Annotated in this window: 44 protein-coding genes and 2 pseudogenes (1 of these 46 running past the window's edge); 35 read left to right on the top strand and 11 right to left on the bottom strand. The window is 73.2% G+C overall.

Features of this window, described 5'->3' with window-relative positions:
• Nucleotides 1–494: the beginning of a TAXI family TRAP transporter solute-binding subunit gene (locus AB0K17_RS23310; protein ID WP_365984115.1), read on the bottom strand. It extends 514 nt beyond the left edge of the window; 494 of the gene's 1,008 nt are visible here — the first part of the coding sequence; it begins with the start codon at nucleotides 492–494; its stop codon lies beyond the left edge, outside the window.
• Nucleotides 495–645: 151 nt separating this feature from the next.
• Here AB0K17_RS23310 and miaB point away from each other — a divergent pair, with 151 nt between their 5' ends.
• Together miaB and AB0K17_RS23300 are read left to right on the top strand one after the other, a co-directional pair.
• Nucleotides 646–2,169: a tRNA (N6-isopentenyl adenosine(37)-C2)-methylthiotransferase MiaB gene (gene miaB / locus AB0K17_RS23305; protein WP_365966909.1), complete on the top strand. Its 1,524-nt coding sequence runs from the start codon at nucleotides 646–648 to the stop codon at nucleotides 2,167–2,169.
• An 84-nt stretch (nucleotides 2,170–2,253) separates the two neighbouring features.
• Complete coding sequence (locus AB0K17_RS23300; RefSeq protein WP_365984114.1) at nucleotides 2,254–2,964, top strand: class III extradiol dioxygenase subunit B-like domain-containing protein; 711 nt, start codon at nucleotides 2,254–2,256, stop codon at nucleotides 2,962–2,964.
• Between the two features lie 145 nt (nucleotides 2,965–3,109).
• On the opposite strand, the gene AB0K17_RS23295 is transcribed toward AB0K17_RS23300, so the two are convergent.
• The gene (locus tag AB0K17_RS23295; RefSeq protein ID WP_365966911.1) at nucleotides 3,110–3,352 is read right to left on the bottom strand and encodes a hypothetical protein; all 243 of its coding nucleotides are present in this window, start codon (nucleotides 3,350–3,352) and stop codon (nucleotides 3,110–3,112) included.
• A 183-nt stretch (nucleotides 3,353–3,535) separates the two neighbouring features.
• On the opposite strand from AB0K17_RS23295, the gene miaA reads away from it, so the two are divergent.
• The 6 genes from miaA (at nucleotide 3,536) to hflX (ending at nucleotide 11,567) form a co-directional block, all read left to right on the top strand.
• Nucleotides 3,536–4,474 carry a tRNA (adenosine(37)-N6)-dimethylallyltransferase MiaA gene (miaA, locus tag AB0K17_RS23290; RefSeq protein WP_365984113.1) on the top strand — a complete coding sequence of 313 codons (939 nt, stop codon included), beginning with the start codon at nucleotides 3,536–3,538 and terminating at the stop codon, nucleotides 4,472–4,474.
• 107 nt (nucleotides 4,475–4,581) lie between these two features.
• Entirely contained in the window at nucleotides 4,582–5,031 is a 450-nt protein-coding gene (locus tag AB0K17_RS23285; protein WP_365966959.1) for a hypothetical protein, read from the top strand.
• Nucleotides 5,032–5,101: 70 nt separating this feature from the next.
• Nucleotides 5,102–5,992 (top strand): diaminopimelate epimerase, encoded by an 891-nt coding sequence (dapF, locus tag AB0K17_RS23280; protein ID WP_365984112.1) that lies wholly within the window; start codon nucleotides 5,102–5,104, stop codon nucleotides 5,990–5,992.
• A 161-nt stretch (nucleotides 5,993–6,153) separates the two neighbouring features.
• On the top strand, nucleotides 6,154–8,280 hold the full coding sequence (locus AB0K17_RS23275; protein ID WP_365984111.1) for an HD domain-containing protein: 2,127 nt from the start codon (nucleotides 6,154–6,156) through the stop codon (nucleotides 8,278–8,280).
• A 132-nt stretch (nucleotides 8,281–8,412) separates the two neighbouring features.
• Complete coding sequence (locus AB0K17_RS23270; protein WP_365984109.1) at nucleotides 8,413–9,918, top strand: M1 family metallopeptidase; 1,506 nt, start codon at nucleotides 8,413–8,415, stop codon at nucleotides 9,916–9,918.
• A gap of 146 nt (nucleotides 9,919–10,064) precedes the next feature.
• A complete protein-coding gene (gene hflX, locus AB0K17_RS23265; RefSeq protein WP_365966916.1) occupies nucleotides 10,065–11,567 on the top strand; it encodes a GTPase HflX in 1,503 nt (500 codons plus the stop codon).
• Between the two features lie 61 nt (nucleotides 11,568–11,628).
• Here hflX and AB0K17_RS23260 read toward each other — a convergent pair whose 3' ends face one another.
• Nucleotides 11,629–12,831 (bottom strand): hypothetical protein, encoded by a 1,203-nt coding sequence (locus AB0K17_RS23260; protein WP_365966917.1) that lies wholly within the window; start codon nucleotides 12,829–12,831, stop codon nucleotides 11,629–11,631.
• 281 nt (nucleotides 12,832–13,112) lie between these two features.
• Between AB0K17_RS23260 and AB0K17_RS23255 the strand changes: the two genes are divergently transcribed.
• The 4 genes from AB0K17_RS23255 (at nucleotide 13,113) to AB0K17_RS23240 (ending at nucleotide 19,263) form a co-directional block, all read left to right on the top strand.
• Nucleotides 13,113–14,375 carry an aminotransferase class III-fold pyridoxal phosphate-dependent enzyme gene (locus AB0K17_RS23255; protein WP_365984108.1) on the top strand — a complete coding sequence of 421 codons (1,263 nt, stop codon included), beginning with the start codon at nucleotides 13,113–13,115 and terminating at the stop codon, nucleotides 14,373–14,375.
• A gap of 19 nt (nucleotides 14,376–14,394) precedes the next feature.
• Nucleotides 14,395–16,314 (top strand): IucA/IucC family protein, encoded by a 1,920-nt coding sequence (locus AB0K17_RS23250; RefSeq protein WP_365984107.1) that lies wholly within the window; start codon nucleotides 14,395–14,397, stop codon nucleotides 16,312–16,314.
• Nucleotides 16,315–16,399: 85 nt separating this feature from the next.
• Nucleotides 16,400–17,191 (top strand): GNAT family N-acetyltransferase, encoded by a 792-nt coding sequence (locus AB0K17_RS23245; protein ID WP_365984130.1) that lies wholly within the window; start codon nucleotides 16,400–16,402, stop codon nucleotides 17,189–17,191.
• Between the two features lie 68 nt (nucleotides 17,192–17,259).
• Nucleotides 17,260–19,263 carry an ATP-dependent DNA helicase gene (locus tag AB0K17_RS23240; RefSeq protein ID WP_365984106.1) on the top strand — a complete coding sequence of 668 codons (2,004 nt, stop codon included), beginning with the start codon at nucleotides 17,260–17,262 and terminating at the stop codon, nucleotides 19,261–19,263.
• A gap of 130 nt (nucleotides 19,264–19,393) precedes the next feature.
• Here AB0K17_RS23240 and lexA read toward each other — a convergent pair whose 3' ends face one another.
• Nucleotides 19,394–20,191 carry a transcriptional repressor LexA gene (gene lexA, locus AB0K17_RS23235; protein ID WP_365966922.1) on the bottom strand — a complete coding sequence of 266 codons (798 nt, stop codon included), beginning with the start codon at nucleotides 20,189–20,191 and terminating at the stop codon, nucleotides 19,394–19,396.
• A 604-nt stretch (nucleotides 20,192–20,795) separates the two neighbouring features.
• Here lexA and nrdR point away from each other — a divergent pair.
• The 3 genes and pseudogenes from nrdR to AB0K17_RS23220 form a co-directional block, all read left to right on the top strand.
• Nucleotides 20,796–21,230, top strand: a pseudogene (gene nrdR / locus AB0K17_RS23230) (transcriptional regulator NrdR); the annotation flags it as partial.
• A 222-nt stretch (nucleotides 21,231–21,452) separates the two neighbouring features.
• The gene (locus AB0K17_RS23225; RefSeq protein ID WP_365984105.1) at nucleotides 21,453–24,323 is read left to right on the top strand and encodes a vitamin B12-dependent ribonucleotide reductase; all 2,871 of its coding nucleotides are present in this window, start codon (nucleotides 21,453–21,455) and stop codon (nucleotides 24,321–24,323) included.
• A 129-nt stretch (nucleotides 24,324–24,452) separates the two neighbouring features.
• Nucleotides 24,453–25,058, top strand: coding sequence for a YdbC family protein (locus tag AB0K17_RS23220; protein ID WP_365966924.1), 606 nt, complete (start codon nucleotides 24,453–24,455; stop codon nucleotides 25,056–25,058).
• A gap of 9 nt (nucleotides 25,059–25,067) precedes the next feature.
• Here the strand turns inward: AB0K17_RS23220 and AB0K17_RS23215 are convergent, their stop codons facing one another.
• Entirely contained in the window at nucleotides 25,068–25,706 is a 639-nt protein-coding gene (locus AB0K17_RS23215; RefSeq protein ID WP_365984104.1) for a TetR/AcrR family transcriptional regulator C-terminal ligand-binding domain-containing protein, read from the bottom strand.
• An 84-nt stretch (nucleotides 25,707–25,790) separates the two neighbouring features.
• Here AB0K17_RS23215 and AB0K17_RS23210 point away from each other — a divergent pair, with 84 nt between their 5' ends.
• The 5 genes from AB0K17_RS23210 to AB0K17_RS23190 are packed head-to-tail and all read left to right on the top strand — an operon-like array spanning nucleotide 25,791 to nucleotide 30,445.
• A complete protein-coding gene (locus tag AB0K17_RS23210) occupies nucleotides 25,791–27,452 on the top strand; it encodes an ABC-F family ATP-binding cassette domain-containing protein (protein ID WP_365984103.1) in 1,662 nt (553 codons plus the stop codon).
• Nucleotides 27,453–27,461: 9 nt separating this feature from the next.
• Nucleotides 27,462–28,121, top strand: a complete 660-nt coding sequence (locus AB0K17_RS23205) for a histidine phosphatase family protein (protein ID WP_365966928.1) — start codon at nucleotides 27,462–27,464, stop codon at nucleotides 28,119–28,121.
• A gap of 11 nt (nucleotides 28,122–28,132) precedes the next feature.
• Nucleotides 28,133–29,080 (top strand): ADP-ribosylglycohydrolase family protein, encoded by a 948-nt coding sequence (locus tag AB0K17_RS23200; protein ID WP_365966929.1) that lies wholly within the window; start codon nucleotides 28,133–28,135, stop codon nucleotides 29,078–29,080.
• Between the two features lie 13 nt (nucleotides 29,081–29,093).
• Nucleotides 29,094–29,795 (top strand): ribonuclease HII, encoded by a 702-nt coding sequence (locus AB0K17_RS23195; protein ID WP_365966930.1) that lies wholly within the window; start codon nucleotides 29,094–29,096, stop codon nucleotides 29,793–29,795.
• Nucleotides 29,796–29,854: 59 nt separating this feature from the next.
• On the top strand, nucleotides 29,855–30,445 hold the full coding sequence (locus AB0K17_RS23190; RefSeq protein WP_365966931.1) for a hypothetical protein: 591 nt from the start codon (nucleotides 29,855–29,857) through the stop codon (nucleotides 30,443–30,445).
• Between the two features lie 61 nt (nucleotides 30,446–30,506).
• On the opposite strand, the gene AB0K17_RS23185 is transcribed toward AB0K17_RS23190, so the two are convergent.
• Nucleotides 30,507–31,094 (bottom strand): hypothetical protein, encoded by a 588-nt coding sequence (locus tag AB0K17_RS23185; protein WP_365966932.1) that lies wholly within the window; start codon nucleotides 31,092–31,094, stop codon nucleotides 30,507–30,509.
• Between the two features lie 224 nt (nucleotides 31,095–31,318).
• Nucleotides 31,319–33,481 (bottom strand): RecQ family ATP-dependent DNA helicase, encoded by a 2,163-nt coding sequence (locus tag AB0K17_RS23180; RefSeq protein WP_365966933.1) that lies wholly within the window; start codon nucleotides 33,479–33,481, stop codon nucleotides 31,319–31,321.
• Between the two features lie 159 nt (nucleotides 33,482–33,640).
• Between AB0K17_RS23180 and AB0K17_RS23175 the strand changes: the two genes are divergently transcribed.
• The 7 genes and pseudogenes from AB0K17_RS23175 to AB0K17_RS23145 all read left to right on the top strand — a co-directional run.
• Nucleotides 33,641–35,140 (top strand): DUF4192 domain-containing protein, encoded by a 1,500-nt coding sequence (locus AB0K17_RS23175; RefSeq protein WP_365984102.1) that lies wholly within the window; start codon nucleotides 33,641–33,643, stop codon nucleotides 35,138–35,140.
• Nucleotides 35,141–35,365: 225 nt separating this feature from the next.
• Nucleotides 35,366–37,327: a glycogen debranching N-terminal domain-containing protein gene (locus AB0K17_RS23170; protein ID WP_365984129.1), complete on the top strand. Its 1,962-nt coding sequence runs from the start codon at nucleotides 35,366–35,368 to the stop codon at nucleotides 37,325–37,327.
• A gap of 90 nt (nucleotides 37,328–37,417) precedes the next feature.
• Nucleotides 37,418–38,176 carry an NUDIX hydrolase gene (locus AB0K17_RS23165; RefSeq protein ID WP_365966935.1) on the top strand — a complete coding sequence of 253 codons (759 nt, stop codon included), beginning with the start codon at nucleotides 37,418–37,420 and terminating at the stop codon, nucleotides 38,174–38,176.
• Between the two features lie 149 nt (nucleotides 38,177–38,325).
• Nucleotides 38,326–40,146: an ATP-binding cassette domain-containing protein gene (locus tag AB0K17_RS23160; protein ID WP_365984101.1), complete on the top strand. Its 1,821-nt coding sequence runs from the start codon at nucleotides 38,326–38,328 to the stop codon at nucleotides 40,144–40,146.
• Nucleotides 40,147–40,321: 175 nt separating this feature from the next.
• Nucleotides 40,322–41,260 carry an FCD domain-containing protein gene (locus AB0K17_RS23155; protein ID WP_365966938.1) on the top strand — a complete coding sequence of 313 codons (939 nt, stop codon included), beginning with the start codon at nucleotides 40,322–40,324 and terminating at the stop codon, nucleotides 41,258–41,260.
• 372 nt (nucleotides 41,261–41,632) lie between these two features.
• Complete coding sequence (locus AB0K17_RS23150) at nucleotides 41,633–43,198, top strand: RNA polymerase sigma factor (RefSeq protein WP_365966939.1); 1,566 nt, start codon at nucleotides 41,633–41,635, stop codon at nucleotides 43,196–43,198.
• Between the two features lie 140 nt (nucleotides 43,199–43,338).
• A pseudogene (locus AB0K17_RS23145) lies at nucleotides 43,339–44,151 on the top strand (serine protease); the annotation flags it as partial.
• 453 nt (nucleotides 44,152–44,604) lie between these two features.
• On the opposite strand, the gene AB0K17_RS23140 reads toward AB0K17_RS23145, so the two are convergent.
• Nucleotides 44,605–44,835: a hypothetical protein gene (locus tag AB0K17_RS23140; protein ID WP_365966940.1), complete on the bottom strand. Its 231-nt coding sequence runs from the start codon at nucleotides 44,833–44,835 to the stop codon at nucleotides 44,605–44,607.
• A 432-nt stretch (nucleotides 44,836–45,267) separates the two neighbouring features.
• Here AB0K17_RS23140 and AB0K17_RS23135 point away from each other — a divergent pair, with 432 nt between their 5' ends.
• The 4 genes from AB0K17_RS23135 to AB0K17_RS23120 all read left to right on the top strand — a co-directional run bounded on the left by AB0K17_RS23135 (nucleotide 45,268) and on the right by AB0K17_RS23120 (nucleotide 49,865).
• Entirely contained in the window at nucleotides 45,268–47,388 is a 2,121-nt protein-coding gene (locus tag AB0K17_RS23135; RefSeq protein WP_365966941.1) for a DNA topoisomerase IV subunit B, read from the top strand.
• Nucleotides 47,389–47,493: 105 nt separating this feature from the next.
• Nucleotides 47,494–48,672, top strand: a complete 1,179-nt coding sequence (locus AB0K17_RS23130; protein WP_365984100.1) for a histidine kinase — start codon at nucleotides 47,494–47,496, stop codon at nucleotides 48,670–48,672.
• A gap of 77 nt (nucleotides 48,673–48,749) precedes the next feature.
• Complete coding sequence (locus AB0K17_RS23125; protein ID WP_365984128.1) at nucleotides 48,750–49,493, top strand: response regulator transcription factor; 744 nt, start codon at nucleotides 48,750–48,752, stop codon at nucleotides 49,491–49,493.
• A 99-nt stretch (nucleotides 49,494–49,592) separates the two neighbouring features.
• The gene (locus AB0K17_RS23120; protein ID WP_365984099.1) at nucleotides 49,593–49,865 is read left to right on the top strand and encodes a hypothetical protein; all 273 of its coding nucleotides are present in this window, start codon (nucleotides 49,593–49,595) and stop codon (nucleotides 49,863–49,865) included.
• Nucleotides 49,866–49,883: 18 nt separating this feature from the next.
• On the opposite strand, the gene AB0K17_RS23115 is transcribed toward AB0K17_RS23120, so the two are convergent.
• On the bottom strand, nucleotides 49,884–50,561 hold the full coding sequence (locus AB0K17_RS23115; protein WP_365984098.1) for a response regulator: 678 nt from the start codon (nucleotides 50,559–50,561) through the stop codon (nucleotides 49,884–49,886).
• Complete coding sequence (locus AB0K17_RS23110; protein ID WP_365984097.1) at nucleotides 50,558–52,210, bottom strand: sensor histidine kinase; 1,653 nt, start codon at nucleotides 52,208–52,210, stop codon at nucleotides 50,558–50,560. The genes AB0K17_RS23115 and AB0K17_RS23110 overlap by 4 nt, the downstream gene beginning before the upstream one ends.
• Before the next feature lie 249 nt (nucleotides 52,211–52,459).
• Between AB0K17_RS23110 and AB0K17_RS23105 the strand changes: the two genes are divergently transcribed.
• From AB0K17_RS23105 to AB0K17_RS23095, 3 genes are read left to right on the top strand one after another with little or no spacing between them, the layout of a single operon-like run.
• Nucleotides 52,460–53,311 (top strand): ABC transporter ATP-binding protein, encoded by an 852-nt coding sequence (locus tag AB0K17_RS23105; RefSeq protein ID WP_365984096.1) that lies wholly within the window; start codon nucleotides 52,460–52,462, stop codon nucleotides 53,309–53,311.
• On the top strand, nucleotides 53,301–54,173 hold the full coding sequence (locus AB0K17_RS23100) for an ABC transporter permease (protein WP_365984095.1): 873 nt from the start codon (nucleotides 53,301–53,303) through the stop codon (nucleotides 54,171–54,173). Before AB0K17_RS23105 ends, AB0K17_RS23100 begins: the two co-directional genes overlap by 11 nt.
• Before the next feature lie 51 nt (nucleotides 54,174–54,224).
• Nucleotides 54,225–55,298, top strand: a complete 1,074-nt coding sequence (locus tag AB0K17_RS23095; protein ID WP_365984094.1) for an ABC transporter substrate-binding protein — start codon at nucleotides 54,225–54,227, stop codon at nucleotides 55,296–55,298.
• Nucleotides 55,299–55,308: 10 nt separating this feature from the next.
• On the opposite strand, the gene AB0K17_RS23090 is transcribed toward AB0K17_RS23095, so the two are convergent.
• A complete protein-coding gene (locus AB0K17_RS23090; protein WP_365984093.1) occupies nucleotides 55,309–56,220 on the bottom strand; it encodes a sucrase ferredoxin in 912 nt (303 codons plus the stop codon).
• 124 nt (nucleotides 56,221–56,344) lie between these two features.
• On the opposite strand from AB0K17_RS23090, the gene AB0K17_RS23085 reads away from it, so the two are divergent.
• Entirely contained in the window at nucleotides 56,345–57,379 is a 1,035-nt protein-coding gene (locus AB0K17_RS23085) for a GTP-binding protein (protein WP_365984092.1), read from the top strand.
• Nucleotides 57,380–57,671: the final 292 nt, after the last annotated feature.

Here is a 57,671-nt window from a genome sequence, read left to right as displayed (position 1 = left end):
AGCTGCACGCCCGAGCCGTCCGCGCCGACCGCCACGCGCAGGCCCTTGAGGTCGCGCGTGGTGCGCACCGGGGAGTTCCGCGGCACGATGAGCTGCACGTAGTCGTCGTACAGCCGTGCGCACGCCCGCAGATGCTCCGCCCCCGGCTCGCCCCGGTAGCCGTAGGTCGCGGCGGCGTCCGCGGTGGCCAGGGCGAAGTCGGCGCGGCCGGTGCTGAGCTGCTGCAGGTTGTCCATGGAGCCCTCGCTGCGCAGCAGGCGCACCTCCAGGGCGGGCAGGTCCGCCGCCAGGTCGCGCTTGAGCAGTTTGCCGTACTGCGCGTACACGCCCGTGGGCATGCCGGTGGCGACGGCGATCCTGCCGTGCGGTGTCGGGCCCGGGCTCTGCGGCAGCAGCCACCACACGAGCAGCCCCAGCACCACGGCGGCGACGGCCCCCGCCCGCAGCAGGCGGCGCCCGCGCGGCCGGTGGTCCTGCGGTATTCCGGCAAGCACAGGCGGATCCTGCCAGCCGTCACCGCGCTCGGCCAGGTTCCGTGCACGGGCCAATCGGTCCGTGCACGGGGGTCCGTCGGTGCTGCCGGGGCTGCAGGAGGCTGCGGCGCTCGGTGAGGGATATGTCCGCGAGCCCCTTTACCCTTGTGGCATGACCAGCAGCGACCGGAGCCCCGACGTGCGTTCTACCAGCACCTACATGATCCGCACCTACGGATGCCAGATGAACGTCCACGACTCGGAGCGGCTGTCCGGCCTGCTGGAGGACGCGGGCTACGTCCGCGCGCCCGAGGGGGCCACCGAGGGCGAGGCCGACGTCATCGTCTTCAACACCTGCGCGGTGCGTGAGAACGCCGACAACAAGCTCTACGGCAACCTCGGCCGCCTCGCCCCGGTCAAGGCGCAGCGTCCCGGCATGCAGATCGCCGTGGGCGGCTGCCTGGCGCAGAAGGACCGCGACACCATCGTGAAGAAGGCGCCGTGGGTCGACGTCGTCTTCGGCACGCACAACATCGGCAAGCTGCCCGTGCTGCTGGAGCGCGCCCGCATCCAGGAGGAGGCGCAGGTCGAGATCGCCGAGTCGCTGGAGGCCTTCCCCTCCACGCTGCCCACGCGGCGCGAGAGCGCGTACGCGGCCTGGGTGTCGATCTCCGTCGGCTGCAACAACACCTGCACCTTCTGCATCGTCCCGGCACTGCGCGGCAAGGAGAAGGACCGCCGTCCCGGCGACATCCTCGCCGAGGTCGAGGCGCTGGTCGCCGAGGGCGTCAGCGAGATCACCCTGCTCGGCCAGAACGTCAACGCCTACGGCTCCGACATCGGCGACCGCGAGGCGTTCTCCAAGCTGCTGCGCGCCTGCGGGAGGATCGAGGGCCTGGAGCGCGTCCGCTTCACCTCCCCGCACCCGCGCGACTTCACCGACGACGTGATCGCCGCCATGGCCGAGACGCCGAACGTGATGCCGCAGCTGCACATGCCGCTGCAGTCCGGCTCGGACACGGTGCTCAAGGCCATGCGCCGCTCGTACCGCCAGGAGCGCTTCCTCGGCATCATCGAGAAGGTGCGCGCCGCCATGCCCGACGCGGCCATCTCCACCGACATCATCGTGGGCTTCCCCGGCGAGACCGAGGAGGACTTCGAGCAGACCCTGCACGTCGTGCGCGAGGCGCGCTTCGCGCAGGCCTTCACCTTCCAGTACTCCAAGCGCCCGGGCACCCCGGCCGCCGAGATGGACGGCCAGATCCCCAAGGAGGTCGTGCAGGAGCGCTACGAGCGGCTCGTCGCCCTGCAGGAGCAGATCTCCTGGGAGGAGAACAAGAAGCAGGTCGGCCGCACCCTGGAGGTCATGGTCGCCGAGGGCGAGGGCCGCAAGGACGACGCCACCCGGCGCCTGTCCGGCCGCGCCCCCGACAACCGCCTGGTGCACTTCACCAAGCCCGCCGAGCCCGTGCGCCCCGGCGACGTGGTGACCGTCGAGATCACCTACGCCGCCCCGCACCACCTGCTCGCCGAGGGGCCCACCCAGGCTGTGCGCCGTACGCGGGCGGGCGACGCCTGGGAGAAGCGCAACGCCGCCGAGGCAGCCAAGCCCCAGGGCGTGATGCTGGGCATCCCGACCATCGGCGCCCCGGCCCCGAGCCCCGCCCCGGCGTCCGCGGGCTGCGGCTGCGACTGAGCCGCCGGCCCACGGCCCGTTCTTTTCCGCCCCGCCCCGGGCCCGCTCACGCAGCGGGAACGGGGCGGGGCGTATCGTTCCCGCATGCTCGTCGCCGCTGCCGTGTGCCCCAGTCCGCCCCTGCTGGTTCCCGAGGTGGCCCAGGGAGCCGCACCCGAACTCGACGCCCTGCGGGCCGCCTGCCTCGACGCCGTGGCCGTGCTGGCGGCCGCCCGCCCCGAGCGGCTGGTCGTCGTCGGCCCGACCGGCCCCGACGCCGCCGGGACGTACGCGCAGGGCGCTTCCGGCTCCTTCCGCGGGCTGGGCGTCGACCTCGACGTACGGCTCGGTGACGGCGACCCGGCGCAGGAGCGGCCACTGCCGCAGTCCCTGACGGTGGCCGCCTGGCTGCTCACGCGCACGGCCTGGTCGGCCGCGCCGGTGACCGGCCTGGGCGTCGTGCAGTCGCTGGGAACGGACGAGTGCCTGGCCGCCGGCCGCGCGCTGGTGGGGGCGGGCGAACGCGTTGCCCTGCTGGTCATGGGGGACGGCAGTGCGTGCCGCACCGTGAAGGCGCCGGGCTACCTCGACGAGCGGGCCGAACCCTTCGACAAGCTGGCCGCACGGGCGCTGGGCGCCGCCGACACGGCGGCGCTGGCCGGGCTGGACGCGGAGCTCGCCGGTGAGCTGCGGGCGGCCGGCCGGGCGCCGTGGCAGGTGCTGGCGGGCGCGGCCGGTGAGGCCGCGCTGAGGGGCGCGCTGCTGTACGAGGACGCGCCCTACGGGGTGGGCTACTTCGTGGCCGCCTGGTCCTAGGGGGCCCGGTACGGCGACGGCCGTGGAGCTTCCTCCACGGCCGGTCGCGGACGAGGGAGGCAGCCGCCGGTCAGGTCGGGGAGCCCCGGTGCCCGGCGGGCCGGTCGGTGACCGCCCCTCGTCCTCGCCGCACCCGCGTGCGGCCTTACTTGCGGGCGCCCTCACCGGCCTCGCTGTCGGCCGCCTTCGCCGCGGACTGCTGCTTGGGGATGTCGACTCCCTCGCCGGCCTCGTCCGTGGTCTCCTCGGCCTTGGCCTCGGCGGCCTCCTCCGGCTTCGCCTCGGCCGTCTCCGCGGCGTCGGTGGATTCCGCCGTCTGGGTGGCAGCCGCGGCCTCTTCCGTTGACGTCGACGACGACCGACGGAGAATCCTTGAAAAAACGCCCATATCTACTCCATTACCTTACTGATGTGAGCGAAATCCCGCGTCGTCCGGGGCGCCCAGCGGGGCCGCTCACGGACACCGGTCCGTGAACCGGCTCTCGGAACCTCGCAACAGGCAACGACGCCGGGTGCGTCGCGTCACGTCGCTCGTTCGTGGGGCGCTGCCGAGGTTTGGGAGACTGGAGCGGTGAGAAACGCAGCTCCCGCACCCCGGGTCATCGCCGTCGTCGGTCCCACGGCGGCAGGCAAGTCCGATCTCGGCGTCGCCCTCGCCCAGCACCTGGGCGGCGAAGTGATCAACGCCGACTCCATGCAGCTCTACCGCGGCATGGACATCGGCACCGCCAAGCTGACCATGGCGGAGCGGCAGGGCGTGCCGCACCACCTGCTCGACATCTGGGACGTCAAGGAGACCGCGAGCGTCGCCGAGTACCAGAGGCTGGCCCGGGCCGAGATCGACCGCCTGCTGGCCGCCGGCCGCACCCCCGTCCTGGTGGGCGGCTCCGGGCTCTACATCAAGGGCACCGTCGACGCCATGGACTTCCCCGGCACCGACCCGGCCGTCCGGGCGCGGCTGGAGGACGAGCTCGCCGAGGCCGGCCCCGGCGCCCTGCACGCCCGGCTGGCCGCGGCCGACCCGGCCGCCGCGCGGGCCATCCTGCCGGGCAACGGCCGGCGCATCGTGCGCGCCCTGGAGGTCATCGAGCTCACCGGCAAGCCCTTCACCGCCAACCTGCCCGGCGAGGAGCCGGTGTACGACGCGCTGCAGATCGGCGTCGACGTCGAGCGCCCGGAGCTGGACGAACGGATCGCCCTGCGGGTGGACCGCATGTGGGAGGCGGGGCTCGTGGACGAGGTGCGCGCTCTGGAGCGCGAGGGTCTGCGCGAGGGGCGCACGGCCTCCCGTGCGCTCGGGTACCAGCAGGTGCTCACCTTCCTCGCGGGGGAGTGCAGCGAGGACGAGGCGCGCACCGAGACCGTACGCGCCACCAAGCGCTTCGCGCGCCGTCAGGATTCGTGGTTCCGCCGGGATTCGCGGGTGAACTGGCTGAGCGGCGCCGCCGGCCGGCAGGCGGAACTCACCCAGGAGGCGCTGGCGTTGGTCGAACGGGCTATTACAGCCTGATCACGTGATGGCATCGGGACGCTCCGCACGCGGCTCCGGCCCCCCGCGACGTGCCATCATCAAACTTCGATCGAGCCGTGAAGTCCGAGTTGGGAGGGCGCGTGGCGATGGAGGCCGGCCCTCGCGACACAAGGCAGCAGCAGCCGTCCGGTGAGTCCGGCGCGCTGACCCCGGACGGCCCGGACACCGCCGAGGACGGCGAGTCCGGGGCGGCGGAGCCCGCCGCCTTCCGGGAGCTGCGTCCGCAGCGCAGGCTGCGGGCCTGGCAGCTTGCGCCCATCGTCGTGCTCGCCGCCCTCGGCTCGCTGATGTTCGCCTTCCCGCTCGCCTTCGAGTTCGGCGACGGCGGCCCCGTCGTCGCCATGCTCGGCCTGCTGCTGAGCTGCTGCGCCGCCGGCTGGGGCGTCATGGCGGCCCGCCGCGTCGGCTACACCTGGCCCGGCCTGCCGCCGCGCGGCTCCGGGCGCCGCCCCGACTGGCGGTACGTCGCCTCGTACACCGCCGTCGTGACGCTGGTGGCCGTGCTGGCCGTCTGGCGCGTCGCCCGCCTGCGCTGAGCCGGCCCCCGGGCCCGGGCCGGGCAGGCCCGTGACCGGGCCTGTCACAGGTCACCCGTACCATCGAAGGGTGAGCACCGCGCAGATCGCCTTCCTCAAGGGTCACGGCACCGAGAACGACTTCGTGATCGTCCCCGACCACGACGGCCGCCTGGAGCTGTCCGCGGCCGCCGTCGCCCGCCTGTGCGATCGCCGGGCCGGCATCGGCGCCGACGGCGTGCTGCGCGTGGTGCGCTGCGCCGCCCACCCCGAGGCGCGGGAGATGGCCGGCGAGGCCGAGTGGTTCATGGACTACCGCAACAGCGACGGCAGCATCGCCGAGATGTGCGGCAACGGCGTCCGCGTCTTCGCCCGCTACCTGCAGCAGGCCGGCCTGGCCGGCGAGGGCGACCTGCCGATCGCCACGCGTGCCGGCATCCGGCGGGCCCACATCGCCAAGGCCGGCCCCGGCGGCGAGCCCGGCGACGTCACCGTCGCCATGGGCCGCGCCCGGCTGCCCGAGGGCGAGGTCACCGTCACGGTCGGCGGGCGCAGCTGGCCCGCGCGCAACGTCAACATGGGCAACCCGCACGCCGTCGCCTTCGTCGGCGACCTCGCCGACGCCGGCAATCTGTACGAGGCGCCCGGCGTCAGCCCGGCCGCGGCCTACCCCGACGGCACCAACGTCGAGTTCGTCGTCGACCGCGGGCCCGGCCACGTGGCCCTGCGCGTCCACGAGCGCGGCTCCGGCGAGACCCGCTCCTGCGGCACCGGCGCCTGCGCCGTCATGGTCGCCGCGGCCCGCCGCGACGGCGCGGACCCGGCCGTGCTGGGCCACCCCGTCACGTACACCGTGGACCTCCCCGGCGGCCGCCTGGTGATCAGCGAGATGCCGGACGGCACCGTGGAGATGACCGGCCCCGCCGTCATCGTCGCCGAGGGCACCGTCGACGCCTCCTTCCTGGCCGACGCCGCCGTCTGACCGGGCCGCCGGGGCGTCACCCGGCGCGCCACACTCCCTCGAATGGGTGATCCGGTTCACTCTGGGCGAGAGGGGGTGAGCGGTGCGTGATGGGGTCGGTAGCATCAAGCACCGGCCTTGAGGCGCGAGCCGACCGCCGGTCGACGCTGCCGGAGGTGCCCATGAGCGCAGAGGCCACGAACACCGGTGCCCCGGGCCGCTGGCGCGGCCGCCGCATCGACCTCAGACGGCTCGGTCGCGCCGCGCTCGCCGGCTCCGGCGCCCGCGGCCGGCTCCCCGATGCCATCGACCACGTCGCCAAGGTCCACCGCGCCCACCACCCCGGCGCCGACCTGGACATCCTGCGCCGGGCCTATGTGCTGGCCGAGTCCTCCCACCGCGGCCAGATGCGCAAGAGCGGCGAGCCGTACATCACCCACCCGCTCGCCGTCACGCTGATCCTGGCCGAACTGGGCGCCGAGACCACCACGTTGACCGCCTCCCTGCTCCACGACACCGTCGAGGACACCGAGGTGACGCTCGATCAGGTCGGGGAGCAGTTCGGCGCCGAGGTGCGCTTCCTCGTCGACGGCGTCACCAAGCTGGAGAAGGTCGACTACGGCGCGGCAGCCGAGCCGGAGACCTTCCGCAAGATGTTGGTGGCCACCGGCAACGACGTCCGGGTGATGTCCATCAAGCTCGCCGACCGCCTGCACAACATGCGCACCCTCGGTGTCATGCGTCCCGAGAAACAGGCCCGCATCGCCAAGGTCACCCGTGATGTGCTGATCCCGCTCGCCGAACGCCTCGGCGTCCAGGCGCTCAAGGCCGAGCTCGAGGACCTGGTCTTCGCCGTCCTGCACCCCGAGGAGTACGCCCGCACCCGCGAGCTCGTCCTCGCCCACGCCGGCCGCCCCGACCCGCTGCAGGCGACCGCCGGACGGGTGCGCGCCGTCCTGCGGGAGGCCGGCATCGCCGCCGAAGTCGTCGTCCGGCGGCGCCATTTCGTCTCCGTCCACCGGGTGCGCCTCAAGCGCCGCGAGATCACCGGCTCCGACCTGGGCCGGCTGCTGGTGCTGGTCGGCGAGGACGCCGACTGCTACGCGGTGCTCGGCGAGCTGCACACCTGCTTCACGCCCTACATCTCGGAGTTCAAGGACTTCATCGCCGTCCCCAAGTTCAACCTCTACCAGTCGCTGCACACCGCCGTCGCCGGCGAGGACGGCCAGGTCGCCGAGGTCCTCATCCGCACCCACCGCATGCACCGCGTCGCCGAGGCCGGCGTCATCGCCCTCGGCAACCCCTACGCCGCCCCCGAGGCCGGGGAGAGCGCCGACGGCGAGCGCGCCGACCCCACGCGGCCGGGCTGGCTCAGCCGGCTGCTGGAGTGGCAGCGGGCCACCCCCGACCCCGACACCTTCTGGACGTCGCTGCGCGACGAGCTCGCCCAGGACCGCGAGGTGACCGTCTTCCGCGCCGACGGCGGCACGATCGGTCTGCCGGCCGGCTCCAGCTGTGTGGACGCCGCGTACGCGCAGTACGGCGACGGCGCCCACCACTGCTTCGGTGCGCGCGTCAACGGCCGCCTGGCGACGCTCGGCACGGTCCTGCACGACGGCGACACCGTTCAGCTGCTGATGTCGCCGGACGCCGACGTCGCCGTCTCCGGTCCCTCGCCCGAGTGGCGCGAACACGCCCGTACGCCTGCCGCCCGCATCGCCATCGACCGCTGGCTGGCCGCCCACCCCGCCGTCCCCGACCCGCCCGTCGATCCCGCCGCCTGCGCCCGGCCGCCCGTGCCTGCCGGCCCGCCCCGCGACGCGGAGCGCCCGCGCGGGCCCGTGGCCGTGGTGGCCGACCGGGCCGCCGCCAGCGTGCGGCTGGCGGGCTGCTGCACACCCGTACCGCCGGACGAGGTGACCGGCTTCCCCGTGCGCGGCGGTGCGGTGACCGTGCACCGCACGCCCTGTCCCGCCGTGCACCGCATGATCACCTCGGGGCGGCAGCCCGTGGAGGTGCGCTGGCACACCGCCGACGGCGCCGGCTGCGGCGACTACCGCGTCACCTTGCGCGCGGAGGCCTTCAGCAGGCCGCGGCTGCTCGCCGACCTCACCGAGGTCATCGCGGCCACCGGCGCGGCCGTCGTCTCCGCCGCGGTCGAGCCGCCGTACGAGCAGCGGGTGCGGCACACCTACACCCTGCAGCTGGCCGATGCGGCCCAGCTGCCGGAGCTCATGCGGGCCATGCGCCGCGTGCCGGGTGTCTACGACGTCGAGCGGGCGGGCCGCTCGGTGGCGGCGCCGCTGTGACCCGATAGCACGCGACGGCCCACCGGACAACCTGCTGATACGACATCCGTACCAGCAGGCGAGACGCTCATACGAGTGGGCCGGCGTCGTGCCGCCACCAGTGGCGCGCCGGGCGCTGATAGCGGTGGACGCATGTCGCACTCACCCGCCCCGGAAGAGCGCCGCTCCGAGCGCCGCCTTGCGCGCCGCCTTGAGCGTCGTCGCCCGCGCCACCGCGCCGCCCTGCTGGCGGCCGCGGCCGCCCTGGTGCTGGGGGCCGCCGCCCCGCCGGCGCCCGTCGCCCAGGGGATCGGCGACCGGATCTTCCCCGAGCTGGGCAACCCCGGCTACGACGTGGCCGCCTACGACATCGCGTTCACCTACCGCGCGAACGACCAGCCGCTGAACGCCGTCACCCGAATCCTCGCCCGGGCCACCGACCGCCTGGAGCGCTTCAACCTGGACTTCACCCACGGCACGATCTCCTCGATCGAGGTCGACGGGGCACCCGCGCAGTTCACCCCCACGGGGGAGGACGTGGTCGTCACACCGGCCCGCGCGGTGACGGCGGGCGCCGCGTTCGGCGTGACGGTGCACCACACCAGCGACCCGCGCGGCGGCGAGGGCAACGGCGGCTGGGTGCCCACCACCGACGGCCTGGTCATGGCCAACCAGGCGGACGCCGCGCACCGCGTCTTCCCCGGCAACGACCACCCCTCCGACAAGGCGCTGTTCACCTTCCGCGTCACCGCGCCCAAGGAGCTCACCGTGGTCGCCAACGGGCTGCCCGCCGGGCGCAGCACCGAGGGCGCGAACACCACCTGGACGTACCGCACCCTGCACCCCATGGCCACCGAGCTGGCGCAGGTCGCCATCGGCCGCTCCGCCGTGCCGGAGCGCGTGGGCCCGCACGGGCTGAAGCTGCGCGACGTGGTGCCCGGCGCGGACCAGAAGGCGCTGGAGACGTGGACGGCGAAGACGCCGGAGCAGGTCGCCTGGATGGAGAGGAAGGTGGGGTACTTCCCCTTCGAGGCCTACGGCGTACTGATCGCCGACGCCTCCACGGGCTTCGAGCTGGAGACGCAGACGCTCTCCCTCTTCGAGCGCGACCTGTTCACCAAGGGCGGCTTCCCGCAGTGGTACCTGGAGTCGGTCATGGTCCACGAGCTGGCCCACCAGTGGTTCGGCGACAGCGTCAGCCCCCGCTACTGGTCCGACCTGTGGCTCAACGAGGGGCACGCCACCTGGTACGAGTCGCTGTACGCCGAGGAGCGCGGCGGCCGGAAGCTGGAGGACCGCATGCGGGTGGCCTACCAGCTCTCCGACCAGATGCGCGCCGACGGCGGCCCGCCCGCCGCGATCAAGGCGCCGGCCCCGGGCCGCAAGACCGGGATCTTCCGGCCGGTGGTCTACGACGGGGGAGCGCTCGTGCTGTACGCGCTGCGGCAGCGGATCGGCGCCACCGCCTTCGACCGCCTGGAGCGCACGTGGGTCCAGCGCCACCACGACGGGGTCGCCACCACCGCCGACTTCGTCGCCCTGGCCACGGAGGTCTCCGGCCAGGACCAGTCGGCCTTCCTGCAGCCCTGGCTGTACGGGCAGACCACCCCGCCCATGCCCGGCCACCCGGACTGGAAGGCGGCCCCGAAACCCGCGTGACGCCCGGGCGGGGGCATGGGACCATCGACGGGCCGGCACGGTGGCGGCCCCGGGAATCCCCGGGCGGCGCGAAACGTTGTCGGCACTGTGGGAGCCCCGGTGGGGGCGACCGCCCGACAGCACTTCCCAACGACGTAAAGGATCAAATGACCTCCTCTTCTTCCCTTCCCCAGGACCGGCAGGACCGGCAGTCCCTCCCGGAGAGCCTTCGGGCCGACGCCCTGATGGAAGAGGACGTTGCCTGGAGCTACGAGATCGACGGGGAGCGCGACGGCGATCAGTACGACCGCTCCGAGCGCGCGGCCCTGCGCCGGGTGGCCGGGCTCTCCACCGAGCTGGAGGACGTCACCGAGGTCGAGTACCGCCAGCTGCGCCTGGAGCGCGTGGTACTCGTCGGCGTGTGGACCTCCGGCACCGTCCAGGACGCGGAGAACTCGCTCGCCGAGCTCGCCGCGCTGGCCGAGACGGCCGGTGCGATGGTGCTCGATGGCGTCGTCCAGCGCCGCGACAAGCCGGACCCGGCGACGTACATCGGCTCCGGCAAGGCCCAGGAGCTGCGGGACATCGTTCTGGAGAGCGGCGCCGACACCGTGGTGTGCGACGGCGAGCTCAGCCCCGGCCAGCTCATCCACCTGGAGGACGTCGTCAAGGTCAAGGTGGTCGACCGCACCGCCCTGATCCTCGACATCTTCGCCCAGCACGCCAAGTCGCGCGAGGGCAAGGCCCAGGTCTCCCTGGCCCAGATGCAGTACATGCTGCCCCGGCTGCGCGGTTGGGGTCAGTCGCTGTCGCGGCAGATGGGTGGTGGTGGCTCCGGCTCGGCCGGCGGCGGCATGGCCACCCGTGGCCCCGGTGAGACCAAGATCGAGACGGACCGGCGGCGGATCCGCGAGAAGATGGCGAAGATGCGCCGGGAGATCGCGGAGATGAAGACCGGCCGCGACATCAAGCGCCAGGAGCGCCGGCGCAACAAGGTGCCGTCGGTGGCTATCGCCGGCTACACCAACGCCGGCAAGTCCTCGCTGCTCAACCGCCTCACCGGGGCGGGTGTGCTGGTGGAGAACGCCCTGTTCGCCACCCTGGACCCGACCGTGCGCCGGGCCGAGACGCCCAGCGGGCGGCTCTACACCCTGGCGGACACCGTCGGCTTCGTCCGGCATCTGCCGCACCACCTCGTCGAGGCCTTCCGCTCCACGATGGAGGAGGTCGGCGACGCCGATCTGATCCTGCACGTGGTGGACGGCTCGCACCCGGCGCCGGAGGAGCAGCTGGCGGCGGTCCGCGAGGTGATCCGTGACGTCGGCGCGGTCGACGTGCCCGAGATCGTGGTGATCAACAAGGCGGACGCGGCCGATCCGCTGGTCCTGCAGCGGCTGCTGCGCATCGAGAAGCGCTCGATCGCCGTCTCCGCGCGCACGGGCCAGGGCATGGACGAGCTGCTGGCGCGGATCGACGCCGAGCTGCCGCGGCCCGCGATCGAGGTCGAGGCTCTCGTGCCGTACACGCGCGGCTCCCTGGTCGCCCGGGTGCACGCCGACGGCGAGGTGCTCTCCGAGCAGCACACGCCCGAGGGCACCCTGCTTCGGGCCCGGGTCCACGAGGAGCTCGCCGCCGAACTCCAGCGGTACGTGCCCGCCTCGCACTCGTAACGCACGCACGAAGGCCCGCCCCCGGTGAGGGGGCGGGCCTTCGTGCGTCATGCCGAGCGAGCTACCGCTTGCCCGCGAACTTCTGGCTGAGCGCGTCGTAGACGCCCTTGGCCTCCGGGCCCAGGCGCGGGCCGGCCAGCCAGGTGCTGTTGGACGGGCCGATCGAGGTGTTGGAGATCAGCACCGGCTTGCCGTCCGGGCCGGGGGCGAACCAGCCGCCGCCGGAGGAGCCGCCGGTCATCGTGCAGCCGATGCGGTACATCGTCGGCTGCGCGGGGTCGATCGTCAGCCGCCCGGGCCGGTCCACGCAGTCGTACATCTTCTGGCCGTCGAACGGCGGCGCGGCCGGGTAGCCCCAGGCGCCCATGCTGCGGATGGACTTCACCTGCGGGGTGGTGAAGTCGACGGTCAGGGCGTTGCCCACCGTCTCCTCCAGCGACTTGCCGGTGCCCGACTCGGACTTCACGTGCAGCACGGCGAAGTCGTACGGAGCGCCCGCGCCGCCGGTCTCGGCCCCCTGGCTGATCCACTGGGCGGAGGTCTGCGCCCAGTCCGCCCACCACACGCCGTACGGGGCGACGTCCTGCACGGGCGCGGTGTTGATCTGCGTGGTGGGCACGCCCTTGTCGTTGTAGGACGGCACGAAGGCGATGTTGCGGTACCAGCCGCCCTTCTGGCCGGCGTGCACGCAGTGGCCCGCGGTCCACACCATGTTGGACTTGCCGGGGTGTGCCGGGTCCTTGACGACCGTCGCCGAGCACACCATGTGGCCCTCGGGGCTGTCGAAGAAGACCTTGCCCACCGGGGCGGCGTTGTTGTGGTAGGGCAGGGCGACGGCCTTGGCGTTCACCGGACGCGGCTCGGGGTCGGTGACGCCCTGGTCGGCGCTCCCGCCGCCCGGCACGGTGCCCGGTGCGGCCTGGGTGGCCAGGGTCTTGTCGCTGGAGTGCGCGTCCTTCATCGTGTCGGGCTTCCAGTGGCCCTCGATGATGGGGTTGATGAAGTCGCGGGCCTCACGCATCCACTGGTCCTTGTCCCAGTTCTTCCAGGCCCCCTCCTTCCACTTCTTCTTCCACTTCTCCAGTTCCTGGGAGGAGATCCCCTTGGGCAGGCTGGGGAAGTCGTCGCCCTTCTGGCCGGCGGACGCGCTCGGCTTCGTGTCGCCGGCGGCGCTGTCGTCGCTGGGACCGCACGCGGTCGCGGTCAGCGCCAGCACGGCGGTCAGCGCGGCCGCGGCGAGGACCGGACGCCTGGTGGATGGCATGGAGTGGGCTCCCCCTGTGATTCTTCGGCTGTGTCGGGCACCGGTGCCCGCTGCGTCGGCGCGGTGGATTTTGTCATGCACCGATCCGGCGAGGGCCGGGTCGCCCCCACTATGCCGGTGCCAGCGGAGACGGACGCGTGCGGGTCCTCGGTTCCGGAACGAAGGATCTTGCAACCGGGCCGTGATCCGAAGCCCCTTGCGTCGTTGGTACGTACGGGGGAAGCCCGGCCATCGTTCACGGGGCCGGTCGTCGTTCCACGGCAGGAGGAGGAAAGCGCGCCATGCTCCCGACCCGACCACCGTCGCCGACCCGTCCGAGGACGTCCCGGACGGGCCACGAGGGCGTCCTGGGCCGGCTGCGGCGCAAGTCGGCCCGTGAGGCCGCCGCCCGCACGTACGCCCGGTCGCTGCCCGTCGTGCCGGTGCGCGCCCGGGGTCTGACCATCGAGGGCGCCGACGGCCGCCGCTACCTCGACTGCCTTTCCGGCGCCGGCACCCTCGCCCTCGGCCACAACCACCCGGTCGTGCTGGAGGCCATCCGCTCCGTCCTCGACTCCGGCGCACCGCTGGACGTCCCCGGCCTGGCCACCCCCGTCACCGACGCGTTCGCCGGAGAGCTGCTGCGCACGCTGTCGCCCGCCCTCGCCGCCCACGCCCGGATCCGCTTCTGCGCGCCCGGCGGCACGGACGCGATGGACACCGCACTGCGCCTGGTGCGCACCGCCACCGGCCGCGAGCCGGTCACCGTCCTCGCCCCCGGTGGTGCGGAGTGCGCAGGGGAGCCCGCGACCGCCGGGATCGTCGTCGAGCCCGTGCAGTGCGACGGCGTCCGCGCGTTCGACGACGAGCAGCTGCGCCGCCTGCGCCAGGACACCGCGGCCCGCGGCGTCCTGCTCGTCGCCGACGAGGCCCGCACCGGCCTCGGCCGCACCGGGGCCTTCTGGGGCATCGGGCACTCCGGCGTCGTCCCCGACGTCATGGTCCTCTCCGGCGCCATCGGCGGCAGCCTCCCGCTGTCCGTCGTCGTCCACCACGACGGCCTGGACACCGGCGCACCGGACGGCGACGCACCCGACGCCTTCCGCGGCAACCAGCTCGCCATGGCGGCCGGCACCGCCACCCTGCGCCACGTCCGGGAGAACGACCTGGCCCGGCGGGCCGCCGAGCTCGGCGCCCGGCTGCTCGGGCGCCTGCGCGAGCTCGCCCGCGCGTACCCCTGTCTGACCGACGTGCGCGGGCGAGGGCTGATGATCGGCCTGGAGTTCACCGCACCCGGCGAGGCACCGGCGGACGCGTCCCTCGCAGCCGGCGCCACCGCCACCGCCGTACGGCAGGAGTGCCTGCGGCGCGGCCTCATCGTCGGACCGGGCGGTCCCGACTCCGCGGTGCTGCGCCTGCTGCCACCGCTGACGCTCACCGACGGCCAGGCGGAGGCCGTCCTCGACCGGCTCGCCGACGCCGTCGCCGCCGTCTGCCGCCCCGGCCACCGGTTCCCCGCCCCGCGCACACCGAAGGAGGCAGGCGCCCCGGCCCCGACTCCGTGAGCCGCGCGCCGTACCCCGCATGAACGCGTCCCTCCCCCTCGGTGCGTCCCCCGCCGGCCAGGACGTCACCTCCGCACTGCAGCCCCGGCGCGGCGGCGCGCTCCCCGAGCCCCGGCTCGCCGGCGTCCTCGGCCCCGCCGAGCCGCTGGACCACCCCGACCCGCACACCGCCGCCGACACCGCCGCCGCGGAGAACCTCCTGCGCTGCTGGGTGCGCGAGCACGGCATCGAACGGCCCGACGGCGACGTCCTCTACCTGCCCCTCAACGCCAGCGGCATCCCCTTGAGCGTGCCCGTGCGCTACTGGTCGCCCACCGGACACCACCGCTTCGGCCCCGCCACCCTCACCGGAGGGCCCGACGACGCCCCGCCCTTCGACGCCGTCACCCTCGCCGCCCTCCTCGGCCGCGAGGCCGCGCACCGTGCCCCGGCCTGCCACCGACCGGCCTGCGACGGCACCGACCTCGCCGCTCGCGTCGCCGACTCCGTGCGGCGCACCACCGCCTTCCTCACCGACCGGCGCGCCCGGCCCGCCGACCCCGACGCGGGCGAGCTCTTCCTCTACGGCGAGCAGTCCCTCCTCTTCGGCCACCCCTTCCACCCCGCGCCCAAGAGCCGCGAGGGCCTGTCCGACGCCCAGGCCCCCGGCTGCTCGCCCGAACTGCGCGGGCGCCTGCAGCTGCACTGGCTGGCCGTCGACCGCTCCGTCGTGGCCTGCGACTCCGCCTGGACCGAGCGCGGCCGCCCCGTCGACGCCGCCGCCCTCGCCGCCCGACTGGCCGGCGCCGACCTCGAGCGCGCCCTGCCCCCGGGCACCGTCGCCCTGCCGATGCACCCCTGGCAGGCCCACGACCTCGCCCACCGCGCCGAGGCGGCCCCCCTCTTCGAGGCCGGCCTGCTGCGCGACCTCGGCGCCCACGGCGCCCTGTGGTACCCCACGTCCTCCGTGCGCACCCTCCACCGGCCCGGCGCCCCCGCCATGCTCAAGCTCTCCCTCGGCCTGCGCATCACCAACTCCCGCCGCGAGAACCTCCGCAAGGAACTGCACCGCGGCGTCGAGATGCACCGCCTGCTGCGCGGCGGCCTGGCCGAGCGCTGGCGCGCCGCCTGCCCCGGAGGGCTCGGCTTCGACATCGTCCGCGACCCCGCCTGGATCGCCGTGGACACCCCCGACGGCCCCCCGCTCACCGGCGCCGACGTCGTCATCCGGCACAACCCCTTCGGCCCCGGCGACGACGCCGTCTGCCTCGCCGGCCTCACCTCGCCGCGCCCCTGGCCGGGCCGGCCGGGGCAGGCCGGGGTGCCGGCGACGTCCTCCAGACTCGCCGAGACCGTCGCCCGCCTCGCGTACCGCACCGGCCGGCCCGCCGGCGCGGTCGCCGCGGAGTGGCTGCTGCGCTACCTGGAATCCGTCGTGCGGCCCGTCCTGTGGCTCGACGGCGAGGCGGGCATCGCCCTGGAGGCCCACCAGCAGAACACCCTCGTGCTGCTGGACGCCGACGGCTGGCCGGTCGGCGGCCGCTACCGCGACAACCAGGGCTACTACTACCGCGAGTCCCACCGCGCCGCGCTCGAGCAACGCCTGCCCGGCATCGGCAAGGAGAGCGACACCTTCGTCCCCGACGAGGTCGCCGACCAGCGCTTCGCCTACTACCTCGGCATCAACAACGTCCTCGGGCTGATCGGCGCCTTCGGCTCCCAACGCCTCGCGGACGAACAGGTCCTGATCGCCGCCCTGCGCCGCTTCCTCAAGGACGCCGCCACCGCACCCGCCACCCGCCGCTCCGCCCTGCCGCGGCACCTGCTGGAGTCCCCGACCCTGCACTGCAAGGCGAACATGCTCACCCGGCTGCGGGGCATGGACGAGCTCGTGGGCCCCGTCGCCACCCAGTCCGTGTACGTCACGATCGCCAACCCGCTGGCAGTGGGGGGAGGTTGAGCCAGGTTTGGACGCGGAAGGGTACGACGGCACGACGGCACCCGACGGCGGGCAGGACGGCGGACGGTTCCCCGACGGGTGGACGGTGCCCGGAGGCGGCACGGACTGCGTGGACACCGTCGAACTGCGGCTGCCCGACGACCTGGAGGCGGCCCTGACCGCCGGATACCCGGCGATCGCCGCAGGGTTTCCGCAGGACGGCGGGTTTCCCCAGGGCGCAGGGTTTCCGCCGGATGCAGGCTTTGCTCAAGACGCAGGCTTTACTCAAGACGGAGGGTTCCCTCAGGACGCAGGGTTTCCTCCGGACGACCTGCTGGACGGCGTCCCCGGCTGGGGTCCCGTGCCCACCCCGGCCGGCACCTTCCAGCTCCTACCCGTACGGATGCCCCGCGACCTGCCGCTGATCACCTGTTGGATGAACGACCCGGCCGTCGCCGCGTTCTGGGAGCTCGACGGCCCGGACACCGTCACCGCCGCACACCTGCGCCCCCAGCTCGACGGCGACGGCCGGAGCATCCCCTGCCTGGGGACGCTCGGCGGCGTGCCCATGAGCTACTGGGAGATCTACCGCGCCGACCTGGACGCCCTCGCCCGCTCCTACCCGGCCCGGCCGCACGACACCGGCCTCCACTTCCTCATCGGCCGCGTCGCCGACCGCGGCCGCGGCCTGGGCACACTGCTCCTGCGCACCGTCGCCGACCTCGTCCTGGACCGCCGGCCGCTGTGCGGCCGCGTCGTCGGGGAGCCGGACCTGCGCAACACCCCCTCCACGGCGGCCTTCCTCGGCGCCGGCTTCCGGCTGACGGCCGAGGTCGAGCTGCCCGGAAAACGGGCCGCGCTGATGATCCGCGACCGTGCGCTGCGGACGGTCCTGTGACGAGGAGCCAGGCTTCGTACGGGATCATGGCCCGCGATGTCAGTGCCGCCCCGTAGGCTGGCCACGCTATGACTGCCACCGCGCCTTCCTCATCAAGCACCCTGACCGACCTGCTGCACGCGGCCGTCTCCGCCGTCGGCGGCACCGAGCGGCCCGGCCAGGTCGCCATGGCCGAAGCCGTCGCCGAGGCCATCGACGGCAACTCCCACCTGCTCGTCCAGGCCGGCACCGGCACCGGTAAGTCGCTCGGCTACCTCGTGCCCGCCCTCGCGCACGGCGAGCGCGTCGTCGTCGCGACGGCGACGCTGGCGCTGCAGCGCCAGCTGGTCGAGCGGGACCTGCCGCGCACGGTCGACGCGCTGCACCCGCAGCTGCGTCGCCGCCCGCAGTTCGCGATGCTCAAGGGGCGCTCCAACTACCTGTGCCTGCACCGGCTCCACGAGGGCGTGCCGCAGGAAGAGGAGGACGGGCTCTTCGACCCGTTCGAGGCGGCGGCACCCACCAGCAAGCTCGGCAAGGACCTGCTGAGGCTGCGCGACTGGGCCGACGAGACCGAGACCGGCGACCGCGACGACCTGACCCCGGGCGTCTCCGACCGGGCCTGGTCGCAGGTCTCCGTCACCTCCCGCGAGTGCCTGGGCGCCTCGAAGTGCGCGTACGGCGCCGAGTGCTTCGCCGAGGCGGCCCGGGAGCGGGCCAAGCTCGCCGACGTCGTCGTCACCAACCACGCGCTGCTGGCCATCGACGCGATCGAGGGCGCCCCGGTGCTGCCCGAGCACGAGGTGCTGATCGTCGACGAGGCGCACGAGCTGGTCTCCCGCGTCACCGGCGTCGCCACCGGCGAGCTCACCCCGGGCCAGGTCAACCGCGCGGTGCGCCGGGCGGCCAAGCTCGTCGACGAGAAGGCCGCGGACGCCCTGCAGACGGCGTCCGAGAGCTTCGAGCGACTGATGGAGCTGGCCCTGCCCGGCCGGCTGGAGGAGCTCCCGGAGGATCTCGCCCACTGCCTGGCAGCCCTGCGGGACGCCTCCCGCACGGTCGTCGTCGCGCTGGGCAACACCCGCGACAAGTCCGTGCAGTCCGCCCAGGACGGCGAGGCAGACGCGGTGCGCAAGCAGGCCCTGGCCGCCGTGGAGAACGTCCACACGGTCGCCGAGCGCATCCTGCAGGGCTCGGAGTACGACGTCGTCTGGTACGAGCGGCACGACCGCTACGGTGCGTCGCTGCGCGTGGCGCCCCTGTCGGTGTCCGGGCTGCTGCGGGAGAAGCTCTTCACCGAGCGCTCGGTGGTGCTCACCTCGGCGACGCTCAAGCTCGGCGGCGACTTCAACGGGGTGGGGGCCTCGCTGGGGCTGGCCCCGGAGGGCGTCGAGGGGGAGGACTGCCCCGAGTGGAAGGGCGTCGACGTCGGCTCCCCGTTCGACTACCGCAAGCAGGGCATCCTCTACGTCGCCCGCCACCTGTCCCAGCCGGGGCGGGAGGGCAACCGCACGGACATGCTGGACGAGCTGGCCGAGCTGGTGGAGGCGGCCGGCGGCCGGACACTGGGCCTGTTCTCCTCCATGCGGGCGGCGCAGGCCGCCGCGGAGGCGCTGCGCGGCCGGCTGGAGACGCCGATCCTGCTGCAGGGCGAGGACACGCTCGGCGAGCTGATCAAGAACTTCGCGGCCGACCCCCGGACCTGTCTGTTCGGCACGCTCTCGCTGTGGCAGGGCGTCGACGTGCCCGGGGCGAGCTGCCAGCTGGTCGTCATGGACCGGGTGCCCTTCCCGCGCCCGGACGACCCGCTGATGAGCGCCCGGCAGCGGGCCGTGGAGGACGCCGGAGGCAACGGCTTCATGGCCGTGGCCGCCACGCACGCGGCCCTGCTCATGGCCCAGGGCGCGGGGCGCCTGGTACGGGCCTCCGGGGACCGGGGCGTGGTGGCGGTGCTCGACCCGCGGTTGGCGACGGCTCGCTACGGGTCGTTCCTGCGGTCGTCCATGCCGGACTTCTGGTACACCACCGACCGCAACCAGGTGCGTCGCTCGCTGGCGGCCATCGACGCCGCTGCCACGGCGGAGGGCCGCTGACGCCGGCAGCGGCACAGTCGGCGCGTGCATCCGCGTCGTACACAACGTCGTACACAACGGAGACGGGCCCCGGAACCACCGCAGTGGTTCCGGGGCCCGTCACGAGCCGGGGTGGGGTCCCACCCGGGTGTCACACCCTCCGCAGCACGGCCACGACCTTGCCCAGGATGGTGGCCTCGTCGCCGGGGATCGGCTGGTAGGCGGAGTTGTGCGGGATCAGCCACACGTGGCCGTCCTCCCGCTTGAAGCGCTTGACGGTCGCCTCGCCGTCGAGCATGGCGGCGACGATGTCGCCGTTCTCCGCGACGGGCTGGCGGCGCACCGTCACCCAGTCGCCGTCGCAGATGGCCGCCTCGATCATGGAGTCGCCGACGACCTTGAGGACGAAGAGCTCACCGTCGCCGACGAGCTGGCGGGGGAGGGGGAAGACGTCCTCGACGGACTCCTCGGCCAGGATCGGGCCACCGGCGGCGATCCGGCCGACGAGGGGCACGTAGGAGGCCGCGGGCTTGCCGGTGGTGTCGGTGGGCTGGGTGCTGGGCTGATCGGAGCCGCGGACCTCATAGGCGCGGGGCCGGTGCGGGTCCCGCCGGAGGAAGCCCTTGCGTTCGAGGGCCATCAGCTGGTGGGCGACGGAGGACGTGCTAGACAGCCCCACCGCCTGGCCGATCTCGCGCATGGATGGTGGGTAGCCGCGGCGCTGGACGGAGTCCCTGATGACCTCGATCACGCGCCGCTGCCGGTCGGTGAGCCCCGAGCTGTCCGCCCGGATGCCGGGGGGCCGTCCGGGGAGGGAGCGGGCGGGCTTCTGCCCCTCCGCGTTCATGGTTGCGTCGCTCATGGGGTGTGCCTGCGGGTGTGCCTGGTCGATTCGGGTCTGGGAGCGGTCCTGGGCGGTGATGGTGGCGCTGTCTGCGGTGGTGGTCACGTCGGCCCCTCTCTGATGTTCTCCCTAGCTGGACAACGGTAGTTGCTTTCGAAAGGTTGCGCCAAACACACGTTCGAGTGAAATATCGGGGTTCGGCTGACTTGATCAAGGGTGAGGGTGTACGGACGGAGATCAATTCGCCCCATTGCGGTACTCTTCGTGCGTCCCGCTCCGAGTGGACCGCCGGGCCGGACGGCCCTTCGGCGCGACCGGACTCGGGCCCCGCACGGCGCTTCGCGCCGCCCTCGCGGGAGCCCGTACGGCGACCGCCGGGGCGCTCGCCGTCGTGGTGCCAGTGTGTCATCCGCGGGCTCCCGGACGTGCCGCGGGGCGTTCCGCGCAGGGGCGTGTCCCGCTCCGGCGGCGCGACACGCGCTGTGCCTCCTTGACCGCTCGACACCAGATCTAGTGGTTTGATGTCGGCAGCTACCCACAAGTTGTGGTCGACGCCCGACCCGGTCACTCCGGGGAGGAAGTCATCGCCTATGCTGGTGGCTGCTCGGCGAGGGCCCCTTCCAGGGCCTGCCGGAGCCGATGTCGCGCACGCTTTTTCCGGGCGCGGCCGTTGTGAGGGTTTCCCGAGGGTGAAGGAAGGTGGAGAGCCATGCACTGCCCCTTCTGCAGGCACCCCGACAGCCGGGTCGTCGACAGCCGGACCACCGACGACGGCTGTTCGATCCGCAGACGCCGCCAGTGCCCCGACTGCTCCCGCCGGTTCACGACCGTGGAGACGGCGTCACTCATGGTGATCAAGCGGAGTGGGGTCACCGAGCCGTTCAGCCGCAACAAGGTCATCTCGGGCGTGCGCAAGGCGTGCCAGGGGCGCCCGGTCACCGAGGACGCCCTCGCCCAGCTCGGCCAGCGGGTGGAGGAGGCGGTGCGCGCCACCGGCAGCGCGGAGCTTTCCACGCACGACGTCGGCCTGGCCATACTCGGCCCCCTCAAGGACCTCGACCTGGTGGCGTACCTGAGGTTCGCCTCCGTCTACCAGGCGTTCGACTCGCTCGAGGACTTCGAGGCCGCCGTCGCGGAACTGCGCGCAGGCCTGCGCCGCGCCGAGGCCGAGGGCGCGGCCGCCGTGGACCCGGCCGGAAGCGCCGGGGAGGGTGCCGCCGTGCCGGCGCCCACTGCTGCCGTCGACTGAGCCGGCGGCGACGACCAGACCTGCTCGGCGCGCGTTGCGCGACCGGGTGAACAGACACACTTCGCGTCCGGAAGAAATGGGCGCATGAGGGCGTTTTGCCCGTAACAGGGAGGCGGCATGACCGAGACGACGAGCGGCTCCGCGCGAGGTTCCCGCTCCAAGGGGAACAAGGGTGCCAAGGGGCTGCGCATCGAGCGCATCCACACGACCCCCGGTGTACACCCGTACGACGAGGTGGTCTGGGAGCGTCGTGACGTCGTCATGACCAACTGGCGCGACGGCTCGATCAACTTCGAGCAGCGCGGCGTCGAGTTCCCCGACTTCTGGTCGGTGAACGCGGTCAACATCGTCACCAGCAAGTACTTCCGTGGCGCCGTCGGCTCCCCCGAGCGCGAGTCCAGCCTCCGCCAGCTGATCGACCGCGTCGTCAAGACGTACCGCAAGGCCGGTGAGGAGCACGGCTACTTCGCCTCCCCGGCGGATGCGGAGATCTTCGAGCACGAGCTGACGTACGCCCTGCTGCACCAGGTCTTCAGCTTCAACTCCCCGGTCTGGTTCAACGTCGGCACCAAGCAGCCGCAGCAGGTCTCCGCCTGCTTCATCCTCTCCGTCGACGACTCCATGGAGTCGATCCTCGACTGGTACAAGGAAGAGGGGATGATCTTCAAGGGCGGCTCCGGCGCCGGCCTGAACCTCTCCCGCATCCGCTCCTCCAAGGAGCTGCTGTCCTCCGGCGGCAACGCCTCCGGCCCGGTCTCCTTCATGCGCGGCGCCGACGCCTCCGCCGGCACGATCAAGTCCGGCGGCGCCACCCGCCGTGCCGCCAAGATGGTCGTGCTCGACGTCGACCACCCGGACGTCGAGGCCTTCATCGACACCAAGGTGAAGGAGGAGGAGAAGATCCGCGCCCTGCGGGATGCGGGCTTCGACATGGACCTGGGCGGTGACGACATCACCTCCGTCCAGTACCAGAACGCCAACAACTCCGTCCGCGTCAACGACGAGTTCATGAAGGCCGTCGAGACCGGCTCGAAGTTCGGCCTGCGCGCCCGCCTGACGGGCGAGGTCATCGAGGAGATCGACGCCAGGGCGCTCTTCCGCAAGATGGCCGAGGCCGCCTGGCAGTGCGCCGACCCGGGCATCCAGTACGACGACACGATCAACCGCTGGCACACCTCGCCGGAGTCGGGCCGGATCACCGCGTCCAACCCCTGCAGCGAGTACATGCACCTGGACAACTCCTCGTGCAACCTCGCCTCGCTGAACCTGATGAAGTTCCTGCGCGACGACGACCAGGGCAACCAGTCGTTCGACGCCGAGCGCTTCGCCAAGGTCGTCGAGCTCGTCATCACGGCGATGGACATCTCCATCTGCTTCGCCGACTTCCCGACCGAGAAGATCGGCGAGACCACCCGCGCCTTCCGCCAGCTGGGCATCGGCTACGCCAACCTCGGCGCCCTGCTGATGGCCACCGGCCACGCCTACGACAGCGACGGCGGCCGTGCCCTCGCCGGTGCGATCACCTCGCTGATGACCGGTACGTCCTACCGCCGCTCCGCCGAGCTGGCCGCCGTCGTCGGCCCCTACGACGGCTACGCCCGCAACGCCGACGCCCACAAGCGCGTCATGAAGCAGCACGCCGACGCCAACGCCGCCGCCCGGCGCATGGACGACCTGGACACCCCGGTGTGGGCCGCGGCCACCGAGGCCTGGCAGGACGTCCTGCGCCTCGGCGAGAAGGACGGTTTCCGCAACGCCCAGGCCTCCGTGCTGGCTCCCACCGGCACCATCGGCCTGATGATGGACTGCGACACCACGGGCGTCGAGCCGGACCTGGCCCTGGTCAAGTTCAAGAAGCTCGTCGGCGGCGGCTCCATGCAGATCGTGAACAACACGGTCCCCAAGGCGCTCAAGCGGCTCGGCTACCAGGCCGAGCAGGTCGAGGCGATCGTCGCCCACATCGCCGAGCACGGCAACGTGATCGACGCCCCGGGCCTCAAGCGCGAGCACTACGAGGTCTTCGACTGCGCCATGGGCGAGCGCGCGATCTCCGCCATGGGTCACGTGCGCATGATGGCCGCCGCGCAGCCGTTCCTCTCCGGCGCCATCTCCAAGACCGTGAACCTGCCGGAGTCGGCCACGGTCGAGGAGGTCGAGGAGGTCTACTTCGAGGGTTGGAAGACGGGTCTGAAGGCCCTCGCGATCTACCGCGACAACTGCAAGGTGGGCCAGCCGCTCTCCGCGAAGAAGAAGGAGGAGGCCAAGGCCCCGACGGCCGCCCCCGCCGCCGCGGAGAAGGTCGTCGAGTACCGCCCGGTCCGCAAGCGCCTGCCCAAGGGCCGCCCGGGGATCACCACCTCCTTCACGGTGGGCGGTGCCGAGGGCTACATGACCGCCAACTCCTACCCGGACGACGGTCTGGGCGAGGTCTTCCTGAAGATGTCCAAGCAGGGCTCGACCCTCGCGGGCATGATGGACGCCTTCTCGATCGCCGTCTCCGTCGGCCTGCAGTACGGCGTCCCGCTGGAGACCTACGTCTCGAAGTTCACCAACATGCGCTTCGAGCCGGCCGGCATGACGGACGACCCGGACGTGCGGATGGCGCAGTCGATCGTCGACTACATCTTCCGCCGCCTCGCGCTGGACTTCCTGCCCTTCGAGACCCGCTCGGCACTCGGCATCCACTCCGCCGAGGAACGCCAGCGCCACCTGGAGACCGGCTCCTACGAGCCGATCGACGAGGAGGTCGACGTCGAGGGACTGGCCCAGTCCGCCCCGCGCCACGTCGAGCCCGCCAAGCCCGAGCTCCCGGCCCAGCCGGTCGCGGCCCCGGCGCCCAAGCAGGCGCACAACTCCACCGAACTGGCGGAGATGCGCCTCGGCCTGAACGCGGACGCCCCGCTGTGCTTCTCGTGCGGCACCAAGATGCGTCGCGCGGGCAGCTGCTACCTGTGCGAGGGCTGTGGCTCGACCAGCGGTTGCAGCTGAGCACCGCGCATAGCTGAGTGAAGGATGGGGAGCCGGCCGCTGCCGGCTCCCCATCGGCGTACCCGCCCCCTCCGAGTGGACTGCCGGCGTACGTGACCCACGCCACTGGCGGGGCCGTAGGATGGGTCGGTGCTGGTCAAGTGGATTCGCTGCACGGTGGTCGACCGACGGGGTTTCGAGCGGGGGCAGCGGAAGTGGGCGGGGCTGCTCGGTGAGCCGGGTTTCCGGGGGCAGGGCGGCGGGTGGAGCCGGGCGCGCCCCGGTGTCGTCCACCTCTTCGCCTTCTGGGAGAGCCGGGCGTTCTACGACTCCTTCATGGCGCGCTCCCACGACCGGCTCGCCGCGTCCCAGGCCGGCACGTACAAGGACATTCAGGTACGGCTGTTCGAGCACCGCTTCGACGTGAAGGTCGGATTCCGGCCGCAGTTCACCGATGCCGACGTGGTGCGCTTCGCGCACTGCCGGGTGCACGAGGAGCGGGTCGAGCACTTCGTGCTCATGCAGGAAAAGGTGTGGAACCCGGCGATGGCCGGCTCGCCCGGCATGCTGCGCGGCGTCTTCGGCGAGGCGCCCGGCCCGGAGTTCCTGGTGCTGTCGATGTGGAACTCCGAGGCCGAGCACGGCAAGTACCGCCAGGACCGGGTCGAGCGGCTCGGATTGCGGGCGCAGACCGAGGCCGACGTCGCCGCGATCACCGGCGACGTCGTGCAGATGGAACAGGCCTGGACGGTCTGACGCGCGGCCTCAGGCGGGCTGCGGGCCCGCGGTGGCGTACACGCCCGCCCGTACGGCGGCGAGCGCGGCGTCGGCCGCCTGGTCGGCGGCAGCGGCGTCGACCGGCTCCCGGGTGACGAACAACCGGAAGTACAACGGCGCGGAGACGGCCCGTGCGACGGCCGCGGCGTCCGTGCCGGCGGGGGCCTCGCCCCGCTCGGTGGCACGGGCGATCAGCGCCCCGCAGCGTGCGAAGCGCTCGGTGTAGAAGCCGCGCAGCGCGTCCGCCGCCCGCTCGGACTGGAAGGCTGCCGCGATGAACGCGGTCGGCGCGGCGGCCGCCGCCGGATCCGCGAACGCGTCGACGACCTCCCGGGCCAGGGCGCGCAGATCGCCTTGCAGGGAGCCGGTGTCGGGCGGTGTCCAGGAGTCCTCGCCCGCCAGGTCCAGGGCGTCCGCGACGAGCCCTTCGACGCCGCCCCACCGCCGGTAGAGCGTCGTCTTGTGCACGCCGGAGCGTTCGGCGACGTACTCCACGGTCAGTCCCGGGTAGCCGTGTTCGACGAGCCCCGTCAGGACCGCGTCGCGGACGGCGGCCCGGGTGCGTGCGGTACGCCCGCCGGGACGCCGGGTGCCGGGGGTGGGAGGCGGGGACGGCTGCGAAGACAATTGCAACTCCGGTTGCATTAGATGGCCGAGGTCTGTCATGCTGAGCGTAACGCAACTCGCGTTGCATTTGCCCTGGAGGTTCGCATGCCCGGCCAGCTCTCCCTGCACGACGTGTCGCTCTCCCGCGGTGACCGTCTCCTCCTCGACGGCGTCTGCCTTTCGGTGCGGCCGGGTGAAAGGATCGGCATCGTCGGCGAGAACGGAGCCGGCAAGTCCACCTTGCTCGCGGTCCTGGCCGGGATCGAGCGCCCCGCCGCCGGCACCGTCGTGGCCCACGCCGACGGCGGCATCGGGTACCTCGCCCAGAACCCCGGGCCGCCGCCCGGCGGCACCACCGTCGCCCACGCCGTCGACGCCGCCCTCGCCGACGTGCGGGCCATGGAACGGCGGCTGCGCGCACTCGAGGAGGACCTCGGCACCGCCGGCCCCGAAACCCTCACCGAGTACGGCGACCTGCTCACCGCCTTCGAGGCCCGCGGCGGCTACGACGCCGACGCCCGAGTCGACAAGGCCCTGCACGCCCTGGGCCTCGGGCACATCGGACGGGACCGTGCCTGGGAGAGCCTCTCCGGCGGCGAGCGGGCCCGGCTCGGCCTGGCTTGCCTGATCGCCGCCGCACCCGAGGTCATGCTCCTGGACGAGCCCACCAACCACCTCGACGGCCCCGCCCTCGACTGGCTCGAGGAGACGCTGCGGGCCCACACCGGCACCGTCGTGGCCGTCTCCCACGACCGTGTCTTCCTCGAACGCGTCGCCACCGCCGTCGTCGAGGTGGACGCCGACCGCCACACGCTGGCCCGCTACGGCAACGGCTATGCCGGCTACGTCGAGGAGCGCGCCGCTGTCCGCCGGCGGAGGCAGGAGGCGTACGCCCAGTGGTGCGCGCAGACGGCCGCCCTGGAGGAGGCCGTCGGGACGACGGCCCGGGCCGTCGCCGTCGGGCGGCCCATGAAGGACGGCAACAAGATGGCCTACGACCGCGCCGGCGGGCGCGTCCAGGCATCCGTCGCCGGCCGGGTCCGCAACGCCCGGGAGCGGCTGCGCAGGCTCCAGGAGGACCCGGTGCCGTGCCCGTCCGACCCCCTGCGCTTCACCGCCCGCCCCGGGAACGGCACCACCGGCGGCGCTCTCGTCACCTTCGACGGCGTCCGCGTCGCAGACCGCCTGGCCGTCGACGCCCTGCAGGTCACGGCGGGGGAGCGGCTGCTGGTCCACGGCCGCAACGGCGCGGGCAAATCGACCCTGCTGCGGCTCATGGCCGGCCTCACCCGGCCGGACACCGGCACCGTCACCAGGCGGGGCAGCACCGGCTACCTGCCCCAGGACGTCGCCGTCCGGCAGCCCGCCGAGCGCCTGCTGGACGCCTTCCGCCGCGACCTGCCCGGCAGCGACGAGGACCAGCGCGCCCTGCTGCTCTCCTACGGCCTCTTCCGCGAGCGCGACCTGCACGTCCCCGTCGGTGCCCTCTCCGCGGGCCAGCTGCGCCGGCTCGCCCTCTCCCGCCTCCTCGCCCGGCCCGCCGACCTGCTGCTGCTCGACGAGCCCGCCAACCACCTCGCACTCGGCCTCGTGGAGGAGCTGGAGGAGGCCCTGGAGCAGTGGCCCGGAGCCGTGGTCGTCGTCTCCCACGACCGCGCACTGCGACGGCGCTTCACCGGGCGCGCCGTGGAGATACGCGACGGCCGGTCGGTGGTCGGGAGCAGCGCTCGCGAGACCGGTGAGGCACGCGCCCTGCAGCCGATCTAGGGTGGCGGCATGGCACGGCCCCGGCGCATCGTCCTCCTCCGGCACGGCGAGTCGGAGGGCAACGTCGACGACTCCGTCTACGAACGCGAGCCCGACCACGCCCTGAGCCTGACGGCCCGCGGTCGTGGGCAGGCCGAGGAGGCGGGGGAGCGGCTGCGGGAGCTCTTCGGCGACGAGCGCGTCTCCGTCTACGTCTCGCCCTACCGCCGCGCCCACGAGACCCTGCACGCCCTGCGGCTCGACCCGACCCGCATACGGGTGCGCGAGGAGCCCCGGCTGCGCGAGCAGGACTGGGGGAACTGGCAGGACCGCGACGACGTGCGCCGCCAGAAGGCCCGCCGGGACGCCTACGGCCACTTCTTCTACCGCTTCGCCCAGGGCGAGTCCGGTGCCGACGTCTACGACCGGGTGGGGGCCTTCCTGGAGAGTCTGTGGCGCAGCTTCGAGGACCCCGACCATCCGCCCAACGTCCTGCTCGTCACGCACGGGCTGACCATGCGGCTGTTCTGCATGCGATGGCTGCACTGGACCGTCTCGGAGTTCGAGTGCCTGTCCAACCCGGGCAACGGGGAGTCCCGGATGCTCGTGCTGGGGGCCGACGGCCGCTACCACCTCGACCGGCCGTTCGAGCGCTGGTGTACACCCGAGTCGTACGGCTTCACCGGTTAGAGTTCGCAGCGATGACAGCTGACCGATTCCACCGTGCCCTGGCGAGCCTGCGGGGGCTGGCCGTGGGTGACGCCCTCGGCTCCCAGTTCTTCGTCCCCGCCAACTATCCCCACCTCCAGCGCCGCGAGCTGCCCCCCGCGCCCTGGCAGTGGACGGACGACACCGAGATGGCCTGCTCGGTGGTGGCCGTCCTGGCCGCGCACGGCCGCATCGACCAGGACGCCCTGGCCCGCTCGCTCGCCGAGCGCCACGACTTCGATCGCGGCTACGGCCCGGCGATCAACCGCATGCTGCGCCTGATCAGGGAGGGCGGCGACTGGCGCGAACTGGCCGCCGCCCAGTTCAAGGGGCAGGGCTCCTGGGGCAACGGGGCCGCCACGCGCATCGCCCCGCTGGGCGCCTGGTACGCCCACGACCCGGAGCAGGCCACCCACCAGGCCGAGATCTCCGCCTACACCACTCACCAGCACCGCGAGGCGGTGATGGGCGCCATGGCCGTCGCCGCCGCGGCGGCCATCGCCGGATCGCCCGCAGGGGGCGTCACCCCCGAGTCCCTGCTGGACGGCGTGATCGCGCTGGTGCCGCGCAGTGCCGTCCAGGCCGGTCTGCGCCGTGCCCGCGACATGCTCGACTACGCGGACGTCACCACCGTCGCCGCCGTCCTGGGCTGCGGCCGGCGCACCAGCGCGCACGACACCGTGCCGTTCGCCCTGTGGGCCGCGGCCCGCCATCTCGACTCCTTCGAGGAGGCGTTCTGGACCACCGCGCGGGCCGGCGGGGACGTGGACACCACTTCCGCGATAGCCGCGGGCGTGGTCGCCGCAGCGGAACGAGGCGCTCCGCCGGCGGCCTGGCTGGAGTCCGCCGAAGCCCTTCCCCACTGGCTCCCGGCCACCACGCCCGGGAGCGGAGCGGACGGAGCGGGGGCGGGGCGGGACAGCCGGGCCGAAGGGGCGTAATCTTACTGGCGCCATGCCCTACCAACCGCCTACCCACAGCGTCGAGCGCTCCCTGCGGGCGACGACCGGAGCAAAGATCGTCGCCGGTGTGGACGAGGTCGGCCGGGGAGCCTGGGCCGGTCCCGTCACCGTGTGCGCTGCCGTCACCGGACTGCGTCGCCCGCCCGTGGGACTCACCGACTCCAAGCTCCTCACCCTCAAGCGGCGCACCGAGCTCGCCGAGGAGCTGGAGAGCTGGGTGACCGCCTACGCCCTCGGCCACTCCTCCCCGCAGGAGATCGACGAGATGGGCATGACGGCGGCCCTGCGGCTGGCCGCGACCCGGGCCCTGGAGGGGCTGCCGGTGCGGCCGGACGCGGTGATCCTCGACGGCAAGCACGACTACCTCGGCGAGCCCTGGCGGGTCCGTACGGTCATCAAGGGCGACCAGTCGTGCGTCGCCGTCTCGGCGGCGTCGGTGATCGCCAAGGTGCGGCGCGATGCGCTGATGGCCGAACTCGGCGCCGTCCACGGCGACTTCGCCTTCGGCGACAACGCCGGCTACCCGTCGCCGGTCCACCGGGCCGCGCTGCAGGAGCTGGGCCCCACGCCGCACCACAGGCTGTCCTGGGCCTACCTGGACGCGCTGCCCAAGTGGCAGCATCTGAAGCGTCCCCGCATCAGCCCCGAGGACATGGCTCTGGAGGCCGGTGGCCAGCTCGGCTTCGACTTCTGAACGACCCACACCACCACCCGCCGACGCGACTCGCACCGGCGTTTGATAAACATCGACTTATGCCTCTCATCCCCGAGGAGCCTCAGATTCACGAGAGTGTCCCGGGTCCCCGCGCAGTGCCGGCCGCCGGCCGCACCGCGCCGACCCCTCGTCCCGTACCCGGTCCCCGCCCGGCGCCCGTGCGCCCCGGCACCCCCAGCCCGCCCCGCGGCTCGGTCCCGCCCCAGCGCACCGCGCGCGGAGCGGCGGCGGACGCCCCGGCCGCGCCGCAGATCCAGCTGATCCCCGCGGCCGCCGACGGTGCCCTGGACGCCGCCGACGAAGCCGTCGACCTGCTGCTCGACAGCGGCCGCGCGCCCGGCGACGTCCTCGTCCTGACCACGGGTGACCCGCACCCCTGGGCCGCGCACGAGCTGTCCTTCGGCGAAGCGTCCTACTGGGCGCAGCAGGACGCCGGCGACGACGTCTTCTACGCCGCCGCGGACTCCTCCCGCGCCAAGGGTCGGCCCGTGGTCGTCGTCGCCGTCAACGGCGGCTCCGACGCCACCGTCACCGCGGCGCTGCCGGCCGCCATGACGCGGGCCGGTGCGCTGCTGGTGGTCTGCGGCGACCCGCAACGTGTCAACGCCCTGGTGTCGAGCACTTCCTGACGTGTGATCACGGTGGTCGGCCCCTTCGCCGAAGGGGCCTCCCGGCCGCCGTGCCGCCCCGTCAGCGGGCGGCCGTACGGCGGTGCGCCTCCGGTGCCCCGCCGCCGGAGCCGAACCACTCCGCACGGCAGGGCGCCGCGCGGGGCCGGCGCCCGCCGCGGCCCTCGCCGACGACGTGCCAGCCGGCCGGGGTGAGGACGATGTACGCCCCGCACCGCAGCCCGTGCAGGATGCAGGCGTCGCGCAGCGCCCACATCCACGCCCCGTCCTGCGGGGTCCAACGGGTGCCGCCCTCCCGGCAGTAGAGCAGTACCGCCGTCCGGACGGGGGCGCGTCTGCGCAGGTCGTGCGGGATCACCCGGCGCAGCACCGACAGCAGCTCGTTGCGCAGCTCCCAGCCGTCCACGAGCCCGGCCCTGCCCGGGCGCCCGCTGAAGGAGGCGCTCGCCGCGAGCCGTTCGTCGGGGTGGAAGACCGCGATGACGGCGGTGGAGGGCGTCGGCAGATGGCGGGCGTGCAGATCCTCGACGACACCGCGGGGACCGCGCAGGGCGGGGACGCCGCAGGCGGTCCACTCCGCGGGTTCGAGCAGTCTGCCCAGATGCGAAGCGGAGCCGGCGGATGCCTGGGGAGCCAAGCCGAAGGCCATGATTCTCCCTTCGTCTGCCCACCCGGGCCCCCGGGCGGGAGGCCTGGCATGGCGCACCGCGCGCCACGGCGCAGCAGGGCCGTGGACGCACGGGAGCGGAAACCGGTGCCCCAATTCTCGCGGTCCACCGCCCGTGCAGCAACGATCAATTGAGGCCACTGACCGGCATCCGCGGCTCCGCGGTGATGCGGGGCACCGCGGTTGTGCCACGGTTGCGCCCCTTCTCACCCCTGCACGGCGAGCACCAGGGGGAACACCTCCGTGGCGCCGGCCCGGCGCAGCATCCGCGCGGCGACGGCCAGCGTCCAGCCGGTGTCCGTCATGTCGTCGACCAGCAGGACCGGCCCGGGGCGCGCGGCGAGCTCCTGCGCGAGTGAGGCCGGTACGGTCAGGGCGCCGTCCAGCGCCTTGAGCCGCTGGGCGCTGTTGCTGCGGGGCGCCCGCATCCCGGCCTCCTCGTCGCGATACGCGAGGCTGCCCAGGAGCGGCATCCGGCCGATGGCCGCGATGCGCTCGCCGAGCGAGCGGACGAGCAGCGGGCGGGTCCGCGAAGCGATGGTCACCACGCCCACGGGACGCTGCGGGGCGTCCGACGCGCCGGACGCCCAACCGCCCGCCCCTCGCGCCCAGTCGGCCAGCACGGTGACCACCGCGTCCGTCACATCGTCCGGAACGGCGGCGTCCGGAGCCTGCGGCGCGAGCAGGGGACGCAGCCGGTTGCCCCAGCCGATGTCGGAGAGCCGCCCGACGGCCCGTCCCACGGCGGCCTGCTCACCCTGCGGGATGCGGCCCTTGAGGTCCACCCCGACCGCCGGCATGCCCGTGGGCCACATCCGGCGGGGCTCCACCTCCACCCCGGGCCGGCCCAGCTCGCCGCGGGCGGTGTCCAGGGCCCCGTCCGAGACGCCGGCGGTGTGGCGGGGACCCGCGCAGTTGTCGCAGCGCCCGCAGGGCGCGGCCTGCTCGTCGTCCAGCTGGCGGCGCAGGAACTCCATCCGGCACTGCGTGGTCGACGCGTACTCGCGCATGGCCTGCTGCTCGGCCTCGCGCTGTCGCGCCACCCAGGCGTAGCGCTCGGCGTCGTACGTCCACGGCTCGCCGGTGGCCGTCCAGCCGCCGCGCACCCGGCGCACGGCACCGTCCACGTCGAGGACCTTGAGCATGGTCTCCAGCCGCGAGCGCCGCAGGTCGACCAGGGGCTCCAGGGCGGGCAGCGACAGCGGGCGGTCGGAGGCGGCCAGCACGTCCAGCGTCCGGCGCACCTGCTCCTCGGAGGGGAAGGCCAGCGAGGCGAAGTACTTCCAGATCGCCTCGTCCTCGCGCCCCGGCAGCAGCAGCACCTCGGCGTGCTCGACGCCACGCCCCGCACGGCCGACCTGCTGGTAGTAGGCGATGGGGGAGGAGGGCGAGCCGAGGTGGACGACGAAGCCGAGGTCGGGCTTGTCGAAGCCCATGCCCAGCGCCGAGGTGGCCACCAGGGCCTTGACACGGTTGGCGATCAGGTCGTCCTCGGCCTGCTGCCGGTCGGCGTTCTCGGTCTTGCCGGTGTAGGAGGCGACGGTGTGCCCGCAGCGGCGCAGGTAGGCGGCGACCTCCTCGGCGGCGGCCACGGTGAGGGTGTAGATGATCCCCGAGCCCGGCAGGTCGCCGAGGTGGTCGGCGAGCCAGGCCAGCCGGTGGGCCGCGTCGGGCAGGGTGAGGACACCCAGGCTCAGGCTCTCCCGGTCCAGGGGCCCGCGCAGCACCAGGGCCTCGCCGCCCTCACCCGTGCCGAGCTGCTCGGCGACGTCGGCGGTGACGCGGGCGTTGGCGGTGGCGGTCGTGGCGAGCACGGGCACGCCGGGCGGCAGGTCGGCCAGCATGGTGCGCAGCCGGCGGTAGTCCGGGCGGAAGTCGTGCCCCCAGTCCGAGATGCAGTGCGCCTCGTCGACCACCAGCAGCCCGGTCGCGGCGGCGAGCTTGGGCAGCACCTGGTCGCGGAAGTCGGGATTGTTGAGGCGTTCGGGCGAGACGAGGAGCACGTCCACCTTCCCGTGCGCGACCTCCTCCTGCACGGTCTCCCACTCCTCGGTGTTCGAGGAATTGATCGTGCGCGCGTGGATGCCCGCCCGCGCGGCCGCCTCCACCTGGTTGCGCATCAGCGCCAGCAGCGGAGAGATGATCACCGTCGGGCCGCTGCCGCGCTCGCGCAGCAGCGCGGTGGCCACGAAGTACACGGCCGACTTGCCCCAGCCCGTGCGCTGCACCACCAGCGCACGGCGGCGGTCGGCGACGAGGGCCTCGATGGCGCGCCACTGGTCCTCGCGCAGCCGCGCGGTGCCCGTGGTGTCGCCGACGAGACGGGCGAGGACGGTGTCCGCCGAGACGCGGAGGGCTTCGTTGGTCATGCCCCCATGCAACACGAGGGGACCGACAATGCGCGAACCCGGCCGCGGCGCCTGTGGAAAACGAGGGTGAGGCCCTGATCCACAGGGGTAGTACGACAATATCCCGGAGTTATCCACAGGCCTGGCGGGCCTCGGTGGCGCCGCGGGAGTCTCGGGGCCATGAGCCACCACAACGAACCGGCCCGCCCGTCCACCCCCGCCACCACCGCGTCGCGCGACGCCTCGCAGACCCAGGTCACCCTGCGCAGCCCGGGTGAACTCGCCGACGCCCTGCCCTACTTGCTCGGCTTCCACCCGACCGACAGCATCGTCCTGCTCGCCCTGCACGGAGAGCGCGGCCGCTTCGGCGGCCGCCTCCGGCTCGGCATTCCGCAGGACCCGGCCGAGTGGGAAGGCGTCAGCGAACAGCTCGCGGAGACGCTCATCGACGGCTGCGAGCGCCGGGGCAACCGGCCCGACGGCATCGTCCTCTTCCTCTGCCAGGACCCCACCGGGGGCGACGGCGGTCGAAGCGTCATGGAGCGCCTGCGCCCCCTCGCCCAGAGCCTGCGGCTGGCCTGCGGGGAGCTGGACGTGCCCGTGTACGAGGCGCTGTGCGTCTCCGACGGGAGGTACTGGTCCTACTGCTGCCCCGACGAGCGCTGCTGCCCGGTCGAGGGCACCGTCCTCGGCCCGCCCGGCACCTCGGTGATGGCCGCTGCCGCCGCCTATGCCGGCATCCAGGTCCGCGGCACCCTGCGCGAGATGGAGGCCCGCTACGCCCCCCTCGACGGCGAACGGGCCATGGAGCAGGAGACGGCTCTCGACACCGCCGCCGCGGACCTCGTCCCGCGCCTGCTGAGCGGCACCCCCGGTCGGATCGTGCGCGAGGAGACGCTCGACCTGCTGCGCCTGCTGATCGGGCGGTTCCACGACACCCCGCCCCCGCCGGTGCGGGCAGAGGCCGATGCCATGGACGACGCCCTGCTGGACGCCGACGAGGCCGCGGCCGTCGTCCTCGGCCTGCAGGACCGCACCACCCGCGACCACGCCGCCGAATGGATGGAGGGACCCCAGGCCCCGGCCGTGCTGCGCGTCTGGCGCGCCCTCGCCCGCCGCTGCGTGCCGCCGTACACCGAGCACGCGGCCGCGCCCCTGGCCCTGGCGGGCTGGGTCGCCTGGTCGAGCGGCGACCACCCCGAGGCGCGCGTCGCGCTGACCAGGGCCTTGAGCGCCGACCCGGATTATCTCTTCGCCCAGCTCCTGCACCGGGCCTGCAACGACGGCCTGGACCCGGAGCTGCTGCGCCGCTGCCTGCGCCGCGAACGTGCCGACCGCGCCCTGCAGGCCGCCGTCCACGCCGAGGCGGAGCGCGCCGCGGCGGCGGACGCCGCCGCCTCGACCGCCGCCCCGGCCGTCACCGCCACCGTCACCGTGGAGGAGGCGATGACCGGGAAGACAGAAGCCGGGCTGACGGAAGCCGGGGTGACGGAAGCCGGGGTGACGGAAGCCGGGGTGACGGAGGAGAGGGACCCGAGGGCGGAGGGCGCGGGCCCGGGGGAGACCGCGGGACGGTCGGGGCGGGGCGGCCGTGGCAGGCCGGCGGGGCCCAAGGCGCCCGCGGGAAGGGCACGTACGCGCCGCCGCGGCGGACACAAGGGCGTCCGGGGGCGGCAGTGACCCAGGCCACTTCACTCTCCCGTGACCTCGCCGGGGCCGGTGCCGTTCACCTGAGTGGCCCGCAATCGTCGTCGGCCGGCCACGACCGGGACGTCCCCAGGGAGCGCAGAGACAGTGCAAGGCATCGCCCCCCACGGTCCTTCGACCCGCCGCCCGCCGGAACAGGTGCGTCGACCGCCCGAGCAGCGCCGCACCGGTGGCTCCCGGCCCCCGGCGCCGCATTCGGTGCACGAGGCGCTGATCTGCGTCGCGCTGCCCGCGCTCGCGATCTCGGCGCGGCACGGCCAGCTCACCAGTCAGGGGCTCGAAGGCTTCTACCGGTCGGGTCGCCGGTTGCTGGCGACGTGCCGGCTGCGGGTCGACGGAGTCGATCCCGTGCCCGTCCAGGGGCGGATGCTCGGCGCCGACCGGGCCCGGTTCGTCGGCACCGTGCGCACCCCGGCGGAGACCGGACCGGACCCGGACGTCACCGTCGAGCGGCTGCGGGACGCCGAGGGCAAGGAGCGCATCGTGCTGCGCAGCGCGGCGTCCCGTGAGCTGGGGCTGACGGTCGAGGTGGCGCTCGGCACCGACCTCGCCGGCCTGGGCGCCGTCGCTGCCGGCCGGTCAGGGCCCGAGCTCCCGGCCGCAGTGCACGCCTCCGGGCTGCGCTGGGCGGCACCCGGCGCCAACGCGGTGGTCACCGCGGATCCGCCGCCGGACGACGTCCTGGCCTCCGCGGGCCTGCTCTGCTGGGAGATACGGCTGCCTCCCGGCGGCACGCGCGGCATCGAGCTCACGATCAGGGCCGAGCAGCCCGGCGGCAACGGCGGCAGCCGGGCGGCCGAGCCCGTCGCCCCGAGCCGTGGCGGGGCGGCTCCACCCTGGGGGGAGGCCGCGGCCGAGGGTGACGACCCGCGGGCCGGGGCTCTGCTCGCCGCCGCCCTCGACGACCTGCGGGCCCTGCTCGTGCGCGACCCGGAGCACCCCTCGGACGTGCACCTGGCCGCCGGCGTTCCCTGGCGCTGTGATCGGACGGCTCCCGCCGAGGCACTGTGGGCGGCCCGCATGGCGCTGCCGCTGGGCGTCCGGCTCGCCGGCGGGACGCTGCGCACGCTGGCCCGTGCCCAGCTGACGAGCCCCGGCCCGGGCGCCGGCCGGTTGCCCGGTGCCCTGCGGCACTCCGGGGCGCACCTGCCGCCGGGGTGCACGGGGGCGGAGGCGACGCTGCTGTTCCCGGCGGTGCTGGCCGAGGCATGGCGGTGGGGGCTGCCCGCGCCGGAGGTCGCCGGGCTGCTGCCGGTCGCCGAGCGGTGCCTGCAGTGGCTCATGGCGGCCACGAAGGACACCGGCTACCTCCCGGACCCCGCGCCGGGAGGTCCGTACCGCTGCGAGGTCCAGGCCCATGCGCACCGGGCGGCCGTGCTCGGCGCCGGGCTGCTGCGGGCCCACGGCCGGCCCGGGGCCGACGCTCTCCTCGCGTGGGCGTCCGGGCTGCGACGGCGCTTCCGGGAGGAGTTCTGGGCGGAGGACCTCGGCGGCGGCCGGCCCGTCGCGGCGCGCTGGCCCGACGGTCGCCGGGTCGTGCACCTGGGCTCGGCCGCGGCGCACCTGCTGGACACCGGACTGCAGGGAGAGGGGGAGTACGCCCCGGGGCTGCTGGACAAGGTGCAGACCGAGCAGCTCGCCCGGCTGCTGGGCGGCCCGGCCCTCGATTGCGGCTGGGGCCTGCGCAGCCTCGGCGCCAAGGAAGCGGGGCACAACCCGTTCGGCCACCGCAACGGGGCCGTCCGCGTCCACGAGACGGCGGTGGCCGTCACCGGTCTGATGGCGGCGGGCTACGAGCGGGAGGCCGCCGGGCTGCTCAAGGGCGTACTGGACGCCGCGCAGACCTTCGACCACCGGCTCCCGGAGATGTACGCGGGGGAGCAGCGCACCACCGGTAGTGCACCGCTGCCGCACCCGGCGGCCTGCCGGCCCGCGGCCGTCGCGGCGGCCGGCGCCGTCCAGCTGCTGACCGCGCTCGCCGGGGTGCGCCCGGACGTGCCCGCGGGCGCCGTGACGGTCCGTCCGCCGCGGTCCGCCCCCCTGGGCGAGCTGAGGTTCACCGGGCTGCGCGTGGCGGAGCAGCCGTTCGCCGTGCGCGTCAGCAGGCTCGGCCTCGGCATGGTCGAGGAGGCCGCCGCCGGACTGCAGCTGGGAGTGTGAGCGCAGGTGCGCGCCGCACCTGCGGACCGGATGGCGGCCGGGAGCGCCGAAGAGCCTGATTATCGTCAGGCAGACGACTATGATCACGACATGCCCTACGACCCGTCGGCCTTCCCGCCCTTCGCAGTCACCGTCGACCTGGTCGTGCTCACCGTGCGGCGGCATGCGCTGTGCGCGCTGGCCGTCCGCCGCGGCGAGCCTCCGTTCCAGGGCCGGTGGGCGCTGCCGGGCGGGTTCGTCCGCGGCGACGAGGACCTGTCCACCGCGGCCGCGCGCGAGCTGGCCGAGGAGACCGGCCTGCAGGCGGCCGACGCCGCCGGGCCCGGCGGGCCCAACGCGGCCCACCTGGAGCAGCTGGCCACCTACGGCGACCCCAAGCGCGACCCCCGCATGCGCGTGGTCAGCGTGGCCCACCTCGCGCTCGCCCCGGACCTGCCGGCGCCCCGGCCCGGTGGCGACGCCCGCAGCGTGCGCTGGGCACCCGTCGACGAGCTGCTCGACCAGGACGGCTACGGCCGCGACGACGAGCAGGCCGCCCCGCTCGCCTTCGACCATGCCCGCATCCTCGCGGACGGCGTCGAGCGCGCCCGCTCCAAGATCGAGTACTCCTCCCTGGCCACCGCCTTCTGCCCGCCGGAGTTCACCGTCGGCGAGCTGCGCCGGGTCTACGAGGCGGTGTGGGGCGTGGCGCTGGACCCGCGCAACTTCCACCGCAAGGTGACCGGCACGCCCGGCTTCCTGGTGCCCACCGGCGGGACGACGACGCGCCAGGGCGGCCGGCCCGCCCAGCTGTTCCGGGCCGGCGGGGCCACCCTGCTCAACCCGCCCATGCTGCGCCCCGAGGCCTGAGCCCCCGGCGCCGGAACGGCGCCTTTCGAAGACAGGTGTGATCGAAAATGACACGCCCTGATCGATGATGGCCGCATTGCGTAGCAAATAAGACATACCGGGTTACGGTGCTGCGGTACGGTCCCTCCCGCCGCCCCGCGAGTGAGCCCATGATCCAGGCCATCGGACTGACCAGCGCCCCCCGCCGCAACCGGCCCCCCGCCGTCGACGACCTGACCTTCGAGGCCCGCCCCGGCCGCGTCACCGCACTGCTCGGCGAACCGGGAGCGGGAAAGACCGCCGCCCTGCGCCTGATGCTGCGTCTGGACCCCGGCCGCGGCGTCACCCTCTTCCGCGGCCGCACCCTCGACCGGATCCCCCGCCCCACCCGCGAGATCGGCGTCCTCCTCGGCGACGTCCCCGGCCACCCCGCCCGCACCGCCCGCAGCCACCTGCGCATGCTGTGCGCCGCCGCCGGCGTCCCCGCCGAGCGGGCCGACGACGTGCTGGAGGTCGTGGGCCTCAGCGGCCTCGCCGACCAACGCCTGGGCGACTTCTCGCTCGGCATGGACCGTCGCCTGGGCCTGGCCTCCGCACTGCTCGGCGACCCGCACACCCTCGTCCTGGACGAGCCCGCGCGCGGGCTGTCCCCCCGTGAGACCGCCTGGCTCCACGGGCTGCTGCGCGGCTACGCCGCCCAGGGCGGTGCCGTTCTCGTCACGTCGGGCGATGCCGTCGAGGCCGCCCGCATCGCCGACCAAGTGGTCACCATCGACCAGGGCCGCCTCGTGGCCGACCAGGAGGCGGCGGCCTTCGCCGGTGCGCGCCTGCGGCCGCGCGTCGTCGTCCAGTCCCCCCTCGCCGGCCGGCTCGCGCACGTCCTGACCGCCGGGACCGACACGGGAGACCGGCGCTCCGGCACCGCGACCGTCGAAGTGATCCGCGAGGGCGGCACGCGTATCGCGGTCTACGGCAGCAGCTGCGCGGAGGTCGGCGAGACGGCGTACCGCAACGGCATCCTCGTGCACCGTCTGGCCGAGGAGAGCGGGGACACCGGCCCCGTCGCCCCGCTGGACCGCGCCGACGGCCGCCCCCCGGGGGAGGAGGGAGCTCCCGCGCAGGCGAAGGCACCGGCAGAGGTCCAGGAGGCCGACGAAGCCCCGAACAGCGCGGACGCGCCGCCACCCGGGAGTGTGCGGCGCCGGCTGACCGCCCCCGGGCCGGCGTGGCCGTTGCTGTACGAGCTGCGCCGTGTCGCCGGTGTGCAGACCGGATGGGTGGTGGCGGCGGTGGCGCTCGCCGTGTCCGTGGCCGCCTCGCTCCTGCTCGCCCGCACCGGCGCCGCCACCGTGCCGCGGCTGCTCACCGGATGGCCGCAGTGGCTGCCGCTGCCGCCCGCGGCGTGCGCCGCCGGGCTGCTGGGCGCCAACGCCTTCGGCCAGGAGTTCCGCTACCCGGCGCTCGCCCCCGACCAGGGCACGGTGCCCCGGCGGCTCGGACTGCTCGGCGCCAAGCTCCTGGTCGCCTCGGTGGCCTCGCTGGCCCTGGCCCTGCTCGTGCCGATGTTCGATCTGGCCGTTGTGCACCTGGCTCTCGGGGAGTTCCCGCACCCGGCCACGCTCCTGACGCACGGCTGGGGTGCTGCGCTGGCCGGTTGGATCGCCCTGGTCGTCGGGTGCGGCTGGGCGGGGCTGCTGGCCGCGGGGCTCTTCCGCTCCACCGCGCTCGGCCTCGTCTCCGTTCTCGCGGTGCCCGCCGTGGTCGTCCCCCTCCTGGGAGCGCTGGCGCGACGGCCCGCGGCACGTTCGCTGATGGGACTATCCGAACGTCTGCGCGACGCCGCCGACGCGCGGTGGCCGCACGAACTGGGTCAGGGCGTCTCGGCCGCGCTGCACCTGGTCTCCCAGCCCGTGGGGTGGGCGCTGACCCTGTCGCTGTCGGGCCTGCTCGCCGCCTATGTGCTCACCGTGTTCCGTGGCCGGCCGCGGTGAGGGCTGTGCTATTGCGCCGGCCCGGAAGGGAGCGAACGCAGAGTGACAATAAGCCGAGGGGTGCTGCGGGAACGCTCACGCCTCCCTTACCTTCCGTAGTCGACCCCCTCGGGGCGGTGCCCGATTCTGTCCGTTTGGCCGTCAATTGCGAGGTAATGGGCGATCACCCTTTCGTGTGCTTTTCACCAAAGACCTCAAGGGGCCTGGAGGTGTCGCCGACAAAGGAAGCGTGAGTACCCTTGCGCACACCATGATGACCGCGGCTCGCCCCGCAGACTCCGGCCTCGCCGGTCCGGGCGAGCTTGACCGCTACTCCTACGCGGAGGCCCCCGGGACCGACCGCGGCGCCTCGTCCGCCTGGGACGGCGACGCGGAGCTCAGCCGTGCCGGCCGCCGTGCCGCCGGAAGCCGCGGCCGAGGCCTGCACGGCCAGCTCGTCCAGCAGCTCGGCCAGATGATCGTCTCCGGTGACCTGGGGGCCGACCGCCCGCTGGTCCCCGAGGAGATCGGCCAGCGCTTCGAGGTCTCCCGCACCGTCGTCCGCGAATCCCTGCGCGTGCTCGAGGCCAAGGGCCTGGTCAGCGCCCGCCCCAACGTGGGCACCCGGGTCCGTCCCGTCAGCGACTGGAACCTGCTCGACCCCGACATCATCGAATGGCGCGCCTTCGGGCCCCAGCGAGACGACCAGCGCCGAGAGCTGTGCGAGCTGCGCTGGACGATCGAGCCGCTGGCCGCCCGTCTGGCCGCCGGCCACGGCCGCGAGGACGTCCAGCAGCGCCTCGCCGACATGGCCGAGATCATGGGGCACGCGCTGGCCCAGGGCGACTCCCTCACCTTCGCGCGCGCCGACGCCGAGTTCCACTCCCTGCTGCTGCAGGTCGCGGGCAACCGGATGCTCGAGCACCTCTCGGGCATCGTCACCGCCGCCCTGCACGTCTCCGGTGTCTCCGGCGGGGGGTGCGACCGCCCGACCGAGGCCGGCGTGGGGCAGCACCTGCGGATCGTCGATGCGGTGGCCACCGGCGACGCCGCGGCGGCCGAGGCGGCGATGCGCCAGCTGCTGGTGGCCCACCCGGAGGTCGAGCGCGTGGTGCCCGCGCCGCGCGAACACTGACCGCGGATCGCAACCGTACGGACTGAAGCGGTACGTGCGGGACCGCTCGTCCGGCGCGCGCGTACGGCCGTACGCGCGAGCAGGACGGGTGGTTCCGTGCGGCCGTCGACGGCAGCGGAGTCGGCGATCTGTCCACTTCGGTGGCTGTTCACCCCGTTATGCGGTGTGACTCGGGCCACGGTGATCGGGCGTAACGCTCGTCCGGGCAGCGCGATGACTAAAGAGGTGGTGGCCGCGGAGGGAATACGGGCCTCGTTCGAGGCGCTGTGTTGCTCTGCACCACTGCCCGCGCCGTCGGTTCATCCTTGCCGACGGTCGTCGGTCCCGTCCAGCACGGACGTGGCCGGAAGCCGTTTCCATCGTTCCGAGAGGTTGTTCGTGTCGGCCAGCACATCCCGTACGCTCCCGCCGGAGATCGCCGAATCCGAGTCTCTGATGGCGCTCATCGAGCAGGGAAAGGCCGAGGGGCAGATCGCCGGCGACGACGTGCGTCGGGCCTTCGAGGCTGACCAGATTCCGCCAACCCAGTGGAAGAACGTACTGCGCAGCCTCAACCAGGTCCTCGACGAGGAGGGTGTGACGCTGATGGTCAGTGCCGCAGAGGCGCCCAAGCGCACCCGCAAGAGCGTCGCAGCGAAGAGCCCGGCGAAGCGCACCGCCACCAAGGCCGTTTCCACCAAGACGGCCACGGCCCGGCAGTCGTCCGCCCCGGCGTCCACCGTGTCCGCGGCCGCGGGCGCGTACGACGGCGAGGCCGATGAGGCCGTGGCGCCCGCCAAGAAGACCGCGGCCAAGAAGACGGCCGCAAAGAAGACGACGACGGCCAAGAAGACCGCCGCGAAGAAGACGACGGCCAAGAAGACCGCCGGCAAGAAGGACGCCGACGAGCTCCTCGAGGACGAGCTGCTCGACGAGACCCCGGCGCCGGGCAAGGTCGACGAGGAGGACGAGGCCGGCGAGAACAAGGGCTTCGTGCTGTCCGACGAGGACGAGGACGACGCGCCCGCCCAGCAGGTGGCCGTGGCCGGCGCCACCGCCGACCCGGTCAAGGACTACCTCAAGCAGATCGGCAAGGTCCCCCTCCTCAACGCCGAGCAGGAGGTGGAGCTCGCCAAGCGCATCGAGGCCGGTCTGTTCGCCGAGGACAAGCTGGCGAACGCCGACAAGCTGGCGCCGAAGCTCAAGCGCGAGCTGGAGATCATCGCCGAGGACGGCCGGCGCGCCAAGAACCACCTCCTGGAGGCCAACCTCCGTCTGGTGGTCTCCCTGGCCAAGCGCTACACCGGTCGCGGCATGCTCTTCCTGGACCTGATCCAGGAGGGCAACCTCGGTCTGATCCGCGCGGTGGAGAAGTTCGACTACACCAAGGGCTACAAGTTCTCCACGTACGCGACCTGGTGGATCCGCCAGGCGATCACCCGCGCGATGGCCGACCAGGCCCGCACCATCCGTATCCCGGTGCACATGGTCGAGGTCATCAACAAGCTTGCGCGCGTCCAGCGCCAGATGCTCCAGGACCTGGGCCGCGAGCCCACCCCGGAGGAGCTGGCCAAGGAGCTCGACATGACCCCGGAGAAGGTCATCGAGGTCCAGAAGTACGGCCGTGAGCCGATCTCCCTCCACACCCCGCTGGGTGAGGACGGCGACAGCGAGTTCGGTGACCTCATCGAGGACTCCGAGGCGGTCGTGCCGGCCGACGCGGTCAGCTTCACGCTCCTGCAGGAGCAGCTGCACTCGGTGCTGGACACGCTCAGCGAGCGTGAGGCGGGCGTGGTCTCCATGCGCTTCGGCCTCACCGACGGCCAGCCCAAGACGCTGGACGAGATCGGCAAGGTCTATGGCGTGACGCGTGAGCGCATCCGTCAGATCGAGTCCAAGACGATGTCGAAGCTGCGTCACCCGTCGCGCTCCCAGGTGCTGCGGGACTACCTCGACTAGTCCGGACGGCTCGTCACCGTCCCCTTTCGGCAGGGCCCGGTTCCTCACGAGGAACCGGGCCCTGCCGCGCTCCGGATGCGCGCGGCCGCATACCACCTGACGCTTGGTAAGGAAGTGACCGCACTGCGTCAGGAGGTCCCATGCGCGCCCTGAGGTATCCGCTGGCCGTGGCGCTCGCGCTCCTGCTGGCGATCCCTCTCCCGGCGGGCGCGGTCCGCGGTGCCGTCGACCGCGGCATCGTCGGCGGACAGGTCGTCAAGGTCGCCACCGTCCCCTGGACGGTGGCGCTGGCGAGCCGCGAGCGCTTCGGCCCCGTGCGCTCCGGTCAGTTCTGCGGCGGTGCCCTCGTGGGTCGGTCGACGGTCGTCACGGCGGCGCACTGTCTGACGCGCGAGGTGCTGGGCGTCGACGCGACGGAGGCGAAGGACCTGCGGGTGATCGTCGGCCGCGACGACCTGCGCGGCAACGCCGGCAAGGAGATCCCGTTCAAGGGCAGCTGGGTCAATCCCGCCTTCGACGCGGACACGAACGAGGGGGACGTGGCCGTCATCACCCTGGCGGAGCCTGTCACCGACGTGGCGCCCATCGCGATGGCGGGCCAGGGGGACCCCGGCTACGCGACCGGTACGGCCGCCGGTGTCTACGGCTGGGGGGACACCCGCGGCACCGGGTTGTACTCGAACACGCTGCGTGCCGCCCGGATCCTCGTCCTGGACGACACCCTGTGCCGCCGGGCGTACCAGGGCGGCCCCGAGGGCATGTACCGCCCGGCGACGATGCTGTGCGCCGGCCTTCCCCTCGGCGGCCGGGACGCCTGCCAGGGGGACAGCGGCGGGCCGCTCGTGGCCCGCGGCAAGCTCGTCGGGCTGGTGTCGTGGGGGAGCGGCTGCGCCCAGCCGGGCCGTCCGGGGGTCTATACGCGGATCTCCGCCGTTGCGGCACTGGTACGGGCACACAGTGCCGACCCTGTGACGGAAGGGCCTCCTGTGGCCACCCCGCCGCTTGCGCCACCCTCGCAGGGCCCCCAGCAGCCGCCGAAACCGCCGGCACAGCCGCCGGCGGCCGCGCCGCCGCAGTCCAGTCAGCCGGCGCCCCCGCAGGTCACCCCGCCGCTGCTGCCACCACCGGCCGCCCAGCCGGTCGTACCGCCGCTGCTCAAGCCGCCCCCGGTGGCCCAGCCCCCGGCGGCACCGCCGCCGCCCGCGGCGCAGCCACCCGCCGCCCCGCCGGTGTCACCGGGACCGGTTCAGCCGGTGGGTACACGTCCCGTACGCCCGTCCTGAGGGGTGCGGGCGTACGAGAGCGGGCGGCCTCCCCCACAGGGGTGGCCGCCCGCAGCTGCCCGGTCGTACGGACCGAACCTCGCTCGTCGTCGGATGCGATGTGTCAGCGTTCCAACAGTGGACTCAGCGGTCCTCGTCGGTCGCGGACGCCGGGACGGCCGTCAGCCGCTCCGTCTCGTCCTGTATCTCCGCGGCGATCTTCTTGAGTTCCGGCTCGAACTTGCGACCGTGGTGGGCGCAGAAGAGCAGTTCACCGCCGCTCATGAGTACGACGCGCAGGTATGCCTGAGCGCCGCACCGGTCGCAGCGGTCAGCGGCCGTCAGCGGGCTCGCGGGGGTCAGAACAGTAGTCACGTCGCCTCTTCTCTAGCTCGACGAGCTGTCGTACCAGGGTCAACATCCAACCAGGCCGAAAACGTTCCCGCTCGTGGCTTTTTCTCGAAACTTCCTTCCGAGTGAGCCGGATCTTGACGATTTGGCGGCGAATGAGCCGTAGTGCGTGGGCTTACGGTTTCACATCGCTGGGGGTTGTCGTCCCCCCGGCTGGCTGCCGGGTTGTTCTTGAGGACGTGCCCGGAGCCTAGATGGTTCATGCCTCGAAGGGAACGTGATGTGCATGTCACCCCTACGAGCTATCGAACGCTTGATCGATGCTCGATTAGCATGGGCGTTCTCAAGGGTGGCGGCACAAAGGCTCTATCAGGCCTCGGTACCCTCTGAACGGCGACCGAGCCACTCATGTGCCCCCATCCGGGCCAGCCAGAAATTCAGCGAGGAGCGAACCGCGTGACCGCCGAGACGTCCGTGCCGTCCACTGCGTTGCTGACCGGGGCAGACCGGGACGGATCCAACTACACCGCGCGGCACCTGCTCGTCCTGGAGGGCCTGGAGGCCGTCCGCAAGCGACCCGGCATGTACATCGGCTCCACGGACAGCCGTGGTCTGATGCACTGCCTCTGGGAGATCATCGACAACTCCGTCGACGAGGCCCTCGGAGGGTACTGCGACCGCATCGAGGTGCTCCTCCACGACGACGGGTCCGTCGAGGTGCGGGACAACGGCCGCGGCATCCCCGTGGACGTGGAGCCGAAGACCGGCCTGTCCGGCGTCGAGGTCGTGATGACCAAGCTGCACGCCGGCGGCAAGTTCGGCGGCGGCTCCTACGCCGCCTCCGGCGGTCTGCACGGCGTCGGCGCCTCCGTGGTCAACGCGCTGTCCGCGCGCCTGGACGTCGAGGTCGACCGCAACAGCCGGACCCACACGATCAGCTTCCGCCGCGGCGTGCCCGGCATCTTCACCGAGCAGGGCCCCGACGCCCCCTTCGACCCCTCCAGCGGCCTGCTCAAGACCAAGAAGATCCCCAAGGCGCGCACCGGCACCCGCGTCCGCTACTGGGCGGACCGCCAGATCTTCCTCAAGGACGCCAAGCTCTCCCTGGAGACGCTGTACGCGCGGGCCCGGCAGACGGCCTTCCTGGTGCCGGGCCTGACCATCGTCGTCCGCGACGAGCGCGACCTGGACGGCGAGGGCGCCACCGAGGAGGTCTTCCGCTTCGACGGCGGCATCAGCGAGTTCTGCGAGTTCCTGGCCCCCGACAAGGCCGTGTGCGACGTGCTGCGCCTGACCGGGCAGGGCACCTTCAAGGAGACCGTGCCCGTCCTGGACTCCCGCGGCCACATGACGCCGACCGAGGTGACCCGCGAGCTGGGCGTGGACATCGCCCTGCGCTGGGGCACGGGCTACGACACGACCCTGAAGTCGTTCGTCAACATCATCGCCACCCCCAAGGGCGGCACGCACGTGGCCGGCTTCGAGCGGGCCGTGGCCCGCACGGTCAACGAGGTGCTGCGCTCGGCCAAGCTGCTGCGCGTGGCCGAGGACGACGTCGTCAAGGACGACGCCATGGAGGGGCTCACGGCCGTGGTGACCGTGCGCCTGGCCGAGCCGCAGTTCGAGGGCCAGACCAAGGAGGTCCTGGGGACCTCGGCCGCCTCCCGGATCGTGGCCAACGTGGTCGCCAAGGAGCTCAAGGCGTTCCTGACGTCGACCAAGCGCGACACCAAGCAGCAGGCCCGCGCGGTCCTGGAGAAGATCGTCGCGGCGGCCCGCACCCGCATCGCCGCCCGCCAGCACAAGGAGGCCCAGCGCCGCAAGACGGCCCTGGAGTCCTCCTCGCTGCCGGCCAAGCTGGCCGACTGCCGCAGCGACGACGTCGAGCGCAGCGAGCTGTTCATCGTCGAGGGCGACTCGGCGCTGGGCACGGCCAAGCTCGCCCGCAACTCCGAGTTCCAGGCGCTGCTGCCGATCCGCGGCAAGATCCTCAACGTTCAGAAGTCGTCGGTCTCCGACATGCTGAAGAACGCCGAGTGCGGCGCCATCATCCAGGTCATAGGAGCCGGCTCGGGCCGCACCTTCGACATCGACGCGGCCCGGTACGGAAAGGTCATCTTCCTGGCCGACGCCGATGTGGACGGCGCGCACATCCGCTGCCTACTGCTGACGCTCTTCCAGCGCTACATGCGCCCGATGGTCGAGCAGGGCCGAGTCTTCTCGGCCGTGCCCCCGCTGCACCGGGTCGAGCTCATCAACCCCAAGAAGGGGCAGGACAAGTACATCTACACCTACTCCGACAACGAGCTGCGGCAGACGCTGCTGGAGCTGGAGCGCAAGGGCGTCCGCTACAAGGAGGGCATCCAGCGCTACAAGGGTCTGGGTGAGATGGACGCCGACCAGCTCGCGGAGACCACGATGGACCCGCGCCACCGCACCCTGCGCCGCATCAACATCAGCGACCTGGAGGCCGCCGAGCGCGCCTTCGAGCTGCTGATGGGCAACGAGGTGGCGCCGCGCAAGGAGTTCATCACCAACTCCGCGGCCACGCTGGACCGCTCGCGCATCGACGCGTAACGCGCCTCCACCCGGGGGTGGACCGGGGGGTGGACGGGCCGCTCCACCCCGAATCCACCCGTGCTCCGATTCGCGCCCGCCGCCCCGCTCCGTAGCGTGGTGGGCGTGCCGATCGAGAACTGGACCGAATGGCCCGCCCGCGAGGCGCTCGCCAAGGTGGGAGTGCCCCGGCGGCGCCTGGTCATGACGTGGGTGGTGCGGGTCGTGCTGTCCGCCTGGTTCGTGTGGGGCGTCCTGCGGGAGGGCGCCTTCCACGGATGGGGGTACGCCGCGCTCGCCGCCGGATTCGCGCTGGGCGCGGCGGCGGTGTGGGGGTACTACCGCACCACGCTCGCCCGGCGGCTGCCTTCCTCCATGGCCCTGCTCGCCGTGCTCGCGACGCTGGGCGCCGCCGCCGAGGCGGCGGCCGGTGCCCACGTCGCCTCCTCCGGCCTGTGGTGCGTGGGCGCGGCCGTCGCGGTCGAGCGCCTGCCACTGGGGCCCGGCCTGGCTGCGGCGGCCCTCCCGCTGGGCGCCTACGCCGGCACCAGCGGCAAGGCGCCCGCGGCGACCGCCGCGACGGTGGCCGCGGTGCTGCTCATCGGCTATGCGCTCCGGCTCGACGAGGAGGCCCGGGGGGCGGGCTTCCGGCTCCTCGCACAGGAGCGGGCGATCCGGCAGGCGGAGGCGGAGTCGGCGGCGCTCGCGGAGCGGGCGCGCATCGCCCGGGAGATACACGACGTGCTGGCCCACAGCCTCTCCGCGCAGCTGGTGCACCTGGAGGCCGCCCGGCTGCTGATCGAGGGCGGGGTGCCGGAGGGCGAGGCCAGGGAGCAGGTCCTCGAACGGGTCTCGGCCGCCCGCGGCATGGCACGGCAGGGCCTGGCCGAGACGCGGCAGGCACTGTCCGCGCTGCGCGGGGAGATGACGCCGGTCGAGGAGTACCTGCGGGACGTCGCCGAGGCGGAGGGCGTACGGCTGGAGGTCGCCGGCGAGCCGCGGGCGCTGCCGGCCGAGGCGGGACTCGCGGTGCGCAGGGTCGCCCAGGAGGCGCTGACCAATGTGCGCAAGCACGCGCCGGGCGCCCGGGTGGAGATGGCGTTCACCTATCTGGAGCGGGAGGTGGAGTTGTGGGTTCGCGACAGCGGCGCGTCGGGCAGGGTCGGGAAGCCGGAGGTGCCGGGCGCCGGATACGGTCTGCTCGGCATGCGGGAGCGTGCCGAGCTGCTCGGCGGCACCCTGGAGGCCGGGCCGGCCGTGGCCGGTGGGCCGGGCTTCCACGTGAGGCTGAAGGTGCCCGCCTGAAGGGTCGCGAGCCCGGGTGAGGCGCGGCGGGCCCGCCTGCGGGGCGGGGAGGCGAAGGAGCGGACGCGATGGGGCACATGGGCGGTGACCGGGCGGCGGAGGGCGGCGGCAGCGGGCGCAGGCCGGCACGGGTGGTGGTCGCCGACGACCAGACCGTGGTCCGCGAGGGCATCGTGATACTGCTGGGGCTGCTGCCGGGCATCGAGGTCGTCGCCTCCGCGGCCGATGGGCTGGAGGCCCTGCGCCAGGTCGCCGAACACCGCCCCGACGTGGTCCTGATGGACCTGAGGATGCCGCGCTGCGACGGGGTGGAGGCGACACGGCGGATCCGGGCCGAGCACCCGGGGACCCAGGTGGTCGTCCTGACCACCTACGGAGACGACGACTCCCTCTTTCCTGCGCTCCAGGCAGGAGCGCGCGGCTACCTCACCAAGGACGCCGGGGCCGAGGAGATCGTCCGGGCCGTCGAGCATGTGATGTCGGGCGAGGCCGGTCTCTCGCCCAACGTGCAGCGCCGCCTGCTGGAGAGGCTCTCCGCCTCCGCCGCGCCCGCGCCGGCCCCCGCCGTGGCGCCGGCTTCGCGGGAGCTGCCCGACGGGCTGACGGCCCGTGAGGCGGAGGTGCTGTCCCTGGTGGCGGAGGGGTTGACGAACGCCGAGATCGCCCGGCGCCTGCACGTGAGCACGGCCACGGTCAAGACGCACATCAACAACCTGTTCGCCAAAACGGGCGTCCGCGACCGGGCCCAGGCCGTGCGGTACGCCTTCCAGCGGGGCATCGCCGCACCACCACCGCCCCCGTCCGAAAAGCGCGTCCCCTGAACGGGCCCATCCCCGGCGGTCGTCTGACCGACCGGCACCTCACTCCTCGCCCGCCGGCAGTGGTAGAGACGGCAGCGACACCCGAGCGAAGGAGTGATCATGCGCAAGCTCGTCGCACCGTTCGCCACCCTCCTGCTGACCGGCGCGGCAGGACTCGCCTTCGGCGCCCCCGCCCCCGCCCACGCCGCGGCGCCCACGGCCGTGGTGCCGGTCATCCAGGAATGCCCCGGCTTCTGCCCCACGTACTACGAGCCCGTCGTCTGCCTGTTCTCCAACGGTTCGACCGTATGGTTCAGCAACGAGTGCTTCGCCGAGGTCTACGCCTGCAACCACAGTCTGAGCATCCTGCGCTGCGCCCGCGTCAGAGGCTGATCCGGCCGGCCGCCCCGGCTAGCGCACCGTCCAGGCGTACCGGTGCTCGGGGCGGCCCGTCTCGCCGTAGCGGAGTGTCAGGCTGAGCCGGCCCGACTCCTCCAGCCGCTTGAGGTAGCGCTGGGCCGTCGACCTGCTCAGCCCCGACCGCTCGGCCACCTCGTGCGCCGACAGCGGCCGTGAGGCGTCCGACAGCACCCGGCGGATCAGGTCCGCCGTCGGCGCCGAGTGCCCCTTGGGCAGGGGCGGGTCCACCGCGGCCGTACGCAGCGCCGAGAAGATGCGGTCGACCTGTTCCTGCTCGGCCTCCTCGGCGTCCTCCAGTGTCCGCCGCAGTCGCGCGTACGCCTCCAGCTTCACCCGCAGTCCCGGGAACGTGAACGGCTTGACCAGGTACTGCAGGGCGCCGTAGCGCAGCGCCGTCTGCACGGTGGCCACGTCCCGGGCCGCGGTGACCATGATCACATCCGTGTGGTGCCCCAGTTGCCGGATGCGGCGCACCAGCGACAGGCCCGTCTCGTCCGGCAGGTAGTGGTCGAGCAGCATCAGGTCGACGCCGCCGCGCTGCAGCACGGCCAGCGCCTGCGCCGCGCTGTGGGCCGTCGCCGTCACCCGGAAACCGGGCACCTTGGCGACGTAGGCGGCGTTGATCTCGGCGACGCGGAAGTCGTCGTCCACCACCAGGACATCGATCATCGGCTCACTCCTTCGAGGGATTGCGGCGTTCGGCCGGGCGGGGTGTCCGGTGCCGGCCGGGCCTGCGGGGCGAGTGCCTCGGGCAGCTCCACCGTGAACTGCGCTCCGCCGCCCTCGCGTTCGTCGACCCGCGCCGAGCCGCCGTACCGTTCGGCCAGCCGGCGCACGAGCGGAAGTCCCAGGCCCCGGGGGCGGTGCGGGGCGGCCTGCTTGGTCGACCAGCCGTCGGCGAAGACCCGCTCCCGGAGCTCGGGCGGCACCCCGGGGCCGTTGTCGCGCACGGTGACGACGACCGTGGTGCCCTCCGTCCGCAGCCCGGCCTCGACGAACGCGTCCGGGCGGTGTCCGCAGGCGGCGTCGAGCGCGTTGTCGACGAGGTTGCCGAGCACGGTGACCAGGTCCTCCGGGTCCACCACGCGGTCGGGCAGCAGGCTGTCGGCGCTCACCCGCAGGGCCACGCCCCGCTCCGCCGCCACCGCGCCCTTGCCCACCAGCAGGGCGCTGACCAGGGGCTCGTGCACACGCTCGGTGACCTGTTCGGCGGTGGCCCGGTGCGCTCCGGCGACCTCCGCCACGTACGCCACGGCCTCGTCGTACAGGCCCAGTTCCAGCAGCCCGACCAGGGTGTGCAGCCGGTTGGCGTGCTCGTGGTCCTGCGCGCGTAGCGCCTCGGTCAGGCCGCGGGTGGCGTCCAGCTCACGGCCGAGCTGTTCGAGTTCGGTGCGGTCGCGCAGTGTGGCGACCGTGCCGCCGTCGGAGGTGTCCATGCGGTTGGCGACGAGCACGCGCCCGTCCCGCACGGTGAGCAGGTCCTTTCCGGTCACCCGGCCGGCCAGCACGTCGGTGGTGCGCCCGGGCGGCAGCACGGCGTCCAGCGGCCGACCCAGGGCCTCGGGGCCCAGCCCGAGCAGGCGTTGCGCCTCGTCGTTGACCAGGCGCAGGCGTCCGCGCCGGTCGAGGGCGACCACCCCTTCGCGGATGCCGTGCAGCATGGCCTCCCGTTCCTCCAACAGGGCGGAGATCTCCGACAGTTCGATGCCGTGGGTGCGTTTGCGCAGCCGCCAGGAGACGGCGAACGCCGCCAGGGCGCCGACCGCGAGCGCGGCACCGGCGTAGGTCAGGACTCCGGGCAGCGCGTGCAGCAGGACGTCGCGCACGTCGTCGTAGGCGATGCCGACCGAGACGGCACCGACGATGGCCCCCTCGCCGTCACGCAGCGGCACCTTGCCCCGGGCCGAACGGCCCAGCGTGCCCTTGGCGATGCCCTTCCACTCGCGGCCGGCCAGTGCGGGGCCCGGGTCGGTGCTCACGTGCCGGCCGATCTCGGCGGGCGTGGTGTGGGAATAGCGGATGCCGCGGGTGTCGACGACCACCACGTAACTGGCGTCGGTGGCCCGGCGGATGCGTTCGGCGGCGATCTGGACGGGCCCGTCGGGCCGCGGGTCGCCGGCGAGCACGGCGGGGGCGAGGCCGGGCTGGGCGGCGGTGGCCTGGGCGATGGCGAGCGCCCGTTGTTCGGCCTGGTCGTCCAGTTGGTGCCCGAGTGGTGCGAGCAGCAGACCGGCGGTGAGTGCGGTGACGCCGGTGGTGATCAATAACTGGACGGACAGGACCTGGGCGAAGACGCGCCGGGGCCACCGGGGGCGCATGCGTGAGCCTTTCGGTTTCCGAGCGTGGGGAGTGCAAGGCACGCAACGTAGCCGGATGATGGCCGTTCGTTGAGCTTCCGTGTCACTTTTGTTGTTCTATCGCGAGCAAAACGAGCAGAACAGGCTTCGTACGCTCAAGTCGCACAGCGCACACAAGACTGCCGTCGCCTCCGGCGTCGCTCCTAGCCTCCTCCACCGGTCGTCCCGCACGTCAGCGCGGGGCAGCAACACCCCGGTGGAGGCGTACGGATGAACCACGGCAGCACACACCACACCCCACCGGACGGTGTCCCGGCGATCGAACTGCGCGGCGCGAGCAAGACCTTCCGCACCCCTTCCGGGGTGCCCCACACGGCCGTGCGCGACCTCGACCTGGCCGTCGCCCGCGGCGAGTTCGTCGCGGTGGTCGGACCGACCGGCTGCGGGAAGTCGACCACGCTGACGCTGGTCAGCGGCCTGGAGGAGCCGACCGAGGGGGAGGTGCTGGTCGGCGGCGAGCCGGTGACCGGCATCCGGCCGGAGGTCGGCTTCGTCTTCCAGCAGGACGCGGTCTTCCCCTGGCGCACCGTGCTGTCGAACGTGATGGCCGGGCCTCGCTTCCGTGGCGCGGCGAAGGCCGAGGCCCGCGAGCGCGCCCGCGACTGGCTGGCCCGGGTGGGCCTGGCCGCCTTCGCCGACCGCTACCCGCACCAGCTCTCCGGCGGCCAGCGCAAGCGCGTCGCGCTCGCCCAGACCTTCGTCAACGACCCGGCGATCCTGTTGATGGACGAGCCGTTCTCGGCCCTCGACGTGCAGACCAGGGCCCTGATGTCGGACGAACTGCTGGAGCTGTGGGGCGGAGCCGGGGAGGGCACGGCGGCCTCCGTCGTCTTCGTCACCCACGACCTGGAGGAGGCCATCGCGCTGGCCGACAAGGTCGTGGTGATGACGGCCGGCCCCGCCACCGTCAAACAGGTCTTCCCCGTGGACCTGCCGCGCCCGCGCAAGGTCGAGGACGTGCGGCTCCAGCCGCGGTTCGTCGACCTGTACCGCGAGATCTGGTCCTGCCTCGGCGAAGAGGTCCGCATCACGCGCGAGAGGGGTGCCGCCCGTGTCGCCTGACACCGTCCCCGCCACCACCCTGCCCGGCGGCCGGGTGCACAAGGACCGGGCGGCCGACCGCGCCCGGGCCCACCGCAACCGCCGGCTCCTCGTCCTCGGCACGCGCGTGGCGCTGCTCGTGGTGCTCCTCGGCGCCTGGGAGGTGCTGGCGCGCACGGAGACGATCGATCCCTTCAACTTCTCGATGCCCTCGCGCATCTGGGACCAGATGGTGCAGTGGACGATGCACGGCACCCCGCAGGGTTCGCTGGGCGAGCAGGTGTGGGCCACGCTGCAGGAGGCGCTGCTCGGCTGGGTCCTCGGCGTCGTCGCGGGCGTGCTCCTCGGCATCGCGCTCGGCCGGGTCCCCTTCCTCGCCGACGTCCTCGGCCCCTACGTCAAGGTGCTCAACGCGGTGCCGAGGATCGTCCTGGCCCCGATCTTCCTCATGATGTTCGGCCTCGGGATGGCCTCCAAGGTCGCCTCCGCCGTGGTGCTCGTCTTCTTCCCGGTCTTCTTCAACGCCTTCCAGGGCGCGCGCGAGGTCGACCGCAACCTGGTGGCCAACGCCCGGATCCTGGGCGCGAGCAACCGCCGCGTCACCCTCCAGGTCGTCATCCCCTCCGCCACCTCGTGGATCTTCACCAGCCTCCACGTCAGCTTCGGCTTCGCCCTCATCGGAGCGATCGTCGGCGAGTACCTCGGCGCGGAGAAGGGCATCGGCCTGCTCGTGACCCAGTCGCAGGGCACCTTCAACGCCCAGGGCGTGTACGCGGCGATGGTCGTCCTCGCCGTCGTCGCCCTCCTGGCCGAGGCCCTGCTCGCCTTCACCGAGAAACGACTCTTCCGCTGGCGGCCCGGCGCGCCGGGCAGCGAGCGCTGACCCACCCCACGCCCACCCCACACCCCCCGACTCCACCGTAAGGAACGGATCATGCGTACGTACAGCACGTCCCGCAAGACCGGAGGAAGACCGGCGAAGGTTGTCGCGACGGCGGTCGCCGGGGTGATGGCACTGGCCCTGAGCGGCTGCGCCGACGAGTCGTCGGCGAGCAGCACGAGCAAGGACTCGCTCCAGGGTGACACCGTCAAGATCATGGTGGGGGGCCTGGACAAGGTCATCTACCTGCCCGCGGTCCTCACCCAGCGGCTCGGCTACTTCGAGCAGGAGGGCGTGCGGGTCAAGCTGCTGAGCGAACCCGCCGGCGTCCAGGCCACCACCTCGCTCGTCTCCGGCGACGTCCAGGGCGTGGTGGGCTTCTACGACCACACCCTCGACCTGCAGGTCAAGGGCAAGAAGGTGGAGTCGGTGGTCCAACTGGCCCGCACCCCGGGCGAGGTGGAGATCGTCTCCAAGAGCGCCGCCGGCACGCTCGCCTCGCCGAAGGACTTCAAGGGCAAGAAGCTGGGGGTTACCGGACTGGGCTCCTCCACCGACTTCCTCACCAAGTACTTGGCGGTGAAGAACGGCGTGGACGCGGCCGACATCACCCCCGTCGCCGTCGGTGCGGGCCAGACGTTCATCTCCGCGCTGGAGAAGGGCGCCATCGACGGCGGCATGACCACCGACCCGACCGTCGCCCAGATCCTCTCCAAGGGCCTGGGCACCGTCCTGGTCGACATGCGTACACCCGAGGGCTCCAGGGCCGCCCTCGGCGGCCTGTACCCGGCCTCCAGCCTGTACATGAACAACGACTGGGTCGACAAGAACAAGGAGACGGTCCAGAAGCTGGCCAACGCCATGGTCAAGACCCTCAAGTGGATGTCGGAGCACACCCCCGAGGAGATCGCCGACCAGATGCCGGCCGACTACGCCAAGGGCGGCAGGGATCTGTACGTGAAGTCGATCCAGTCCACGCTGCCCATGTTCACCAAGGACGGCGTGATGCCGCCCGACGGGCCCCAGACCGTGCTGCAGGTGCTCAAGTCCTTCAACCCCAACCTGAAGACCGCCAAGGTCGACCTCCAGAAGACCTACACCACGGAGTTCGTGAAGAAGGCGGGCTGAGGTCCCTTTCTCAGCGCTCCCCGAGCGGGGTGACGGCCACGACGTCCATCCGGGCCGGAGTGCCCAGGGCCTTCCCGCAGCTCTCCGGGCGGGGCGGGGCGGAGACGCCCTGGGCCACCTCGACCCGCCAGGCCCGGCCGTCGGTGTGCGTCACGGTCACCGTCCAGCGCGGGGCGGCCCCCTCGCAGGCGGTCACGTCCAGGGCGTCCGCGCCCTCCTCGCCGGTCAGGGCGCGCACCGCCAGGTCGGCGGCCTGGCCGGGGCGGTCCCACGCCGAGCGGCCCCGGCAGTCGGCGATGCGCACCCGGCCGCCGCGGGCCGCCTCCAGGGCGTCCTTGACCGCGTGCGCGGTGGCCCGCCCGTACGCGTAGCCGTACGGCAGCACGAACAGGGTCGGCGCGAAACGGTGGCCGCCGATGTGGGTGACCTCCCACACCTCCGTACCGCCGGACGCGGCCAGTTCGGCGGCGAGCGGCCGGCCCAGCAGCGCGCAGCAGCGGTCCCGCTTGCCGTTGGTGCACACCAGGGCGAGCGGGTCGCCCTCGTACGCCTCCCACAGCCCGCCGTGCTCACCGGCCCCGAGCGCTGCGAAGTCGAGCTCCGGCAGCGCGGCCGGATCGGCGAGGGCGGTCGTACGGATCCACGAGCGGCCCGGCGCGGTGTGCGCGGCGAAGACGCGCTGCACCGCCGGTTCGTGGCAGTCCGCGTGCCGGCCCGGCCGGCGGATCAGTGCGACGCGCACGCCGGTACCCTCGACGGCCCGGGCCAGGGCCCGGCCGACGGCGGGGGAGAGGTGGCTGGAGGTGAGGGCGTCGGCGCCCCACGGCCCCGGCTGCTCGACGAGCAGCCACGTCCGCGCGGTCGCGGCCGTGCCGGCCAGTGGCTCGGCCAGCTCGCGGGAGGCGGTCGCACAGGTACTCACGTAGGTGAGCCTAACCTGACTGGCCGCCGGTGCGACACTTGGCTGATCAGTGCGCATGACGCCAGTGCCCGTGACGCCCGTGCGCATGACATCAGTGTGGACGACAAGAGTACGGAGGATTTCCTTGGCCAAGCGGCAGATCCCGGTCGTCGTGCTCGCCGGCTTCCTCGGGTCGGGCAAGACCACCTTGCTCAACCACCTGCTCCGACACAGCGGGGGCAGCCGTATCGGGGCCGTCGTCAACGACTTCGGCAAGATCGAGATCGATGCGATGAGCGTCGCCGGCCAGGTGGACTCGATGGTCTCGCTGGGCAACGGCTGCCTGTGCTGCGCGGTGGACACCAGCGAGCTCGACACGTTCCTGGACAAGCTCGCCCGACCCGCCGCCCGCATCGACGTCATCGTCATCGAGGCCAGCGGCCTGGCCGAGCCGCAGGAACTCATCCGGATGATCCTGGCCAGCGAGAACGAGTCCATCGTCTACGGCGGGCTGGTCGAGGTCGTCGACGCGGCGGAGTTCACCGCCACCCGCGCCCGCCACCCCGAGCTCGACCGGCACGTGGGCATCGCCGACCTCGTGGTGCTCAACAAGTCCGACCGGATCGGCGACGAGGAGCGGGCCGCCCTGCTCGACACCCTCACCGGCCTCGCCCCCGGCAGGCCCGTCCTGCCCGTCAGCCACGGGCGTGTCGACCCCGGCATGCTCTTCGACCGCGCACCGCGCGAGGAGCACGTCGAGGCCATCAGACAGCTCTCCTTCGAGGACCTGTGCCGGGAGGAGGACGACCACGACCACCACGGGCACCTGCACGCCGCCTACGAGAGCGTCGAGTTCGTCTCCGAGACGCCCATGAACCCCCGCCGGCTGATGGCCTTCCTCGACAGCAGGCCCAAGGGCCTCTACCGCATCAAGGGCTTCGTCCACTTCGGCATAGCCGGCCACCGGCAGAAGTACACCCTGCACGCAGTCGGCGACTTCCTGCGCTTCCACCCCTCGCCCTGGGGGCGCTCGGAGCCCCGCGCCACCCAGCTCGTCATGATCGGCAGCGGCATCGACGCGGCCGCACTCCACGACGGGCTGCAGGAGTGCAAGGACCCCGCACCGCAGGACGCCGACGAGCACAGCATGTGGGGCGTCCTGCGGTACGTACGCCCGTAGGGCGCGCCACGGCGCCCCGAAGGGGCGCGGGGAACTGCGCGGCAAGCCACGATGCGCCCGCAGACGAGGTGCCGTGCCGCGCCCGGCCTGAGGGCGGCATGTCGGCTGCAGGCCGCCGGTGGCCGATCGCGCAGTTCCCCGCGCCCCTACGGGGCGCCGTGGTGGCGCCTGACGAAGATCCGCCGGACACGCCCTAAGTGTGTTGTCCCGGGACGTTGGTGACACGCGGGCTGGGTGCTTGAACGGGTGAGGGCCTTCTGGCTCGGTGTGGATTGCGACATCTACGCCGATG

It is taken from the genome of Streptomyces sp. NPDC049585 (genome assembly GCF_040675615.1).
GTDB classification, from domain to species: Bacteria; Actinomycetota; Actinomycetes; order Streptomycetales; family Streptomycetaceae; genus Streptomyces; species Streptomyces luteosporeus.
Note: the sequence above shows the minus strand (reverse complement) of the source record. Positions and strands in the feature narration are given on the sequence as shown.

Excerpts from the sequence above, each read along its gene's own strand:
- AB0K17_RS23115 (WP_365984098.1), bottom strand. The coding sequence starts at position 50,561 with ATGATCGATGTCCTGGTGGTGGACGACGACTTCCGCGTCGCCGAGATC.
- AB0K17_RS23185 (WP_365966932.1), bottom strand. The coding sequence starts at position 31,094 with ATGGCCTTCGGCTTGGCTCCCCAGGCATCCGCCGGCTCCGCTTCGCAT.
- AB0K17_RS23180 (WP_365966933.1), bottom strand. The coding sequence starts at position 33,481 with ATGACCAACGAAGCCCTCCGCGTCTCGGCGGACACCGTCCTCGCCCGT.
- AB0K17_RS23105 (WP_365984096.1), top strand. The coding sequence starts at position 52,460 with ATGAACCACGGCAGCACACACCACACCCCACCGGACGGTGTCCCGGCG.
- AB0K17_RS23240 (WP_365984106.1), top strand. The coding sequence starts at position 17,260 with ATGACTGCCACCGCGCCTTCCTCATCAAGCACCCTGACCGACCTGCTG.
- AB0K17_RS23205 (WP_365966928.1), top strand. The coding sequence starts at position 27,462 with ATGGCACGGCCCCGGCGCATCGTCCTCCTCCGGCACGGCGAGTCGGAG.
- AB0K17_RS23260 (WP_365966917.1), bottom strand. The coding sequence starts at position 12,831 with ATGCCATCCACCAGGCGTCCGGTCCTCGCCGCGGCCGCGCTGACCGCC.
- AB0K17_RS23210 (WP_365984103.1), top strand. The coding sequence starts at position 25,791 with ATGCCCGGCCAGCTCTCCCTGCACGACGTGTCGCTCTCCCGCGGTGAC.
- miaB (WP_365966909.1), top strand. The coding sequence starts at position 646 with ATGACCAGCAGCGACCGGAGCCCCGACGTGCGTTCTACCAGCACCTAC.
- AB0K17_RS23255 (WP_365984108.1), top strand. The coding sequence starts at position 13,113 with ATGCTCCCGACCCGACCACCGTCGCCGACCCGTCCGAGGACGTCCCGG.
- AB0K17_RS23200 (WP_365966929.1), top strand. The coding sequence starts at position 28,133 with ATGACAGCTGACCGATTCCACCGTGCCCTGGCGAGCCTGCGGGGGCTG.
- AB0K17_RS23110 (WP_365984097.1), bottom strand. The coding sequence starts at position 52,210 with ATGCGCCCCCGGTGGCCCCGGCGCGTCTTCGCCCAGGTCCTGTCCGTC.
- AB0K17_RS23250 (WP_365984107.1), top strand. The coding sequence starts at position 14,395 with ATGAACGCGTCCCTCCCCCTCGGTGCGTCCCCCGCCGGCCAGGACGTC.
- hflX (WP_365966916.1), top strand. The coding sequence starts at position 10,065 with ATGACCTCCTCTTCTTCCCTTCCCCAGGACCGGCAGGACCGGCAGTCC.
- AB0K17_RS23295 (WP_365966911.1), bottom strand. The coding sequence starts at position 3,352 with ATGGGCGTTTTTTCAAGGATTCTCCGTCGGTCGTCGTCGACGTCAACG.
- AB0K17_RS23275 (WP_365984111.1), top strand. The coding sequence starts at position 6,154 with ATGAGCGCAGAGGCCACGAACACCGGTGCCCCGGGCCGCTGGCGCGGC.
- AB0K17_RS23190 (WP_365966931.1), top strand. The coding sequence starts at position 29,855 with ATGCCTCTCATCCCCGAGGAGCCTCAGATTCACGAGAGTGTCCCGGGT.
- AB0K17_RS23095 (WP_365984094.1), top strand. The coding sequence starts at position 54,225 with ATGCGTACGTACAGCACGTCCCGCAAGACCGGAGGAAGACCGGCGAAG.
- AB0K17_RS23165 (WP_365966935.1), top strand. The coding sequence starts at position 37,418 with ATGCCCTACGACCCGTCGGCCTTCCCGCCCTTCGCAGTCACCGTCGAC.
- AB0K17_RS23225 (WP_365984105.1), top strand. The coding sequence starts at position 21,453 with ATGACCGAGACGACGAGCGGCTCCGCGCGAGGTTCCCGCTCCAAGGGG.
- AB0K17_RS23120 (WP_365984099.1), top strand. The coding sequence starts at position 49,593 with ATGCGCAAGCTCGTCGCACCGTTCGCCACCCTCCTGCTGACCGGCGCG.
- AB0K17_RS23160 (WP_365984101.1), top strand. The coding sequence starts at position 38,326 with ATGATCCAGGCCATCGGACTGACCAGCGCCCCCCGCCGCAACCGGCCC.
- AB0K17_RS23270 (WP_365984109.1), top strand. The coding sequence starts at position 8,413 with ATGTCGCACTCACCCGCCCCGGAAGAGCGCCGCTCCGAGCGCCGCCTT.
- AB0K17_RS23195 (WP_365966930.1), top strand. The coding sequence starts at position 29,094 with ATGCCCTACCAACCGCCTACCCACAGCGTCGAGCGCTCCCTGCGGGCG.
- AB0K17_RS23175 (WP_365984102.1), top strand. The coding sequence starts at position 33,641 with ATGAGCCACCACAACGAACCGGCCCGCCCGTCCACCCCCGCCACCACC.
- AB0K17_RS23285 (WP_365966959.1), top strand. The coding sequence starts at position 4,582 with ATGGAGGCCGGCCCTCGCGACACAAGGCAGCAGCAGCCGTCCGGTGAG.
- AB0K17_RS23125 (WP_365984128.1), top strand. The coding sequence starts at position 48,750 with ATGGGCGGTGACCGGGCGGCGGAGGGCGGCGGCAGCGGGCGCAGGCCG.
- AB0K17_RS23300 (WP_365984114.1), top strand. The coding sequence starts at position 2,254 with ATGCTCGTCGCCGCTGCCGTGTGCCCCAGTCCGCCCCTGCTGGTTCCC.